This window comes from Desulfosporosinus sp. FKA (genome assembly GCF_002196785.1).
In the GTDB taxonomy this organism is placed as follows: Bacteria; Bacillota; Desulfitobacteriia; order Desulfitobacteriales; family Desulfitobacteriaceae; genus Desulfosporosinus; species Desulfosporosinus acididurans.
This window is the reverse complement of the sequence record NZ_NAHZ01000015.1, coordinates 1-57671: the sequence shown is the minus strand read 5'-3', so window position 1 is coordinate 57671 and position 57671 is coordinate 1. Positions and strand designations below refer to the sequence as shown.

General features: G+C 44.1%; 62 protein-coding genes (1 of these 62 running past the window's edge). 8 read left to right on the top strand and 54 right to left on the bottom strand.

Translation table 11 applies throughout. From position 1 onward, the window contains the following. Both B5771_RS03785 and B5771_RS03780 read left to right on the top strand, forming a co-directional pair. Positions 1–783 carry the 3' portion of a MoxR family ATPase gene (locus tag B5771_RS03785; RefSeq protein ID WP_088186342.1) on the top strand. 81 nt of this gene lie to the left of the window's left edge, so only the last 783 of its 864 coding nucleotides appear in the window; the start codon falls outside the window, past its left edge; the stop codon is at positions 781–783. Between the two features lie 3 nt (positions 784–786). Then, positions 787–1995: a VWA domain-containing protein gene (locus B5771_RS03780; RefSeq protein ID WP_088186341.1), complete on the top strand. Its 1209-nt coding sequence runs from the start codon at positions 787–789 to the stop codon at positions 1993–1995. Between the two features lie 6 nt (positions 1996–2001). Here the strand turns inward: B5771_RS03780 and mltG are convergent, their stop codons facing one another. The 17 genes from mltG to B5771_RS03705 all read right to left on the bottom strand — a co-directional run bounded on the left by mltG (position 2002) and on the right by B5771_RS03705 (position 15573). Then, complete coding sequence (gene mltG, locus B5771_RS03775; protein ID WP_088186340.1) at positions 2002–3021, bottom strand: endolytic transglycosylase MltG; 1020 nt, start codon at positions 3019–3021, stop codon at positions 2002–2004. A 38-nt stretch (positions 3022–3059) separates the two neighbouring features. Continuing rightward, positions 3060–4454, bottom strand: a complete 1395-nt coding sequence (locus B5771_RS03770) for a VanW family protein (protein ID WP_348982928.1) — start codon at positions 4452–4454, stop codon at positions 3060–3062. 181 nt (positions 4455–4635) lie between these two features. Next, entirely contained in the window at positions 4636–4968 is a 333-nt protein-coding gene (locus B5771_RS03765) for a DUF1292 domain-containing protein (protein WP_088186338.1), read from the bottom strand. A gap of 63 nt (positions 4969–5031) precedes the next feature. Further along, positions 5032–5454, bottom strand: coding sequence for a Holliday junction resolvase RuvX (gene ruvX / locus B5771_RS03760; RefSeq protein ID WP_088186337.1), 423 nt, complete (start codon positions 5452–5454; stop codon positions 5032–5034). A 15-nt stretch (positions 5455–5469) separates the two neighbouring features. After that, a complete protein-coding gene (locus B5771_RS24125; RefSeq protein WP_172408145.1) occupies positions 5470–5616 on the bottom strand; it encodes a hypothetical protein in 147 nt (48 codons plus the stop codon). A 74-nt stretch (positions 5617–5690) separates the two neighbouring features. Then, on the bottom strand, positions 5691–5825 hold the full coding sequence (locus B5771_RS25020; protein ID WP_282433312.1) for a hypothetical protein: 135 nt from the start codon (positions 5823–5825) through the stop codon (positions 5691–5693). Between the two features lie 186 nt (positions 5826–6011). Next, positions 6012–6953 (bottom strand): aldo/keto reductase, encoded by a 942-nt coding sequence (locus tag B5771_RS03755; protein ID WP_088186336.1) that lies wholly within the window; start codon positions 6951–6953, stop codon positions 6012–6014. Then, complete coding sequence (locus tag B5771_RS24120; protein WP_172408144.1) at positions 6940–7107, bottom strand: hypothetical protein; 168 nt, start codon at positions 7105–7107, stop codon at positions 6940–6942. The genes B5771_RS03755 and B5771_RS24120 overlap by 14 nt, the downstream gene beginning before the upstream one ends. Positions 7108–7150: 43 nt before the next feature. Then, the gene (locus tag B5771_RS03745) at positions 7151–7402 is read right to left on the bottom strand and encodes an IreB family regulatory phosphoprotein (RefSeq protein ID WP_088186334.1); all 252 of its coding nucleotides are present in this window, start codon (positions 7400–7402) and stop codon (positions 7151–7153) included. 72 nt (positions 7403–7474) lie between these two features. Then, a complete protein-coding gene (alaS, locus tag B5771_RS03740; protein ID WP_088186333.1) occupies positions 7475–10105 on the bottom strand; it encodes an alanine--tRNA ligase in 2631 nt (876 codons plus the stop codon). Between the two features lie 185 nt (positions 10106–10290). Beyond that, positions 10291–11349: an AI-2E family transporter gene (locus B5771_RS03735; RefSeq protein WP_088186332.1), complete on the bottom strand. Its 1059-nt coding sequence runs from the start codon at positions 11347–11349 to the stop codon at positions 10291–10293. Between the two features lie 211 nt (positions 11350–11560). After that, positions 11561–11755, bottom strand: a complete 195-nt coding sequence (locus B5771_RS03730) for a hypothetical protein (RefSeq protein WP_088186331.1) — start codon at positions 11753–11755, stop codon at positions 11561–11563. Next, complete coding sequence (locus B5771_RS03725; RefSeq protein ID WP_047809699.1) at positions 11752–12246, bottom strand: PRC-barrel domain-containing protein; 495 nt, start codon at positions 12244–12246, stop codon at positions 11752–11754. Before B5771_RS03725 ends, B5771_RS03730 begins: the two co-directional genes overlap by 4 nt. A gap of 73 nt (positions 12247–12319) precedes the next feature. Next, positions 12320–13414 (bottom strand): tRNA 2-thiouridine(34) synthase MnmA, encoded by a 1095-nt coding sequence (gene mnmA / locus B5771_RS03720; protein ID WP_088186485.1) that lies wholly within the window; start codon positions 13412–13414, stop codon positions 12320–12322. 6 nt (positions 13415–13420) lie between these two features. Beyond that, entirely contained in the window at positions 13421–13798 is a 378-nt protein-coding gene (gene nifU, locus B5771_RS03715; protein WP_047809700.1) for a Fe-S cluster assembly scaffold protein NifU, read from the bottom strand. Between the two features lie 98 nt (positions 13799–13896). Beyond that, positions 13897–15084 carry a cysteine desulfurase NifS gene (gene nifS, locus B5771_RS03710; RefSeq protein ID WP_088186330.1) on the bottom strand — a complete coding sequence of 396 codons (1188 nt, stop codon included), beginning with the start codon at positions 15082–15084 and terminating at the stop codon, positions 13897–13899. A 36-nt stretch (positions 15085–15120) separates the two neighbouring features. Next, positions 15121–15573, bottom strand: a complete 453-nt coding sequence (locus tag B5771_RS03705; RefSeq protein WP_047809702.1) for an Rrf2 family transcriptional regulator — start codon at positions 15571–15573, stop codon at positions 15121–15123. A 233-nt stretch (positions 15574–15806) separates the two neighbouring features. Here B5771_RS03705 and B5771_RS03700 point away from each other — a divergent pair, with 233 nt between their 5' ends. After that, on the top strand, positions 15807–17090 hold the full coding sequence (locus B5771_RS03700; RefSeq protein WP_088186329.1) for a replication-associated recombination protein A: 1284 nt from the start codon (positions 15807–15809) through the stop codon (positions 17088–17090). A 155-nt stretch (positions 17091–17245) separates the two neighbouring features. Here the strand turns inward: B5771_RS03700 and trxA are convergent, their stop codons facing one another. From trxA to hypF, 32 genes are all read right to left on the bottom strand, one after another. Next, entirely contained in the window at positions 17246–17575 is a 330-nt protein-coding gene (gene trxA / locus B5771_RS03695; RefSeq protein ID WP_047809704.1) for a thioredoxin, read from the bottom strand. 36 nt (positions 17576–17611) lie between these two features. Further along, positions 17612–17893, bottom strand: a complete 282-nt coding sequence (locus B5771_RS03690) for a metal-sensitive transcriptional regulator (RefSeq protein ID WP_088186328.1) — start codon at positions 17891–17893, stop codon at positions 17612–17614. A 145-nt stretch (positions 17894–18038) separates the two neighbouring features. Beyond that, positions 18039–19808, bottom strand: a complete 1770-nt coding sequence (gene aspS / locus B5771_RS03685; RefSeq protein ID WP_088186327.1) for an aspartate--tRNA ligase — start codon at positions 19806–19808, stop codon at positions 18039–18041. A 3-nt stretch (positions 19809–19811) separates the two neighbouring features. Then, on the bottom strand, positions 19812–21083 hold the full coding sequence (gene hisS / locus B5771_RS03680) for a histidine--tRNA ligase (RefSeq protein ID WP_088186326.1): 1272 nt from the start codon (positions 21081–21083) through the stop codon (positions 19812–19814). 378 nt (positions 21084–21461) lie between these two features. Further along, complete coding sequence (locus tag B5771_RS03675; RefSeq protein ID WP_088186325.1) at positions 21462–22082, bottom strand: MBL fold metallo-hydrolase; 621 nt, start codon at positions 22080–22082, stop codon at positions 21462–21464. Between the two features lie 13 nt (positions 22083–22095). Beyond that, the gene (gene dtd, locus B5771_RS03670; RefSeq protein ID WP_088186324.1) at positions 22096–22545 is read right to left on the bottom strand and encodes a D-aminoacyl-tRNA deacylase; all 450 of its coding nucleotides are present in this window, start codon (positions 22543–22545) and stop codon (positions 22096–22098) included. A 1-nt stretch (position 22546) separates the two neighbouring features. Continuing rightward, positions 22547–24766, bottom strand: coding sequence for a bifunctional (p)ppGpp synthetase/guanosine-3',5'-bis(diphosphate) 3'-pyrophosphohydrolase (locus B5771_RS03665; RefSeq protein ID WP_088186323.1), 2220 nt, complete (start codon positions 24764–24766; stop codon positions 22547–22549). 26 nt (positions 24767–24792) lie between these two features. Continuing rightward, positions 24793–25311, bottom strand: coding sequence for an adenine phosphoribosyltransferase (locus B5771_RS03660; RefSeq protein ID WP_088186322.1), 519 nt, complete (start codon positions 25309–25311; stop codon positions 24793–24795). Positions 25312–25328: 17 nt separating this feature from the next. Then, complete coding sequence (gene recJ, locus B5771_RS03655; protein WP_088186321.1) at positions 25329–27779, bottom strand: single-stranded-DNA-specific exonuclease RecJ; 2451 nt, start codon at positions 27777–27779, stop codon at positions 25329–25331. A gap of 21 nt (positions 27780–27800) precedes the next feature. Beyond that, positions 27801–28751 carry a cation diffusion facilitator family transporter gene (locus tag B5771_RS03650; RefSeq protein WP_088186320.1) on the bottom strand — a complete coding sequence of 317 codons (951 nt, stop codon included), beginning with the start codon at positions 28749–28751 and terminating at the stop codon, positions 27801–27803. Positions 28752–28966: 215 nt separating this feature from the next. Further along, on the bottom strand, positions 28967–29413 hold the full coding sequence (locus B5771_RS03645; protein ID WP_088186319.1) for a hypothetical protein: 447 nt from the start codon (positions 29411–29413) through the stop codon (positions 28967–28969). Positions 29414–29864: 451 nt separating this feature from the next. Beyond that, a complete protein-coding gene (locus B5771_RS24115; protein WP_172408143.1) occupies positions 29865–30002 on the bottom strand; it encodes a hypothetical protein in 138 nt (45 codons plus the stop codon). Between the two features lie 35 nt (positions 30003–30037). Beyond that, positions 30038–30163, bottom strand: a complete 126-nt coding sequence (locus B5771_RS25015; protein WP_047809715.1) for a hypothetical protein — start codon at positions 30161–30163, stop codon at positions 30038–30040. A gap of 235 nt (positions 30164–30398) precedes the next feature. Next, positions 30399–31253 (bottom strand): polysaccharide deacetylase family protein, encoded by an 855-nt coding sequence (locus B5771_RS03640; protein WP_088186318.1) that lies wholly within the window; start codon positions 31251–31253, stop codon positions 30399–30401. Between the two features lie 448 nt (positions 31254–31701). Next, on the bottom strand, positions 31702–32646 hold the full coding sequence (gene secF, locus B5771_RS03635) for a protein translocase subunit SecF (protein WP_088186317.1): 945 nt from the start codon (positions 32644–32646) through the stop codon (positions 31702–31704). Beyond that, positions 32646–33884, bottom strand: coding sequence for a protein translocase subunit SecD (gene secD, locus B5771_RS03630; protein WP_088186316.1), 1239 nt, complete (start codon positions 33882–33884; stop codon positions 32646–32648). The genes secF and secD overlap by 1 nt, the downstream gene beginning before the upstream one ends. A 111-nt stretch (positions 33885–33995) precedes the next feature. Beyond that, positions 33996–34658 carry an HD domain-containing protein gene (locus tag B5771_RS03625; protein WP_088186315.1) on the bottom strand — a complete coding sequence of 221 codons (663 nt, stop codon included), beginning with the start codon at positions 34656–34658 and terminating at the stop codon, positions 33996–33998. 176 nt (positions 34659–34834) lie between these two features. Beyond that, positions 34835–35248 (bottom strand): preprotein translocase subunit YajC, encoded by a 414-nt coding sequence (yajC, locus tag B5771_RS03620; protein ID WP_088186314.1) that lies wholly within the window; start codon positions 35246–35248, stop codon positions 34835–34837. Between the two features lie 99 nt (positions 35249–35347). Beyond that, positions 35348–36472, bottom strand: a complete 1125-nt coding sequence (gene tgt, locus B5771_RS03615) for a tRNA guanosine(34) transglycosylase Tgt (RefSeq protein WP_088186313.1) — start codon at positions 36470–36472, stop codon at positions 35348–35350. A gap of 48 nt (positions 36473–36520) precedes the next feature. Continuing rightward, positions 36521–37543 (bottom strand): tRNA preQ1(34) S-adenosylmethionine ribosyltransferase-isomerase QueA, encoded by a 1023-nt coding sequence (queA, locus tag B5771_RS03610; RefSeq protein WP_088186312.1) that lies wholly within the window; start codon positions 37541–37543, stop codon positions 36521–36523. Positions 37544–37569: 26 nt separating this feature from the next. After that, complete coding sequence (locus B5771_RS03605; RefSeq protein WP_088186311.1) at positions 37570–38904, bottom strand: SpoIID/LytB domain-containing protein; 1335 nt, start codon at positions 38902–38904, stop codon at positions 37570–37572. A 44-nt stretch (positions 38905–38948) separates the two neighbouring features. Beyond that, positions 38949–39977, bottom strand: coding sequence for a Holliday junction branch migration DNA helicase RuvB (gene ruvB / locus B5771_RS03600; RefSeq protein WP_088186310.1), 1029 nt, complete (start codon positions 39975–39977; stop codon positions 38949–38951). A gap of 30 nt (positions 39978–40007) precedes the next feature. Next, entirely contained in the window at positions 40008–40607 is a 600-nt protein-coding gene (gene ruvA, locus B5771_RS03595) for a Holliday junction branch migration protein RuvA (RefSeq protein WP_088186309.1), read from the bottom strand. Then, on the bottom strand, positions 40604–41101 hold the full coding sequence (ruvC, locus tag B5771_RS03590; protein WP_088186308.1) for a crossover junction endodeoxyribonuclease RuvC: 498 nt from the start codon (positions 41099–41101) through the stop codon (positions 40604–40606). The genes ruvA and ruvC overlap by 4 nt, the downstream gene beginning before the upstream one ends. 80 nt (positions 41102–41181) lie before the next feature. Further along, entirely contained in the window at positions 41182–41550 is a 369-nt protein-coding gene (locus B5771_RS03585) for a hypothetical protein (RefSeq protein ID WP_088186307.1), read from the bottom strand. Between the two features lie 141 nt (positions 41551–41691). Further along, positions 41692–42444, bottom strand: coding sequence for a YebC/PmpR family DNA-binding transcriptional regulator (locus tag B5771_RS03580; protein ID WP_088186306.1), 753 nt, complete (start codon positions 42442–42444; stop codon positions 41692–41694). Positions 42445–42553: 109 nt separating this feature from the next. Next, positions 42554–43477: a cysteine synthase A gene (cysK, locus tag B5771_RS03575; protein ID WP_088186305.1), complete on the bottom strand. Its 924-nt coding sequence runs from the start codon at positions 43475–43477 to the stop codon at positions 42554–42556. 182 nt (positions 43478–43659) lie between these two features. Next, positions 43660–44085 carry a DUF3842 family protein gene (locus B5771_RS03570; protein ID WP_088186304.1) on the bottom strand — a complete coding sequence of 142 codons (426 nt, stop codon included), beginning with the start codon at positions 44083–44085 and terminating at the stop codon, positions 43660–43662. A gap of 19 nt (positions 44086–44104) precedes the next feature. Next, on the bottom strand, positions 44105–45097 hold the full coding sequence (gene hypE / locus B5771_RS03565; protein ID WP_088186303.1) for a hydrogenase expression/formation protein HypE: 993 nt from the start codon (positions 45095–45097) through the stop codon (positions 44105–44107). After that, entirely contained in the window at positions 45097–46194 is a 1098-nt protein-coding gene (gene hypD / locus B5771_RS03560; RefSeq protein WP_088186302.1) for a hydrogenase formation protein HypD, read from the bottom strand. Before hypD ends, hypE begins: the two co-directional genes overlap by 1 nt. Then, positions 46172–46402, bottom strand: a complete 231-nt coding sequence (locus tag B5771_RS03555) for a HypC/HybG/HupF family hydrogenase formation chaperone (protein ID WP_088186301.1) — start codon at positions 46400–46402, stop codon at positions 46172–46174. The genes hypD and B5771_RS03555 overlap by 23 nt, the downstream gene beginning before the upstream one ends. Beyond that, positions 46403–48697, bottom strand: coding sequence for a carbamoyltransferase HypF (hypF, locus tag B5771_RS03550; RefSeq protein WP_088186484.1), 2295 nt, complete (start codon positions 48695–48697; stop codon positions 46403–46405). It lies immediately after the preceding gene. 397 nt (positions 48698–49094) lie between these two features. Here hypF and B5771_RS03545 point away from each other — a divergent pair, with 397 nt between their 5' ends. The 4 genes from B5771_RS03545 to B5771_RS03530 are packed head-to-tail and all read left to right on the top strand — an operon-like array spanning position 49095 to position 52833. Then, positions 49095–50177: a hydrogenase small subunit gene (locus B5771_RS03545; RefSeq protein WP_088186300.1), complete on the top strand. Its 1083-nt coding sequence runs from the start codon at positions 49095–49097 to the stop codon at positions 50175–50177. 1 nt (position 50178) lies between these two features. After that, positions 50179–51741, top strand: coding sequence for a nickel-dependent hydrogenase large subunit (locus tag B5771_RS03540; RefSeq protein ID WP_088186299.1), 1563 nt, complete (start codon positions 50179–50181; stop codon positions 51739–51741). Positions 51742–51757: 16 nt separating this feature from the next. Next, the gene (gene cybH / locus B5771_RS03535; protein ID WP_088186298.1) at positions 51758–52342 is read left to right on the top strand and encodes a Ni/Fe-hydrogenase, b-type cytochrome subunit; all 585 of its coding nucleotides are present in this window, start codon (positions 51758–51760) and stop codon (positions 52340–52342) included. A gap of 2 nt (positions 52343–52344) precedes the next feature. Next, entirely contained in the window at positions 52345–52833 is a 489-nt protein-coding gene (locus B5771_RS03530; protein WP_088186297.1) for a HyaD/HybD family hydrogenase maturation endopeptidase, read from the top strand. A 365-nt stretch (positions 52834–53198) separates the two neighbouring features. On the opposite strand, the gene hypB is transcribed toward B5771_RS03530, so the two are convergent. Both hypB and hypA read right to left on the bottom strand, forming a co-directional pair. Continuing rightward, positions 53199–53870, bottom strand: a complete 672-nt coding sequence (hypB, locus tag B5771_RS03525; RefSeq protein ID WP_088186296.1) for a hydrogenase nickel incorporation protein HypB — start codon at positions 53868–53870, stop codon at positions 53199–53201. Then, positions 53870–54211, bottom strand: coding sequence for a hydrogenase maturation nickel metallochaperone HypA (gene hypA, locus B5771_RS03520; RefSeq protein ID WP_047809739.1), 342 nt, complete (start codon positions 54209–54211; stop codon positions 53870–53872). The genes hypB and hypA overlap by 1 nt, the downstream gene beginning before the upstream one ends. Positions 54212–54469: 258 nt before the next feature. Between hypA and B5771_RS03515 the strand changes: the two genes are divergently transcribed. Then, positions 54470–54694, top strand: a complete 225-nt coding sequence (locus tag B5771_RS03515; RefSeq protein WP_047809740.1) for an alpha/beta-type small acid-soluble spore protein — start codon at positions 54470–54472, stop codon at positions 54692–54694. Positions 54695–54848: 154 nt separating this feature from the next. Here the strand turns inward: B5771_RS03515 and larA are convergent, their stop codons facing one another. The 3 genes from larA to B5771_RS24520 form a co-directional block, all read right to left on the bottom strand. Further along, positions 54849–56111: a nickel-dependent lactate racemase gene (gene larA / locus B5771_RS03510; protein ID WP_088186295.1), complete on the bottom strand. Its 1263-nt coding sequence runs from the start codon at positions 56109–56111 to the stop codon at positions 54849–54851. 63 nt (positions 56112–56174) lie between these two features. Beyond that, positions 56175–57038, bottom strand: coding sequence for a sugar diacid recognition domain-containing protein (locus tag B5771_RS03505; RefSeq protein ID WP_088186294.1), 864 nt, complete (start codon positions 57036–57038; stop codon positions 56175–56177). A gap of 212 nt (positions 57039–57250) precedes the next feature. Then, positions 57251–57671: hypothetical protein (locus B5771_RS24520; RefSeq protein ID WP_207652672.1), on the bottom strand; the 421-nt coding region annotated here is incomplete at its 5' end.

The window sequence follows — 57671 nt, the reverse complement described above, 5'->3', positions numbered from 1 at the left end:
GCTTTAAAAAGACCCCTCTTAATCAAAGGAGAACCGGGTACAGGAAAAACTATGCTTGCTGAAAGCATTGCCCGTTCCCTTGGTCTCTCCCTAATTATTTGGAATATTAAATCCACCACCAAAGCACAAGATGGTCTTTATGTCTATGACACAGTTCAACGTTTATATGACAGTCAATTTGGAGGACAGAATGTTTCAGAGATTAAACGGTACATTAAATTAGGCAAGCTGGGTGAGGCTTTTAAAGCCAAGGAACGGGTTGTACTGTTAATTGATGAGATTGACAAGGCTGACTTAGAATTTCCTAACGACTTGCTTTGGGAATTGGATGTTATGAATTTCTATATACCGGAAACCGGAGAAACCATAACTGCCGTACAGAGGCCGATTGTTATTATTACGAGCAATGCCGAGAAAGAGCTTCCGGACGCTTTTTTACGGCGCTGCATTTTTCATTATATTGATTTTCCTGATCCGGAAATGATGACTGAAATTGTCAAGGTTCATTGTCCAGAGCTGGAAGGCCAGTTGCTGGCAGAGGCTTTAAAGACCTTCTACTGGGTGCGCAGTATTTCAGGATTACAGAAAAAGCCCAGCACCAGCGAGCTTTTAGATTGGGTTCAGGCTTTGACCATCGGTGGGATTGCCCCGGAAGCAATCTCCCAAGAGCTTCCTTTTTTAGGAGCCTTGCTTAAAAAGAATCAGGACTTTGACCTGACCCTGCGCCAATTACATACGCGCGGTATGGAAAATCCGACTCGCACCTCAAAGCGTGGTTGGTAAGCTATGTTTACGAACTTTTTTTATCAATTACGGCAAGAAGGCATTCCCGTTTCCCTAACCGAGTGGATGACCTTAATGGAAGCCCTCAGTATCGGCTTAGCTAATTCCAGTCTCTCTGGATTCTACTACTTGGCCAGGGCAATATTAGTTAAAAGCGAAAGTCACTTTGACCAATATGATCTGGCGTTTCAGAGATATTTTCAGGGGATCGAAACCCCTGAACAATTATCTGAGCAAGTTTCCCAATGGCTCGCCAATCCTCTTCCGGAAAAACTCTTTTCTGAAGAGGAACGGAATGAGCTCCTAAAAAAACTAGGCTTACCGGATTGGGAAAGCCTGCGAGCCGCTCTCGAAGAACGTCTGCGCATACAAGACGGGCCTCATCATGGAGGAAATACCTGGATTGGGACAGGCGGGACATCACCTTTCGGCCACTCAGGCTTCCATCCGGGAGGTGTAAGAATTGGCGGAAAATCTCACGGCCAATCCGCTGTAAAAGTGGCTGCTGAGCGAAATTACAAGGAATACCGCCGGGACGAAACCTTGGGCGTTCGTCAATTTGAGCTGGCCCTGCGTGGTCTGCGTCAGTTTAGCACCCGTCTGGAGGGAAGCAAGGACCAGCTTGATCTAGACGCCACCATTGACGAAACCTGTAAAAATGCCGGGCAATTGAAACTGATCTGGACAAGGCCTCGTAAAAATTCCGTCAAAGTCATTGTCCTTATGGATGCAGGCGGTTCGATGGTTCCCTATGCCAGAATCTGCAGTCAACTTTTCTCGGCAGTCCATAAATCCTCGCATTTTAAAGATTTAAAGTTCTATTACTTCCATAATTGCATCTATGACCTTCTCTATCTTGATGCGTCCTGCAATCCCCGGAAGGCAATTAAAACAGAAGATATCCTGCAATCCCTCCACTCTGACTATAAAGTTCTCCTTATTGGAGATGCGGCCATGGCGCCGAGTGAACTGCTAATGAGCGACGGCAACATTTTTTGGGATATCGGAAATACAGAGCCGGGAATAACCTGGCTGAAACGATTATCGCAAAAGTTTCCCTATCATGTGTGGCTTAACCCAATACCTATGGCCTATTGGGAACGGGGTCACGGATATCAAAGCATAAAGATGGTCCAAGAAATCTTCCCCATGTATGAATTAACTCTCGATGGTCTCGATCAGGCTATTAAGAAATTAATGGTTCGTAAATAACCTCGCTTACTGATACAATTTAATATTTTTAAGATGTTCTGCATAGGTCTTGGCAAAGGCATGATATCCGTCTTTTTTTGCCACATAATATAAATAATCCGTTTGAGCGGGATACAAAGCCGCTTGCAAAGAAGCATCTCCGGGGTTGGCAATCGGCCCCGGAGGTAAGCCGCGGTGAAGATAGGTATTATACGGTGAAGGTATCTGAAGATCCTTGTTATGGAGTTTTGCTTTGGGCGTATCCAATAAAAATTGAATCGTAGCATCAACCTGAAGTGGCATGTTGCGCTTCAAGCGATTCATTATTACCGAAGCGATCAGCGGGCGATCTGTTTCCTTTGCTGCCTCTTTTTCTATCAAAGAAGCTAGGGTTACCCACTGAAGTACCGTAAGCTTTGAACTGCTCAGCCGAGTTTGAACCTCAGGTGTCATTTCCTTGGCAAATTGCTGCAGAAATATATCAATCACAACGTGAGGACTCGCTTTGGGATCGATGAAATAGGTGTTCGGGGAAAGAAAACCTTCTAAACGGTGAATTCCTGCCGGAGTCCCTTTAAGAAAAGAATAGGGAAAAGAATCTTCTGCGACAACCTTTGTATAGTCTTCTTTACTGCCGAGGCCTTTCTGGACGAGGACATCAATAATCTGCTCCGTGGAATAACCTTCGGGAATAGTAATCCTAATGGAATTGGAAACCTCTTCCCTTTTGATTAACCGCTCGATAATTTCAGCTGGCGTCATAGTAGGTGATAGCACATAATCCCCGGCAAACATTTTAAAATTTGTCTTCTGCATTCGCACTAACCAACGAAACAAATTGGCACTGCGAATAAGATGACGCTGTTCTAATTCAGTAGCTAATTGATCCGTTGTTGTTCCTGAAGTGATAGTAATTGTAACGCTGTTCCCTGTTGAAGAGTAAGGTTTAGTAGCCCAAGACCACCACGACAACAATATGATGCTCCCTGCGAGTAAAAATAAAGCTATTCTCGCACGTAAATCCTTACTCTTTTTCTTTCCGGACACATTTCCACACTCTCTTTCCCCGAAAGCCCCAGGTAAGCTTATGTACCGATCAGCAAGATGCGATTGGCCGGTTCATAAGAATCTCGACCTAAAAACTGTTTTGTCACATGGCCTTTTTCATCCCGGATTACTTTCCACACATTGACAACTATTCCTTTGGTACCAATTTGGTCTACCTTTACTCTGCCTCTCGGTAATTTCGAATCATAACGACGTATCGTTTTATAGTTCCTAACTTTCACGATTTGTCGTTCAAGACGAACGGTCTTTCCTGTCTTTTTTCCATAAAGCTTAATCGTCAGTACCCCTGGCTTAACCTCAGTTCGTATATAAGCCAAGCTGCCTGTATTATTCCTAAATTTAAAATCGATGTTGGGATAATTGACGGTAGCGTCCTGGCCCGCCGGAATATATGACACTGCTACATCATGGTGTTTTCGTTCAACGACCTCAAAATTACTGAGGAGAACTGCATTGTAGAGGGTTGAGGAAACTTGGCATACGCCCCCTCCCGTCCCCTTAACATACTCGCCATTAATAATAACATAGGCTTCTTTATATCCCGTTTCAGGCTCCCTTGGTCCTACTGCATTATTAAAAGAAAACGCAGCCCCAGGATTGATTACTTTGCCGTCTAAAGCCTTAGCGGCCGCAGTTAAGTTAGCCGAACGATTGGCTTCTCCGACGGCAAACTTTGTACTAAATTCACCAAGGACAGAACCCGACAAAGACTCGATGGATTCAGTCGTAACTTTCGCTGGAACTTCAACCAACGGAGCCTTAATTTTTGGGGGTACTTCAGAAAGAGAACTATTCTGAAGGTTATTTATTAGTTGATCTACCTCAACTTTTCTGCCCTTCTGCGCAGGAGTGATGACAACTTTATCGTTTTGAATTTTAAAGGTTGCATCTTTTGCTGGTTGATTAAATTTCTTTAATTTTTCTTTCAGAACCTTAGCAGCCAATTCAGGATTAGCTTTTAGAACACTTGGTATAACGTTATTTTGATTTTGATTTTGAGATTGATTTTGACGTTGTTGGGCGTTTTCCAGAGTTTTTTCAACATCAACTTCAAATCCCAACTCCTTTAAAGTGATGGGAATCTCCGTTTCATTGTACAACAGGACACGAGATTCTTCCAGCTTGTCCTTCGCCCAATCGTTAATTTTACGGGAGGCTTCACTTACAGGGATATTACTTAAATCTAGATCATTATCTACTTTTGTCCCCTGAGGAATTACCTGACTTCCTTCGTTAACCTCATTAACCCCATCAGCCTCATTAACCTCTTTATCCGGCTTCACAGAGCTTTGAGTGGACGGTCTCGGGGTATTGATGTTAAGCTTAGATTGATTAGAAAAGGGACTGCATCCTCCAATAAGCCAACATAAAACAATACTTAGGAAAATAATAATAATTTTCAATGCCCACACCTCCACTTTCGTGGATTTAGTATTTCCGTTGTTTTGCAGCTTTATAGTGAAGATTTGGCCCTTTTAAAAATATACCAATATTAAAAAAACAAATGACAGAAGAAACTCACTAGAAACAACTCTGTGAGGTCTTCTGTCATTATGTAAACCGCTAATCTAAGATCTTTAATTAGTCCTTGTCTTAGTCCTCTTCAGATTCGACTAAGTTTTCCCAGGCGTCAGCTACTTTTTCCCACTCTTCATCATCTTCAATGTCGAGCAGCATTTCGCCGCCCTCATCATCTTTACCGAGCTTAAGAATAATGGCTTCATCAGCATCTTCATCTTCGGAGTCCTCCTCCGAAATAGGCATCAGCACAAAATAGGTTGATCCATCGACTTCCAAAGTGTCAAGATGAAGAAACTCATGGTCTTTTCCTTCATCATCAGTAAGTACAACTGTGTCAAATTCCTCAGCGTCATGCTCATGCTCATGCTCATGGTCGTGGTCGTGGTCGTGTTTATGTTCAGACATGTATTTCACCTCTTATCTAAGAATATGGACATTGTACTATTGTAGGTAATGATTGTCAAATATTCAATTAGGAATATTTCTCGCATGCCTGCGATCCAAATATCCTTGCAGAATAAAGACCGCCGCCATCTTGTCAATCACTTGCTTCCTTTTGCCCCGAGAAACATCAGCTTCTAACAAAGTCCTCTGGGCAGCCACCGTGCTGAGACGCTCATCCCAACGCTCTACAGGAAGTCCAAACTCTGTACGCAAACGCTCCACAAATTCATCCGTCAAAGCACAGCGAGGCCCCAGCGTCCCATTCATATTCTTCGGATAACCAATAACGATCTCAGACACCTCATACTCTTTAAGCAATTCTCCTAATTCCTCAATCTCCCTCGGGGAGCGTCGAATAGTCTTAACTCCCTGCGCCGTCAAAAACAACGCATCGCTCATCGCCACCCCAATCGTCTTAGAACCAAAATCCAACCCCATAATCCGCATCCAAATCCACCTTCCCTAACCCACATCATCCCCGTCCTCTCCATACCTGCAGAGACGGGCCAATTTGACCCCAGTCATTTCCCGCTCACAAGACCCCTTGAGCAAGGGGAGCGACATAGACGGAGCTGAGCGATTTACGCCAGTTTGCGAAGCGGAGCCCATGCCACTCCCCCGACCCCAAAGTCTTACTTAAAACACCACCCAAGCCCCATCCCCATACCCGGGAGACGGGCGATTCAACCCCAGCCAACTCCGCTCATAGACCCTTGAGCAAGGGGGAGTTGCATAGCCGGAGCTGAGCGATTTACGCCAGTTTGCGAAGCGGAGCCTATGCAACTCCCCCCGACCCCAAGGTCTTGCTTAAAAAACACGCTCCTCCTCGTCCTCTCCATCCCGGGAGACGGGGCGATTCAACCCCAGCCACGTTCGCTCCTTAGACCCTTGAGCAGGGGGAGTGGCATGGCCGGAGCTGAGCGATTTACGCCAGTTTGCGAAGCGGAGCCCATGCCACTCCCCCGACCCCAAAGTCTCTTAAGGGAATAGCCCGCTCCCTCCGCCTAAACAATTTTCAAGCAAAAATGCGGACACACCCTCCCGCAATACCCGCAGAGCACACAGGCCTCCTGATCCACGACAGCTATCTTCTCAATATGTAAAGCATTCTGTGGGCAAGCCTCCTGACAGCGTCCACATCCTTCACACCAGTCTGCAATATAAAGCTTCCTTGGTTTATGCTTAACCTTTTCTCGAAGAGCTTGAGGTACCTCTTGGCCGGACACCAGAAGAAGATTATAATCCACTTCATCAGGACTCGACATTCCTAAAGCCATAGCCTGAATACCCGGAACCTTTTTGATGAAATCAATAGCCTTTTGAGGATCTTGGCTTAGGTGACCGCCTCCAAACACTTTCATAGCATAAATTCCAACCCCGATCTCTGCGGCAAAGGACAGAGCCTGCAGCATATCAGCCAAAGTGCCGTCAATAATCCCCAGTCCCTGGTAATTTATAATCGGGTGAATAACATCCAGCCCTGGCTGAAGGGCGCCCGCACGAACACCGTCTACAGCATGGGTAGAGATGCCAATCCAGCGCACCAACCCTTTTTCTTTGGCCCGCAGCAGTTCCTCCCAAGCTCTTGAATGTCCCTTTAACGTCAGAGCACTTTCTTGCTCATGAAGCAAAAAGAAATCCAGAACATCCCTATTCAGTTCTGAACGCGCTTTCTCGAGGCTTTTACGCAAGTCTTGTTCTGTAACGGCATAAGATTTACTTATAATTCGAACCTGAGGGTAACTCTTGACAGCTTGTGCTATTTGCCCGTAGTTATCGTATATTTCTGCAGTGTCAATCCAGTTGATCCCCCGTTCAAGAGCATACTTTAAAACGTCGACTCCCTGAGCTTCAGTAACTCGTCCCTGCAAAGGGGAAATCGCCAGACTTCCAAAACAAATCTCAGACACTAACGGCCCCCATGAACCTAGTTTAACCTGATTCATCTCTGTCTCCTTCCCTAATCAATGTCTTTAAGCGCTTTACGTACTTTTTCATTCCCAGGCAGCTCAGAGCAGCCGCAATCTCTGCTCCTTCACCGGCCAAAACCCTGGTGAAAGTAACAAACTCCGCACCACGATCAGTGATGCGGAGTTTCAAAACGTTAATTATCCCTGCCCCTGACACCAAGGCCAGATTTGCTTTATTTCTCCTGCAAGTAGGACTTAACGAGTTCTTCGATCAGCTCAAAGCGTTCAAGTTTACGAATCATTGCCCGTGCCTGATTGTGGCTGGTTATATAGACCGGGTCACCCGACATGAGATAACCCACCATTTGGTTAATAGGGTCATATCCTTTTTCTTGTAAGGCCGCATAAACTTTCTGCAGAACCTCACGCGCGGATATATCTTCCCCGACAGCCTTAAACATCATGGTTTCTTCCATACGATCCATTTTCCTGTCCCCCTTTCGCTGTCCTTTGTTAACCTACTACCTATATATTCTCGCTGTCCTAGTTCTTCTCCTCTATTTCTTCAATAATCCTCGGAGAATCGTTGGCACTCGATCTATGGCCTCACCCAGCTTACTGGGGTCTTTCCCTCCGGCTTGCGCCATATCGGGACGGCCGCCGCCGCTCCCGCCGGCGATTTTCGCGACTTCCTTAATAATCTGTCCGGCATGAAGCCCGCTTAAACCTGTTGGACTGACTGTTGTAACAAAGTTTACCTTTCCTTCATGGACAGCCCCCAAAACTATGACTCCGGCCTTCAATTTACCGCGCAAAAGATCTGCCATCTGCCGAAGCCCTTCCATATCAGAGGCCTGAACTTGAGCAGCAAGTACAGAAATTCCTTCAATCTCAGCAACGCGGTTTAGTAAACCTTCCGCTTCATTTTTGCTGAGCTTTGCCTGAAGCTGCGAAATATCCCGCTCCAGATCCTTGACTTGAGCAACAAGACCTTGAACTCGTTTACCTACATCTGTCGGTTGAGCCTTGAGCACTTGAGCAACCTCCATTACTTGCTCATCAAGGGAACGGAGATAATTCAAGGCTTCTAAACCTGCCACGGCTTCGATTCTGCGTAAACCGGCACCAATTCCGCCTTCACTGAGAATTTTAACCAGTCCGATTTCTCCCGTGCTGTGAACGTGAGTTCCGCCGCACAATTCCTTACTGAAGGTTCCCATGGTTACAACACGAACTCTTTCACCATATTTTTCGCCAAAAAGAGCAGTAGCTCCGCTTTGTTTAGCCTCATCCAAAGACATTTCCGTAGCATCAACGGTCATATTTTTCAAGACTGCCTCATTAATAAGGCCCTCAACCGCTTTTAAATCATCTGGAGTAAGGGGTGAAAAATGAGTAAAGTCAAAACGCAAGCGCTCTGTTGTCACCAAAGACCCTGCTTGCTGCACATGTTCCCCAAGAACGGAACGCAGTGCCGCTTGTAAGAGATGTGTGGCGCTATGATGCCGTGCTGTTGCCATACGATCCGAATTATCAACAGCTGCTTCTACGGTTTCTCCGACATGCAAAACCCCGGTCAGAATCTCAACCCGATGGTATAGGGTTCCCGTAACACCTTTTTTTACCTCCAAGACTCGAGCCTCCGCCCGTGAGGTTTTCAAGACGCCCTTATCTGAGACTTGACCGCCGCTTTCGGCATAAAAGGGTGTTTCAGCCAAGAAAACAGTAACTTCTTCACCTTCGCCAGCATCTTGCCTTTCTTCCCCATCCACAAATAAACCGACGATCTTTGTCGTATTGGAGATTTGCTGATAACCTACAAAAGGCGTTACTCCCAATGCTTTAACTTTTTGAACCAAATCCGCACTTTCAGCGACAGCCCGCATCTGCTGAGACTGTTCCTTGGCTCGCTGACGGTGTTCTTCAGCAGAAGTTTGGAAGGATGGCATATCTACAGAAAGTCCTTGTTCCGCCAAAATTTCTTCTGTCAATTCCACGGGAAAACCGTAAGTCTCATAAAGGTAAAAAGCATCAGGACCGGCTAAAACCGTTTCTCCCTTCTCAATTAGCTCTTTGACCTTATCTTGCAGCATTTGCGTTCCTTGTTCCAACGTTGCTTGAAAGTTTTTCTCTTCTAAATTCAAATGATTAATAATAAAATTCTCATTTTCAATCAGCTCAGGATAGGCTTGAGCATAATCCCTTTGAATAATTCGAAATACCGACTCCAAAAATGGTTTATCAATCCCAAGAAGTTTGGCATAGCGAACTGCACGTCGCAAAATACGGCGTAAAACATACCCTCGTCCTTCATTATTTGGCCGAATTCCGTCTGCGAGCATAAAGGAAATCGCCCTTACATGATCAGAAACTACTTTCAAAGCAAGATCATTTTTAGGATTCTCCTTATACTTTATACCCACAAGACTGGCGACAAAATCAATAATCGGGCGGAATAAGTCCGTATCGAAGTTAGTCTCCACTCCTTGCATAACAGAAGCAATCCGTTCTAAACCCATCCCCGTATCAATATTTTGTTTAGGCAAAGGTGTTAGAACTCCGGCCTCATCTCGATTATACTGCATGAATACCAAATTCCAAATCTCCAAAAAACGGTCGCAATCACATCCTACGGCACAATCCGGTTGACCGCACCCTCTGGACTCACCGAGATCAACATAGATTTCTGAACAAGGCCCGCAAGGTCCTGTCGGGCCGGCTGCCCAAAAGTTTTCCGGATCTCCAACGATTCTTTCCGGCTTAACACCGGCTTTTTCAAGCCATAATTTTTTCGCTTCCTCATCTTCCGGATAAACGGTAATCCAAAGCTTCTCTGCAGGTATTTTCAAGACTTCAGTTACATATTCCCAGGCCCAGGGAATTACTTCATTTTTAAAATAATCGCCAAACGAAAAATTTCCCAACATCTCAAAATATGTATGATGGCGTGCGGTTTTCCCCACCTCTTCCAGATCCGGCGTACGCACACATTTCTGAGCCGTGGTGGCTCTGGGAAATGGAGGCTCAACGCGGCGCTGAAAGTACGGCTTAAAGGGAACCATGCCCGCAACCGTTAGCAACAAGGTTGGATCATCTTTAGGAATGAGCGAAGCACTAGGTAATATCTTATGCCCTCTCTCCTCAAAAAACTTGCGAAACATATCCCTTAATTGATTACCTGTATACATTCGAAAACACTCCTTTAGATTCATCGCACTAAAAAATAATCCCTTCCCCACAACTGTCAGGGACGAGATGTTTCGAGCTGCTACCCTGCTTAATTTCGGGCTAAAAAACACGTATTCTCATTCGTTTACACAAATTCTCATTATTTCTAAAGTATATACAGGTAAGGACTTCTTTGTCAACCATCTCAAACTTGGGGCGAGACGAGCTTGTTGTAAAAATGCCTGAGCAATACCCGAATCACGGCGGCACATGGAACTGCAAGCAGCATTCCCCAAAATCCCGCGATCTCGCCGCCGGCTAAGAGGGCAAACATAACCCAAAGAGGATGAAGCCCCACGCTGTCGCCCATTAATTTCGGAGATATGATATTTCCTTCAATTTGTTGGACAACCAGGATAACCAGAGCAACTTTTAAAGCCATTCCCGGAGACTTGGTTAAGGCCAACAAGACTGAAGGCACAGCGCCGATCACAGGCCCAAAATAAGGGATTAAATCAAATACCCCGCATAGTAAACCGATAAGCAAAGCATACTCCATCCCCACCAGCTTTACCCCAATACCTATGAGTATTCCGACAATGACGGCAACAGCCAAATCCCCCCGGACAAATCGACGCACCGTATGACTAATGTCCTGCCACAGACGTCTCCATTCCATACGCTGACGTTGAGGAACCAAACGAAAAAATCGAATACTGATTTTCTTCCAATCTGCCAATAAATAAATCGTGATTACCGGCGATAGTATGTAAAGGGTGACTGTTGACAAGAGACCCGGCAAGCCGGCGATAACCTTATTGAGTCGATCGGCAAGTATGATTTCTCCTTGTCCGAGATGTTGATCGATAACGATCGCCACGCGATCAGGCAATCCACTGGCTTTAAAATGATTCCTAAACTTCTCGATTTCTTCGTTAATTGTCTGGATCGTCGCCGGTAAAATTGATACTAATTTTCCAAGTTCCGTATAGACAATTGGCAGAATCAAGAAAACAGCCAATGCTATGATTATTAGAATTACGATAAATACCACGGCAATTGCTTTATTGCGGCTGATTCCCTGCTTTTCGAGGCCATCAACAAATGGGTTCATTAAATAGGCCAACAAAAAGCCCATAACAAAGGGGCCTAAAATTGTTTTAACTTTCAGGAGCAAAAGTATGCCTAAAACAAGACAAGCAACGCCAAACAACCATTTCCAAGGAATATTCTTCCAATAGGGACGGCTTATATTTGCATCCATTAATAACCACGCCCCCCGCCATGTTCATTCGTTTTACAGTTCCTACAATACCAATATAGAAAAAGCGCGCAAAGCGCGCGCTTTAGCAAAACCTACAATAGAGTTTAACTACCTAATTCGAGTTCAAAACGACAAAAATTGCAAACTGCGCAGCAAGCAACCGTTTTTTCTCGTGCCGAAATCACACGAAGGCCTGATGCTGCTATCCGAGTTATTCAACTGCGGCACTTGGTGCCTCTTGAGTCAGAGCCGGATCGTTCCAAGCTACTAAAGAACCGTCTTCTGCTAAATCATAAACGACAACTTTGTCTGTTTGAGTTGTAAATTCCACACAACAATCCCAACAATAATACTGTTCGACTCCGACCTTACCTATGGCGCGCCCCGAGCAAACCGGACAATTCATGATTGAAAGCCCCCTTCATTTGCTTGATCCAAGGGAGATACTTGATTATCAACGATTAAGATATCCTTCCCATCGATCATGACGTGCGGCCGCAGGATCGTGCCCCGGCCATGAAGAAGGTCTGCGAAGAGTCCGTCTGAGATCTCAAAGCCAACCAACTTTTTTACGGAATCATCAACAAAAATATCCTCAATCGTTCCTCTTGAGTCTCCAGCTTGGGTATAGACTTCATTCCCGATTTTTTCTGACCATCGTGTTCCCCTGAGTTCCTCCAAGGTTTTTTCTTGGATCGTAACTGCATCCTTACCCACACTTACAATGGCCTTACGGGGAATTCCTTTCGTCGTGTGAAAGAGATGTCCGCCTTCCAGGAGAATACCGGCAACTTCATCTTTGTTGCAGTCCAAAACCAAGTCCTGTACCCAACCTATTGATCCTCCCTTTTTTAAATCCAAAACGGGCAGGCCGACAATCTCACGTGAGCGGCGCATCCTTTTCACCTCCTAAGAAATCCTATGTATACTCTTCCCTGGTACTCAAGAATTCATTCATAATTCGGTAAAATTAATGGTCAGTTTGGGCGCTTATTTTACCGCCGCCTACGACTAGATTTCCTTGATAAAAAACAACAGCTTGCCCTGGAGTTATTGCACGCTGGGGTTTATCGAAATGTACCAAGACCTTACCCCCGCTTAAAGGTGAAAGGGTTGCCGGCGCACCGGAAGAATTATAACGAATTTTGGCCTCTGCTTTGATTGACTCCTTTAAATCAGGCATAGAAATCCAATTCAAATTTGTCGCCCAAAGGGTATCTGAATAGACCTCATGGTCATCGCCAAGAACAACTTCATTGCGGGAGGTATTTAAACCAACAACATATTTGGGTTTGCCAAAAGCAACTCCCAGCCCTTTCCGCTGGCCAATTGTATAATGAATAATACCTTGATGCCTTCCTAAAACATTTCCTTGCTGATCGACAAAGTTCCCCGGTTTGATTTTATTTTTCGCTCGTTCACGTACAAAGGAAGCATAATCATCATCGGGAACGAAACAGATCTCTTGGCTGTCCGGTTTGTTGGCAACCCCTAAGCCTAGGTCACCCGCCATTTTGCGAACCTGATCTTTTGTAAACTCTCCTAAAGGAAAAATCGTATGGGCAAGTTGTTCTTGATTTAGCATGTAGAGAGCATAGGTTTGATCCTTCCGTTCATCCGAACTTTTACTTAGGAGAAAGCGATTACTAACCGGGTCGCGGAGAACTTGCGCATAATGCCCTGTAGCTATGTAATCAGCCCCCAAGCCGCGAGCTTTACGCAGCATTTCTCCGAATTTAACATATTTGTTACAAGCCAAACAAGGATTCGGAGTTTCTCCCTCTAAATATGACTGAGTAAAATAATCAACAACAGTTTCCTGAAAATAAGTGCGAAAATTCATAACGTAATGGGGTATCCCAAGCTGATAGGCAACTCGCCTGGCATCGTCAATAGCCGAAATCGAACAACATCCTCCTTCGACTTCCGGTCCGGCTGATTCCCAAATCTGTAAGGTTACCCCAATCACTTCATAGCCTTGTTCTTTAAGTAAAGCGGCGGCCATGGAACTATCCACACCGCCGCTCATACCTACTACGACTTTAGGCTTTGTAGTCAGAGCCATCATCATCTATTCCTTTTTTTCTTGTTTTTCATGGTAGTCTTTAATAGCTGCGTGGAGCGCATCCGCTGCAAGGTTGGAACAATGCATCTTAGCCGGAGGCAGCCCTCCTAAAGCTTCAGCTACTGCAGCGTTGGAAATCTCCAGAGCTTCATCAAGAGTTTTCCCTTTAACCATCTCCGTAACCATGCTGCTGGTAGCAACGGCTGCTCCACAGCCAAACGTTTTAAACTTGACGTCCTTAATAACGTCCCCTTCAACGTCTAAATAAATACGCATGATATCTCCACATTTTGCATTCCCGACTTCGCCGACGCCATTGGCGTTTTCGATTTCCCCAACATTTCGGGGATTTGTAAAATGATCCATGACTTTTTCTGTATACATTCTTGCCCACTCCCTTTTTAGCAATTTCCAATAGCTCTATCGCAGTTATGATTTTATCCAGTTTTTAAAACCGCAAATAAGTTTTTATTCTCCAGCTTTTACTGTGCTTTTTTAGCATGAACTGCTTGATCGTAAAGAGGCGACATCATACGCAGACGATCAACAATCTTGGGCAATTGTTCAAGAACATAATCAATGTCTTCTTCCGTATTCTGATGTCCTAAGGTAAAGCGCAGAGATCCATGAGCAATTTCGTGCACCAGCCCCATGGCTAATAAAACATGGGAAGGATCTAAGGAACCCGAAGTACAAGCCGAGCCGCTCGAAGCTGCAATTCCCAGCATATCTAAAGAGAGCAGCAGCGATTCTCCTTCAACAAATTGGATACTGACATTGACATTGTTCGGCAAACGTTTGTCACCAAGAGGTCCATTTATTTTCACATAATCAATTTTCTCTATAATCCCATTCATGAGTTTATCTCGAAGCTTGCTAAGACGCTGAGCGTCTTCAGCCATTCTCTGACCGGCAAGCTCACAAGCCTTGCCGAAGCCGATAATTCCCGGAGTGTTTTCCGTACCCGAACGGCGTTTCTTTTCTTGCCCGCCGCCATAGATTCGGGGAGCAACCCGGACACCCTTGCGGATATAAAGCGCCCCGACACCCTTAGGACCGTAAATTTTATGGCTGGAGATGGTCAAAAGGTCTATAGCCATTGCTTTGACGTCAATAGGAATTTTACCGAGAGATTGAACAGCATCAACATGAAAGACAATGCCGTGCTCTTTAGCCAGTTTACCGATTTCAGCAACAGGCTGGATCGCTCCCACTTCGTTATTAGCGTGCATCATGGTGATGAGAATTGTATCCGGTCGGATGGCCTTTTTAACGGACTCCACGGAGACAATCCCTTCTTCATCTACAGGAACAATGGTTAGATCAAAACCGTTCTTCTCCAGATATTCGCAAGTTTCCAGCACAGCATGATGTTCTACTGCAGTGGTAATAATATGCTTGCCTTTCTTGCTCAAGGCTTCTGCTGTCCCAAGAATGGCCAAATTATCAGCTTCTGTTCCTCCGCTGGTAAAAGTAACTTCTGAAGGTTCTGCACCGATTAATTCAGCAACTTGGCGTCGGGCCTCCTCCAGGGCTTGCTTGGCTTCTCTGCCAAAACTATGAACACTCGAAGGATTGCCGTATTTCTCAGTATAGTAAGTCATCATTAACGCTGCTACTTCTGGATCAACCGGGGTCGTAGCACTGTGATCTAAGTAAACTCGCCGCATAGGCTCACTCCCTTTATTGTTGTTGTGAAACAGTGGTCAGATATAGTACATATATAAGCTGCGTTCGGATTCAAATTTTTGGGCGTCCTCAAGCATTGTTTCCAGGGTAATGGAATCTAAAACTTCGGCGATTGAGTCTCGAACCTTCTCCCAAATCGTCCGAGTAACGCAATATTCCGACTTGGTGCAACATTCCGGATCTTCCTCTGAGACACATTCGGTAGGAGCTATTGGCCCTTCCAAAACCCGAATAATATCGCCAACTTTGATTTTGTCGGGTTCTCTTCCGAGTAAATAACCGCCTTGAGCCCCTCGGACGCTTTTTACCAGTCCTGCTTTGCGTAATCCGGCAATAAGCTGTTCCAAGTAATGTTCAGAAATCCCTTGCCTTTCAGAAATGCTTTTCAAGGATACAGGACCTTCACCCATATGCTGGGCTAAGTCAAACATAGCCCTAACTCCATATCGACCTTTGGTAGAGAGTTTCACACCCTCACCTCTTTCCAAGAATTATAAATCCTCGTTTGATCTTTCTATGGATATCTTATTAAAATAGTCGGGATTTGTCAAGGCTATATCCAACTCTTTTACTATTCTTTTTAATATTGGCTTTAGAGACTATTTAATAAACCGAAATTCCTTAAGGGTTGTACCTCCATATGCTATAATTTAAGTACGATTTAACAGTACTTTAAATCCTCCTAGAAAGGAACATCAGCTCAATGAATTTGTTTTCAGCTACTTTCGATCAGCGACAAGTTGCCCCCCTTGCCGAGAGAATGCGCCCCCGGACTCTTGATGAGTATATTGGGCAGCAACATATACTTGGTCCCGGAAAGCTGCTCCGCCGGGCAATTGAAGCGGACCGTGTTTCGTCCTTGATTCTCTACGGTCCGCCCGGTACAGGCAAGACAAGTTTAGCTCAGGTCATTGCCTCGCAAACTACGTCTCGCTTTGTCCGAATTAACGCCGTTACTTCAGGCGTCAAAGAACTGCGCGAGATAACTGTCCAGGCAACCGAAGAGCTTCACCTTTATGGTAAGAAGACGTTAGTCTTCTGTGATGAAGTTCATCGTTTTAACAAAAGTCAGCAAGACGCTTTATTACCTTCTGTTGAAAACGGAACAATTACTTTTATAGGCGCAACTACCGAAAATCCCTTTTTCGAATTAAATTCTGCCCTTCTAAGCCGTTCAACCTTATTCCATTTAGAACTTCTTACTCCTTCTGATATCCGTCTCGGCCTCGAAAGAGCTTTGCAAGATTCAGAACGCGGCTTAGGCCGCTGCAATGTTCAAATATCCCCCCCGGCCTGGGAGCATTGGCTAAATTATGCCAATGGAGATTTGCGCAGAGCCCTTAATGCCCTGGAACTCGCTGTAATGACGACTCCTGCCGCAGATGGTATCCGCTGTATCTCCCTTGAGATTGCCGAAGAATCCATTCAACAGCGTGCTCTGCGCTTTGATAAATCCGGAGATAATCATTATGACATCATTTCCGCATTTATTAAAAGTATGCGTGGCTCGGACCCTGATGCCGCCCTCTATTGGTTAGCAGTTTTACTGGAAGCCGGTGAAGACCCTCGTTTTATTATGCGCCGAATTATCGTCCATGCCTCAGAGGATGTCGGTCTCGCCGACCCCATGGTCATGCTTCAAGCTCAAGCCGCTGCCAATGCCCTCGAATGGATCGGCATGCCTGAGGCAAGAATCCCTATGGCCCAAGCCGTTTTAGCCATCGCTGCCGCTCCCAAAAGCAACAGCGCTGAAGCCAGCATTGACAAAGCTTTAGCTTATGTGAAAAGCAATCCCACCGGTGAAGTTCCTCTCCACCTTCGGAGCAGCAGCTACTCAGGGGCTGACAAATTAGGTAATGGACAAGGTTATCTCTACCCCCATAACTACCCAAATCATTGGGTGAAACAAGATTATCTTCCTCCCCAAGTTCAAGGACAGGTATTTTACACCCCTTCAGGAATGGGAAAAGAACGTTCTCAAGAGTAAATATCTAAAGAGCCTTCCGCATAGCAAAACAACTATGCGGAAGGCTCTGTTCTTGGACTATAGTCTCATTCAATAGACGTTAAATATATACTTTAAGGGTTCTCACTCAGAAATTATAAGTTTGATCCAGTTTTTAAGACCTGAACGAGTTCACTTTAAAGCTGAGCTTCGATCATTTTCACGAGATCCGGTTTTCCCCGGAAACCTACGATTTTGTCAACCAACTTACCGCCTTTAAAAATCGCAAGTGTTGGAATACTCATAACTCCGTATTGCCCGGCAATAGGTCCATTCTCATCAACATCGACCTTACCAATGACCATTTTGCCGACATAAGAGTCTGCCAACTCTTCAACGACCGGAGCTACCATCCGGCACGGGCTGCACCATGGAGCCCAGAAATCTACCAAAACCGGTTTTTCAGATTTTAAAACTTCTGCGTCGAAATTTGCTGTCGTAAAGGTTTTAACATTTGCACCTGCCATGATAATCCCCCCAATTAAATTAATTGTAACTTTTGCTTACTTAATAAATTTGGTTAGCACCCCAATTAGTTCTTCGATGGCGGCTTCCTGATCATTGCTTTCAACTGCATTACGCATACATCCACGAGAATGATGTTCAAAAACAATGGTACCAACTTTGTTAAGGGCAGCACGCGCAGCCGCAACCTGGATCAGTACATCAACACAGTACTTGTCACTCTCAATCATGCGCTGTATCCCTTTAACTTGACCTTCAATTTTTTTTAGTCTGCGCAGGATATCTTCTTTCGATTCTGAATAAGTCGTTGAATTTAACATACCGTTTTCCTCCGATACCCTAAGGGGGTAGCTACAATGCTATTATATCTAAGTACCGGGATTATGTCAAATAGTTCCCTTAAAAATACAAGAACATTTTACCGGAAAATTCATCAAGCAAAAGGTACACTTATACCTCCAGGCCCTATTTCAAAACAGTTTTTATGCTTAACTCTTTTAATTGTTTGTCCGAAACCGGTGATGGGGCATGAGCCATAAGATCCGAAGCGCTTTGCGTTTTAGGGAAGGCTATAACATCACGAATATTATCTTTACCTGTCAGAAGCATAATCATACGGTCAAGTCCAAAGGCAATCCCGCCATGAGGAGGTGTTCCGAATTCAAAGGCCTCTAAAAGATGCCCAAATTGAGCCACTGCTTCCTCCTCAGATAATCCCAGCAAGCTAAATAGCTGCTCTTGAACACCCCGGCGATGAATGCGAATGCTCCCGCCGCCGAGTTCAGTACCATTGAGAACCATGTCATAGGCTTTGGCCCGTACTTGCAAAGGATCTGTCTCTAATATCGGCAGATCTTCATCCATTGGCGCTGTAAAGGGATGGTGAATAGCGACATAGCGTTTTTCTTCCTCATCATATTCCAAAAGCGGAAACTCTGTAACCCAGAGGAAATTGAACATATCCTCAGGGATAAGGTTCATTCGTTTCGCTAACTCCAAGCGCAAGTGGCCTAAGGCATCACAGACAATAGGATATTTATCGGCAACGAAGAATAAGATATCTCCGGTTTCAGCCTTTGAAACTTCGATCAGGGCTTGCATTTCTTCTTCAGTGAAGAATTTGGTAATGGGAGATTTGATTCCTTCCTCGGCAAAGACGATCCAGGCTAAACCCTTGGCTCTGTAAGCAGCGACAAATTTTCCCAGATCATCAATTTCGCGGCGGGGCATTCCTGCACACCCTTTGGCACAGAGACATTTTACACTTCCGCCGTTTGCCACTACATTAGCAAAGACCTTAAAGCCTGACTTTCCAACAATCTCTCCCACATCGATGAGTTCCATGCCGAAGCGTGTATCCGGTTTATCCGAACCAAATCGGTCCATTGCTTCTTTATAGGTTAAGCGCGGAAAAGGAACCGCAATCGACTTGCCGATAGTTTCCGAGAAAATTCGAACCATTAACTGTTCCATCATGGACAGAATATCTTCAACTTCGACGAAAGACATCTCCACATCAAGCTGCGTAAATTCCGGCTGGCGATCTGCTCTCAGGTCTTCATCTCGAAAACAACGGACGATTTGGAAGTATTTCTCCAACCCGCCAACCATTAACAGTTGCTTAAATTGTTGCGGAGACTGAGGCAGCGCATAAAATTCTCCCGGGTGAACGCGGCTGGGAACGAGGTAATCTCTGGCACCTTCAGGTGATGAGTTAACAAGCATTGGTGTTTCAATTTCATAAAAACCCTGGCTGTCAAAAAAGTTGCGCATGATTTGGGTTACTTTGTGCCTTGTTTTAAATACAGCCTGCATTTCCGGGCGGCGTAAATCAAGATAACGGTATTTCAAACGCACAGTTTCATCGACATCGACCTGATCGATAAGATAAAAGGGCGGCGTTTTAGCTCCATTTAAAACTTCCAGTTTTTTAGCGACAACTTCAATTTTACCTGTGGCTAAATTAGGATTTATCATTCCTTCGGGACGGGCAATCACTTGACCTAAAATGGAGACAACATACTCCGAGCGAAGGCTTTCTGCCAAACTAAAACTGTCTTCCATCTTTTCCGGATCAAAAACAACCTGAACTAGACCTGAGCGATCTCGAAGATCAACAAATATTAAACCGCCATGGTCACGACGACGCTGGACCCAGCCTAACAATCGTACCTCATCACCCATTCGGTTCAAATCCAGCTCTCCATTGGGAACACGTTCCGAAAATACTGTCATGACTTAAACTCCTCTCTGATGCTTCATATAAATGACTTCAATGGCTTTAGACAAAGGAACTTCAGTTTGCTCTCCTGAGTTTAAATCTCTAAGAAGAAGAACCTGTCGTTCCAACTCCTCTTCTCCCAAAATAAGAGCAAACTCTGCTCCTTCACGATTGGCAGCTTTTAACTGCGCTTTTAAGCTGCGGCCCAGGAGATCCATGCCTACCGGAACTCCTTTTCCGCGTAAAGCATTCATAATCGCGAACCCTTCGTTTTGAGCCTTATCTCCCAAGGCAATAAGCATAGCAAAAAGTTTTGACTTCGGATCAGGGAATTTACCCTGTACTTGAAGAGCTGCTAAAACCCGCTCTAATCCCATTGCAAAACCGATTCCCGGAGTGGCCGGTCCGCCGATTTCTTCCACAAGGCCGTCATAACGCCCGCCTCCGCAGATAGCGCTCTGGGCCCCGATTTCCTCCACCATGACTTCAAAAGCCGTTTTAGTGTAATAATCAAGCCCTCTGACCAAACGGGGGTCAACTCTATAGGCTACTCCAGCCCCAGATAATAGACTTAATACTTTTTCAAAATGACTTCGACAGTCATCACAAAGGGTATCTAAAGTCGTTGGTGCTCCTTCGGTTACCGCTTGACAATTAGGATTTTTGCAATCCAAAATCCGCAAAGGATTTCGTTCATAACGTTCCTGGCAATCCTGACACAATTCAGACTTGCGGGTCGTCAAAAACCTTTGCAATTGTTCCCGATGAGCAGCTCGGCAGGTTGGACATCCTACTGAATTAAGATGAACTTCCAAACCTTTTAATCCAAGCCGTTGATACAAATCCCAAACTAAACAAATGACTTCAGCATCAACGATAGGTTGATCGGCGCCTAAGACTTCCACTCCAAACTGATGAAACTGGCGAAATCGTCCGCTTTGAGGCCGCTCATAGCGAAACATTGGCCCACTGTAATAAAGCTTAACCGGCTGCGATTGACCATAAAGCTTGTCCTCAACATAGGCCCGGCAGACAGAAGCCGTTCCCTCCGGTCGTAAGGTCATCGACCGGTCTCCCTTGTCTAAAAAAGTATACATTTCTTTTTTTACAATATCTGTTGTTTGACCTACTCCTCGCTGAAAAAGTTCCGTTGCCTCGAAAATTGGCGTTCGAATTTCTTCATACCCATAGTCCCGACAGACCTTCCGAATTGTTTCTTCAAGGTATTGCCACTGTTCGACGGTCCCCGGCAGCAAGTCCTGAGTTCCTTTTGGTCGTTGAATCGCCATGGTCGTTCCTCCTTAGGAAATAATATAGGCTATAGGATTATAAAAAGTTCTCGTTCCTTGCTTTGAGCAAGGGACGAGAACTTCTCGTGGTGCCACCCTTATTGACGGAATTTATCCGCCCACTTTTTAGTCGTTAACGAGACCATCCGCAGTATCAGCTACTCCCGCTTGGCTGTCCTATCACGTATCTCCCAGGCTAGTTCCAGTCACGCTAGCCCTCCCTGTAGAAAGTTATACGCCATAGCTTCCAAGTGGTCTTGATGAATAGAAATACTTCAACATAATGTATACATAATAGTTTATCCACTATTTTAACAAATAATTGCTATTTGTCAATGTGCAGACTGTTCTGCTGTTATGCAACACTCTTGGAGAGGGTTATGTTAAATAAGGATTATCGCGTTTTTCTTCCCCGATACTTGTCTCTTCGCCATGTCCGGGCAATACTCGAGTATTGTCAGGAAGAGTGAAGAGTTTTTCTTTGATCCCACGAATGAGCAATTCCATGGAACCTCCCGGGAAATCAGTTCGTCCAATGGATCCGGCAAAAAGAGTATCTCCGCTGAACAATCCTTCTGAACTCCAAAGACATACCCCTCCGGGAGAATGACCGGGAGTATGTAACACTTTCAACCGTTCTTTGCCCACTAAAATTTCCTGTCCATCCTCCAAAAGGAAATCAGCACTCTTGAGAACTATCCCAGGGCCAAAATAACTGGAGAGGTTTTTTCGGCCATCAGTGAGCATTTCAGCATCTCCTGAATGTATTCCTACCTGGACATCTCCCAGCAGGTCCCTTAATTCATCGACAGCTCCAATGTGATCCACATGCCCATGGGTTAATAAGATATAGTCGATATGAAGACCTTTATCCGTAACCCAACGATGAATCATTTTTCCATCAGCTCCTGGATCGATCAATACGGCTTTCTTGCTTTCCATACAAGCAAAGAGATAACAATTTGCCCCCATGAGCCCCACCGCACGTCCATCAATCATTGTTAAGCCTCCTTTAGAACGTTTTCTCACTGTCCAAAAGAATCGTCACCGGTCCGTCATTTACTAATTCAACATCCATTTCTGCCTGGAATACACCGGTTTCTACGTGTAATCCTTTGTTACGAAGCCCTTCCTTAGTTTGCTCAAAAATAATCTTCGCCCTTTCAGGCGGGGAAGCGGCTGTAAAGCTTGGCCGTTTTCCGCTTCGACAATCCCCGTAGAGCGTAAACTGGGAAACTAACAAAATTTCTCCCCCTGTATCCAAAAGGGAACGATTCATCTTGCCAGCCGAATCTTCAAATATTCTCAGCCCACTGAGCTTATCCACCATCCAGGCAATGTCTGCTTCTTGGTCCTTTAACCCTACACCTAATAAAACCAAAAGCCCTGCGGAAATTTCTCCGACTGTTTCTCCCAACACTGTTACCGAGGCGCGTTTAACACGCTGGACAACACTACGCATGTTACTTTCCTCCTGAGTGAATCCGCTCGACATCTGTAATGTCTTTGATCTTGCGAATTTTGTGCATCACCATTTTCAACTGTTCTAGATTGCGTATCTCTACCCGCAGCTGAATATGAGCCATATTATCCCGGCCTACTCGAGCATTAATTCCCAGGATATGAGTCCTGGTATCTAAGACAGTATTCATAATTTCTGTTACCAACCGCGGCTTATCCAGCCCATGAATCTTGATATCCACAGGATAGGTAGAATCTACTTGCTCAGCCCAGACAACCTCAACGACCCGATCCCGCTCTTCTTGAGAGTGATTCAATATGTTGCTGCAGTCTTGCCGATGAATAGAAACTCCGCGTCCGCGGGTTATATAACCAATAATTGCATCACCCGGCAATGGATTACAACAGCGGGAAAAACGCACTAAGACATTGTCAACACCTTTGACTATAACACCATGTGAAGCTTTGCCATAATGACTCTGAGAAGGAGTTTTGCCTTCACTTTGCTGCAACGCAGCTAATTGCAGCTTTTCTCGTTCATCTTTGGTTAAATCTTCACGCAGGCGCATCAAAACCTTATTGGGAGTCAACACCCCGTCACCGATGGAGGCATACAAGTCATCAATACCCACCAGATTTTGACTCCTGCCTATAGCTAAAAGGCTCTCCGGCTTCAAGACTTCTGAAGGATCCAGACCGAGTTTTCGGACTTCTCTTTCCAAATTTTCACGGCCGCGAATAATGTTGTCCTCACGCTGTTCCTTCTTAAACCACTGACGAATTCTGTTCTTCGCCTGCGATGTTTTGACAAAGGACAGCCAATCCCTGCTTGGGCATCCTCCTTGCTTTGAAGTAAGGATTTCTATGATATCTCCGTTAGTCAGCTTTGTATCCAGGGGAACTATCCGGCCGTTGATCTTTGCTCCAACACAGCGATGTCCTACATCGGTATGCACTCGATAAGCAAAATCCACAGGGCAGGAATCGGCTGGCAGTTCTACGACATCTCCTTTGGGCGTAAAGACAAAAACGGTATCAGCGAATAGATCGATCTTTAAGGACTCCATAAATTCCCCGGCATCCCTGGATTCATGCTGCCATTCCAGAAGCTGCCTCAGCCAGGACAGCTTTTGCTCGAAATTGACACTGGCCGCTGACCTGCTTCCAGCGCTGCTGGCACAATCTTTGTTACTTGCTTCTTTATATTTCCAATGGGCAGCAATACCATACTCGGAGGTACGATGCATTTCGCAGGTCCGTATCTGAATTTCAAAAGGCTCGCCATGCTCACCTATCAAGGTGGTATGGAGAGATTGATACATATTGGGCTTGGGCATAGCAATATAATCTTTAAAACGGCCGGGAATGGGTTTCCAAAGGGTGTGGATAATACCTAAAGCTCCGTAACAATCATTGACAGTCTCCACAATGACTCGAATAGCCATTAAATCGTAGATTTCGCTTAATTCCTTATGCTGGGTAATCATTTTGCGGTAAATACTGTAAAAGTGTTTAGGACGTCCCGCTATATCGGCATAAATCTCAACTTCGGTTAAACGTTTTCGCATCTGAACAATGACTTCATTAATATAAGCTTCCCGTTCACGTCGCTTTAAGGCGATCTTTTCCACTAAATCATAATATTCTTGGGGCTTAAGATAACGAAAGGACAGATCTTCCAGTTCCCATTTAATTCTAAAAATCCCCAGCCGATTAGCCAAGGGGGCAAATATCTCCAAGGTTTCCTGCGCAATTTCCTTTTGCTTTTCCACCGAATGATATTTCAAGGTGCGCATATTATGCAGGCGATCGGCAAGTTTGATGAGAATAACGCGGATATCTTTGGCCATAGCCAGAAACATTTTGCGCAGATTCTCAACTTGTTGTTCTACTTTGCTTTTATAGGCAATTCTTCCAAGTTTTGTAACTCCATCGACTAATAATGCAATTTCCGAGCCAAATTCTTTCTCGATATCTGCGATGGTGTACTCCGTATCTTCCACCACATCATGAAGCAAGGCGGCGGCAATCGTTGCCTCGTCCATTTCCAGATCTGCCAAAATCTGTGCGACTTCCAGAGGATGCAGGATATAATCTTCTCCAGAGTTGCGAAGTTGATTGCGATGAGCCTTCTCAGCAAATCGATAGGCCTTGTCCACAATAGCCAGGCGAGCTTGTGGAGTCGTCTTTTGTAGTTTTATCCATAATTCCGCGAAGGACATAGGGGAACTCCTCTCTTAGAAGCAAGTTACTCTTGATATTCAACCAAAGAGAAAATTGGATAATCCACTAATTTTTGACGTCCCTTTAAAAACGTAAGTTCAATCAGGAAACCCATACCCGCAACTTCGGCGCCGATTTTGGTAATTAAATTTGCCGTAGCAGACATAGTTCCGCCGGTAGCAAGCAAATCGTCAACAATAACGATTCGTTCACCTGAATGAATCGCATCCGCATGGACCTCCAAGGTATCGGATCCATACTCCAGAGCATAGGTTTCGCTAATGGTTTGGGACGGCAGTTTTCCTGGTTTTCTTACGGGGACGAAACCTATCCCTAAGGCATAAGCGACAGGTGCGCCCAGCAAAAATCCCCGCGCCTCGGGACCGACAATCACATCGGGCTTCCAAGGCTTAATTCTCTCAACCATTTCGTTAACAGCTGCCCGATAAACATCGCCCTTTTTAAGGAGTGTCGTAATATCTTTATACGAAATCCCTTGCTTAGGAAAATCAGCTATGACACGGATATGTTCACTAAAATTCATAATTTTGCCGCCCTTCCTTATTGGTTTTCTCCACGAATTTTTAATTTCTCTATAAGTGTTCTTTGAAAGGTTAAAGCTTGTTCATACCGCTGTTTACTATATCGATAACGAAGCGAAGTATCAAGGTCCAATTTGACGTTAACCGGTATCAACTCTAAGGTGATTTTTTCGCTTCCGCCAAGACAGCGAATAAGCCCCAATTCCTCAAAGATTTTAAGAGCTATTCTCAGACCCTGCTTCATTTCTGAGTCAAGGTAAACCTCAAATGGATTTCGTTCCTGCGCCAAATTGCGAAGTTCCCGATAAAACTGAATCAGTTCTTCACGTGTTAAATGTCGGCATCGTTTTCGAACCCTTTCTTCTTGAATTTCCCGGCTGCCAACGACGACCATTTGATAGATCCCCAGCCCATGTAGTTTTCTTATTCCTTCCTCAAAATCATCTTCCGAGAGTGGAAGGCCAAGGATTAAACCCAAGCCATCATTTACTCTCAAATTATTCAGATCAGCGTGAGAAGGCGATTGTTTATGCTTTGGAGCTAAAGGGAAATATTTCAGGATTAGGGAATCCTCCCAAGGTTGACATTGAGATTCACTCTGAATAGCATCCCAGATCCAAATTTGTCTTTTCTCCTCCACTGACCATACATCAGGAAAGAAATCTTCCCAGTTCAGCCAGAGAATATCATCACTTTCCTGTGCAGCAGCAATTTGTTCCCGAACGAGGTTTTCATCGTTCTCCAGAAAACGATCAGTATCGTCCCTAAGCCAATCCGCCTTCGGCACGATGTCCTTGATCATTAACTGTACTTTGTCGAGACCTTGAAATGTGTTCCAATCCAAGCTAAAGGCCGCATCCAGCCTGGGTGAGTTTGATAATTCGGAGATCCTGTCACCTAAGCGGAAGGCGATTCCCTCGTGTTCACCATGATTACCAAAACGAAATTTTAAATGATTTCGTTCTTTGCCTACTGCATTCAAAGAATAAATTTCTAATCCTTGCGCTGCCAGAATCGGACCGGAATTGCCAAAACCAAAAGGTCCTAATTGGTCGAGCTCATGAAGCAGTTCAGAGGAAACTTCATCAAGAGAGACCTTGCGATCGATCTGTAAAACCTCTTGAAAAAGTGATTCTTCAAAGGCTTTAGCTTGTTGATTAAGTCCTTCCCTCAAGCTTGGGATGTTACCTGTTAAAAGAGAAAACCCCGCAGCCGCGCTATGTCCTCCAAACTTAAGTAATAAATCAGCCTGAGTCTTTAATTGTTCCAAGACAGGATAGCCGGAAATTCCTCGGGCCGAACCCTTAGCTTCCTCTCCTTCTTCTGAGATCATAAATACCGGCCGATAATAACGTTCCACTAAACGAGATGCAACAATCCCAATCACTCCATGATGCCAATGATCGGACGAAAGTACAATAACTCTAGGCAGCGGTTCCGTCTCAAGCATAGCAATCGCTTCAGTCAAAATCTCTTTCTCGGTATCTTGCCTTGCTTGATTTTCCTTCGTCAACAAACGTGCCAGCTCTGCTGCTCTTGCTGAATCATCTGTCAAGAGGAGTTCAAGCCCTTCGCGGGCACTATCCATACGGCCCACGGCATTAATCCTTGGCGCTACCATGAACCCTATTTGCCCGGCCTTAAGAGGTTTGTTCCTAAGACCGCATTCTTCGAGGAGAGCGTCTAACCCCGGGTGACGAGTCTTTTCCATTTGGCGTAGGCCATGATAGACAAAAACCCGGTTTTCACCGATCAAAGGCACTAAATCAGCAATTGTTCCTAGAGCTGCCAGATCAAGAAGATTTCTTTCGGTTTGGTATTCTGTGCCGCCATTCCCTAAAGACTGAATAAGAGCCTGCGCTAATTTGAAAGCAACGCCCACACCGGCAAGATCACGAAAGGGATAACCCGAATCAGCAATCTTAGGATTTAATATCGCGTAGGCTTCCGGCAAAAGCTCAGGCGGTTCATGGTGATCTGTAATAATAACATCAATATTCAATTCCCGAGCAATCGTTACTTCGGAAACTGCAGTCACGCCGCAATCAACGGTGATAATGACCTTAACATTTGCTTTGGCTGCTCGTCTAATTGCCTCTTCATGCAAACCGTACCCCTCATCCTGTCGGTGAGGAATATAGGCTACAGCCTGAAAGCCAAGATCCGTCAGTACTTTGTATAATAAAGCGGTACTGGTAACACCATCAACATCATAGTCTCCGTAGACCAGTACCTTTTCTTGCTTTTTTAAAGCCAAGGTCATACGTTCTATAACTCGCTTCATTTGCTGAAAACAGAAAGGCGAAGCTAAACTTAAAACTGTTGGATGCAAAAATTCAATAACGTTCTCAGGATCTTGAAGTTTCCTTTGAGCGAGAATATCTGAAACGATAGTCGAAAGACAAAGTGATTTGCTGATAATTTTTGCCATGTGCTCTGGTGTCGATTTCAATGCCCATATTCGTTTCACATTATACCCCCTAGATTACCATTATAATTTACCCTTTGGTTTCTGGCAATGTTGGCAGGTATGACTTGTACCATCTTCAAGAGGGCATTGCTCTTCCCGGTTGCTGCATGGCTCTGCGTGAATCAGAACATGAGTACCCTGAAGTTTTTTATTAATTTCTTCTTCTATCCGATCACAAAGATCATGAACGTCAACCACGGTAGTATATTTCGGGACAACTAAATGTAAATCGACATGTCTTTCGGCGCCCGCCTTGCGCGTTCTTAATTTATGAAATTCCACGAATTCCTCGTCATGAAGTCTCATAACTTCGGATATGATCTCTCGCTCTGTCTCAGGTAAACTGACGTCAACAAGTGGGGAAAATGCTTCTTTCGTTAAGTCGAAGGAAGCCTTAATTATCAGCAGCGCGACTCCGAAGGCCACTATAGGATCTAAGATTAACCAACCGGTAATCTTCATGAGTAAAAGCCCACAGAAAACACCCGCCGATGTATACACATCCGTTCGTAAATGCAGGGAATCTGCTTCTAAGGCGACGGAATCAGTTCGCTTAGCAACTCTCATTAACTGAGCCGATACGAAGAAATTAATAAGTGCCGATAACCCCATTATAACGAGACCTATCCCTAAATTATCAAGGGCTAAGCTGCCGCCAGCCCAAATTAAATAAGCTTTTTGGATTGCTTCAACAATAATCATAATGGCTGCCACGAAAATCAGAAGCGCTTCAATAGTACCTGAAACATTTTCGATTTTTCCATGCCCATAGGCGTGACGTGAATCGGCTGGCTTCTCAGATTGTCTTACTGCAAAAAGAGCAATAACTGCAGCAATCAGATCAATTCCTGAATGAATACCATCGGATAAAATACTTATTGACCCACCCATTAAGCCAATGATTACTTTTGCTATAGTAAGAAAGGTATTTGATACTACTGACAAAGTTGCAACCTGAGTCTTTGCATTCACTATGTTTGTCCTCGCTTTCCGGCAAATCCCCTCAACTTGCCCTAAGAACTTATAAAGAAATGGGACTTCTTAATTAAAAGAAGTCCCACGGATTTCTCCGCTGCCCCAACCTTAGCGAGCCCAGCTATAATGCCTGACGATTTCAGTATATGTTAAGAATACCAAATAGTGCAACTTATAGCAAGCATTTTATTAATATTCTATGACCAATTTTTCTACAAAGTCATAAAATTTCCAAATATAATTCCGCCAATACCAAGAATTATGCGCATGATTGTCGGGGCAAAGCCCCAGAGAAATTGTCGGCTGTCATTTTTTGGGACCAATCCCATCCCTGCTACCAGAATCCAGATAAAAATTGCCGCCACCGGCGTCAAAAATGCTCCAAAGACGACCAGGCCAATTAATCCCCCAACTAAACCGCTGACAACTTTGGTTCTGCTGGTTATTTTCCCAAGGATAAGCAGTGACAAAACGCCAAAAACTCCGCCCAAAAGCAATGGGATTTCCCAATGCCAGAATTGGCCTAGTGAATGTACCGCTAAGTTTAATATTGAAAGGACAGCTATAGCGGCTACAGTTCCTCGTATTCCTCCAAAAAAAATTAATCCTGCAGAAAAAAGAAAAAGGACCTCAAATATAACTAATTGAATGAATCTCATTCACCCGTTCGCCCCCGACTTTCTTTGCTGCTAGTATAGCCTATTTTATCCAATCTAATCCGTTTCTGAATTTGCTCGATGCTTAGCTGGGAGGTATCTTAGTCCTATAGTTAGTGAACTCGTTCAGCTTTAGCTGAACGAGTTCACTAGTTTATAATTTGATCACCTAATCTATCTTAACTTAGAAGATAACTCCTAAAGCAATTAAAATTAAGACTGCGATAGCAATGATTCCAGCTCCTACACAACTACCAAAACCATAACCGTACATTAAATCACCTCCGAACTTGTTTAACTTAGAATACAATACCTAAGGCGATAAGCAAAAGAATGATGACAACGACGATTCCAATACCTGCGCCAACACCAACACCAGTTCCACATCCAACTCCAGCTGCTCCAAAAGCCATTTTTATAACCTCCTTCAATCTCTTTATATTAAAATTCTAGTTTAGAATATAACTCCCAGCGCGATCAGAATAAGAATTGCAATAGCTATAATGCCAACACCAACCCCGTAGCCAACTCTTACAGGAGCTACGGGCGCACAACATCCAGCTCCATATCCAGCAGCACCATATCCGTACATAAATACCCCTCCTTATTCCATTCAGAAGAAACGTATTAAAACACAATACCCATTGCGATTAAGAGAAGAATAATCACAACTACAACAGCAATTCCTGGTAAGAAATTAGGTGTGCATACAACGCCATCAACACCGTCAACAGGACCTGCTCCGAATGCCATACTAACTACCTCCTATTTGAAACGTTTATTTCCGGGCTCACTTTAACATATGTCACAGAGATGATATTGTTAATATTTTACTTAAATACTTTTTATTTCCTAGAAGAAAAGGCTTTCGCAAAATGCACCGGCGCCCCTCATAAAGTGAAAAAACCATGCATAAATCGTGGTTTAACTCATCCACTTACATGCACGGTTTTATAGTTATAAGGTTACAGCCCCTTTGAGGAATGTATTAATAATTGGGATTTTGCAGCCGATGAATAAACTCCTTCATTCCCATATTGGCATAACAATATACTCTACGAACATGATAAGCATCTGTATTAGAATCAGCCCACCCGCGAAGAGTAGTAAATGCCATGAGATACCCCGCTTTTTTCACAGCTTGAACTACCGCATTATCTAAATCCCCATAAGGATAGGCGAAATAATCGACGGAATGGCCTAATCCCTTTTCTAAATCTTTCTTGGAACTTTCCAGCTCGCCTAAAACTTTCAATGGGGACAATTTTGTCAGACAGGAGTGATTCCTAGTGTGATCTGCTATATCCCAGCCATTAACTGCAAGCTCTTTAAGCTGAGGCCAGGTCAAAAAACCCTTCTCATTTATATAACTGGAAATCATAAAGACCGTAGCCGTATACCCATATTCCTTTAAAAGAGGATACGCCGTTTGATAATTATCCTCATATCCGTCGTCAAAGGTAATCACAAATGGCTTCTCAGGAAGAGCTCCTCTTTGATAAAGTGATTCATATAATTGATTCAAGGTAATGCTATGATAGCCTTGATGATGTAAATAGACAATTTGGGCTTTAAATTGTTCAGGGGGCATTCTCACTTCGTTATTTGCTTCTCTCATAATAGAATGATAATAAAGAACAGGTATATAACGGGGTGGCGTATTATTTCTTTTATCCTGCGGATCTTGAGATAATTTCGAGGATGGCAGTATATCGACAAGCAAAGCGGAAGAATTTGCGGCCTGAACCTTAGTGCTGTTTAAGGCTGGCTTTCTGCAAGTACAGCCGCCTGAAGTTAGTATCAGAACTATTAAAATTAACGGTCCGATTGTTTTCTTGAACATCGTTTCTCTCCAAAAAGTAATTATTGCAGTTATTAATTGTTTATTTTACCATAATAATACTTATTTCTAAACTCCATCCAGTGAACTCGTTCAGCCAAAGCTGAGCATCGGGGCTTCAGATACAATAATGTCCAGTGGACATTATTGTCGAGCCGCCTTACCTGATAGGAATACTTAGCGGCGAAGGAGAACTCTACCCCACCTGAAGTTAACGGAGGACCCACCCCCACTTAAGAAGTGGGGGTCTTAGAAACTGGATAAAAAATTAGCGAAGATTAAAGACACTGATTTGGCATTTGTGTTTACCTCTGATGAAAGCGATAGCTGTTCCTATGCGAGAGGAAAGATACAAACGAAGGTTATGCGTCCTGATGGTATAAAAAAACGACCCTAAGACTAATTCTTAAGGTCGTTTTCTTATTCTTGATTGATTACAATTAGGTTACAATTAGGCGCGAACAGCTTTACCGCCTTTAGTCGGCTTTTTCATGTGAGTTTTGATTTCAACGAGTATCTGACTCGCATTAAAAATTGAGGAATAAGCTCCGCTGAATACCCCGATCAACATGGCCAGAGAGAAAACTCTTGTTGATTCTCCACCTAAGATAAACACTGAGAACAAGGCAATTAAAACGGTTACAACTGTATTCACGGAACGGCGCATGGTTTGCCATACGGACTTATCAACCATATCCTCATAGCTGTCTCCGCGTCGCATCCGTGTTTCATTCTCACGAATCCGATCGAAGATAACTACCGTATCATTAATGGAGTATCCGAAAATCGTCAGAATTGCTGCCACAAACGTGGAATCGATTTGCCATCGGAACAGCGAAAACAGGCCGACAACGACTAAAACATCATGCAGTAAGGCAATAATCCCCGATATGGCAAAGACAAACTGAAATCTAAAGGATATATAGGCTATCATTAACCCCATGGCAATGAGTAAAGACCAAAAAGCATTGCGGGTAAGTTCTTGTCCCATGGACGGTCCAACTTCATCGACTTGCAGTGTCTTTTTATCGTAATTCGCAACCTTCTTCTGCAAAGCCGTCATTAATTGAGTCTGCTTCTCTTGTTGAAGAGCTTCGGTTCTAATCAGAACTGATTTATTTCCATTGGATAATTGAACTTCACCGCTAAGTCCAACAGATTTCATGGTATCGGTTATAGCACTTTGAGTCACAGCTTTAGTAAAGTTTGCTTCGATCATTGTTCCGCCCTTGAAATCAATGCCCAAGTTTAAGCCGTGCATTAAGAGAGAAATGATTCCCGGGACAATAACTAACAGCGAAAGTGCAAACCACCAATACCGTTTTTTAACGATATTAAAGTAGAGCGGATGTATTTTTTGAACTTCTTCATAAGTTGCCTGATGTCCTTTTTCCATTATACATCCCTCCTAACGCCAAACCATGCCGGATTTAATTTTGCGCTTATCCCAACAATTAAACGCAAAACTAAACGTGTAAAGGTAAGTGCAGTAAACAAACTGGCAACAATACCAACTCCCAGAGTCAGGGCAAATCCTTTAATAGTCCCTGTGCCAAAGTAATACAAGGTCAAAGCAGCAATCAATGTCGTAACGTGAGCATCAATAACTGTGATAAAGGCACGGCTGAAACCTGACTCCACGCCAGCTCGCAGAGATTTTCCGGCACGAACCTCTTCTTTAACTCTTTCGTAGATAATAATATTGAAATCAACGGCCATCCCTATCGAAAGAATGAACCCGGCTATTCCTGGCAGGGTAAGTACAACTCGAAACATCCAGAAAACCCAGAGGACAATGAGTCCGTAGACAACCAAGGAAAAGTCAGCCACAACTCCAGGAAGATGATAAAATACAAGCATAAACAGGAAAATAAAGACTAAACCATAAATCCCTGCTTGAATACTTTTGTGTAAAGAGTCAATTCCTAAAGATGCTCCTACCTGATGTTTCTCTGTAATCGTCATACTAACCGGCAGCGAGCCTGAACGCATCAGCACAGCATCATTAGCGGCAGCTTGAAGCGTTGAATATCCGGTAATCTCTGCCTGGCCATTTGTAATCGGTACATTAACTGTCGGATTAGTTAGCAATTTATCATCGAGATAAATTCCGATCTTTTGACCTACATACTTTGTTGTTAAATCCGCAAACTTTTTAGCTCCGTCGGAAGAAAAGGTCAAGTTAACAACGTATCCTCCTGCTCCGCTTTGATCCTGACCTGCTTTAGCATCGGTAAGTTCAGCACCTTGCAAAACTATGTTGCCTTTAGGATCCTTAAAGGTTAACTGTGCCGTAGTTTTCAGGACATTAACTGCCTGATCCGGATCGGAAACCCCAGCTAAATCTAATACTAAACGTTTGTTGTTATAGTCTGTCTGGATAACAGGCTCTGATACCCCAAGATCGTTAACCCGCTTGGAGATAATCGCTTTCGCCTTATCCATGTCATCATTTGTAATTGGTGCCCCGCTTTTATTGGGCTCGGCTTGCAAAACCAAATGAACTCCACCGCGCAGGTCAAGTCCCAATGGGATGCCCTTAATGGGATCCACAAGGGGTTTTATGGATAGAGCTACTGCCGCAGCTACTATAAGCACCAGCATTACGAGTTTGATGATGTTTCCCCGTTTCATCTGCTTTCCTCCCTTTTAATATGAATGGGACTTGCCCATGCCAATCCCCATTATAAAACGTTCAGGATTCCAATGTCAATCTGAGATGAAGCAGCACGTACTTCTGTGAAATTACAGTAATTTTACTTCGTTAATTTTTAATTCAAACTTCGTTCCGAGAAATCCGGCGGCTTTACGACATAATAACATACGAGCCAAAAAGATTTCAAAATACTCCATGACAGGGCAGATCTCAGTATCAATCGTCAGTTCCAGAGCAACCCGTTCTTTCGGATAAACACGCAAAAATGATTTTTCCACTGCATAGTTGACTCTGTCATGGATGTCAAAGGTAGCCAGATCCAGATTGCGGACGCGAGAGCGATGTACGTCTGATTTATCCGCTAAAATCAAGGCAGCGGAAATACTATTAACCGGATTCCCGTCAGTCTCATCGTGGTTGCCAATCGCCCCAATAATCAGAGCAATTTCTTCAGGATGCATACCGTGCCGTTCCAAAATGCCCGCAGCCAGAATCGCCCCTGTCTGCGCATGAGATACTCGGTTGACCGCGTTTCCGATGTCATGAAGATAACCGGCAATAGCTGCTAATTCGCACTCTCGTTCAGTATGTTCCATTTTTTCTAAGATATTCGAAGCAATATGGGAGACCAGACCTACATGCCTGAGCCCATGTTCCGTGTAGCCAATTGCCGCAAGATGTCTGTTTCCTGCCTCAATTAAACTGTGTACATAGGAATCTCCTTTAATATCTTGCAAGGTTACTTTTTCCAAAACAAACTCCTCCTGCCGCCTAGAAACGAGTATACTAAACCGACGCTAAGGCTTAGGTCATGACTGCCTCAGCAGCATAGTAGTAAAAAACAAGTGGAGAAAGTACCACTTGCTTTTATACAATTGTTCTAATTACCTATTCGCAATTATTAATTACCCCACAACGCTGAAAATTCTCAGGTGTTTTCCTGCTTAGAATTCGATTGAGAATCTTCCTTTTCCAGATTAATCCCATTGTCATTCTGATTATTCTTGTCGCTCTTGCTGTTCTTGTCATTTTTGTCGTTCTTTTTGCCATTCTTTTTAGCATCCTCGGCGGTGATATCCCGGTTCTCAACACTAGTTATCCCTGATTTAGCCACTTCAATCTCTACTTTATCCGCAATTTGCAGCATTACGGAATTGTCTTTAACCTTTGTGATTTTGCCGTATACCCCCCCGGCAGTTAAAACACGATCCTTTACACGCATCCCATTGAGAAGCGCCTGTCGTTGTTTGGCTTGCTTTTGCTGCGGCCTAATCATAAGAAAATACATTATCCCGAAAAAGACCACAAAGTATAGAACTAAAGACATGTTCTGCTGAGACATATTTAAATCCCCCTTAATTTATTCTTTGCACATATTCCCCATGCTATGGCAAAAATCCTGCTCATTAATACCATATAGAAACTTTCTCCCAGGAAATACTTAATCAAACTCGTAGCCATAATCCGCGAAACACTTTTGCCGATATTCTGGTAAACGGTCTTCTCGAATAGCCTCTCTGATTTCGCGCATTAAGTTTTGGAGATACCTCAAATTGTGGATGGTCATCAAGCGAAGTCCTAAAATTTCTTCAGCTTTAAGCAAATGCCTGACATAAGCCCGGGAATAATTTCGACATGTATAGCAATCACAGGTTGGGTCAATAGGGCCAAAATCATGGGCAGAACCGGCATTGCGCACAATAACTTTTCCATAGCGGGTCATGGCTGTCCCATTCCTGGCAATACGTGTCGGGAGTACACAATCAAACATATCCACGCCTCGCATAACTCCCTCAATAATTGCATCCGGCGACCCAACTCCCATAAGGTAACGGGGTTTTTCCCGCGGCAGCAAAGGGACCGTGTAATCCAAAACCTCATACATGATTTCCTTTGGTTCTCCCACACTTAGCCCTCCAATGGCATACCCCGGGAGATCCAGTTCCGTAACTTCTGCTGCACTTTGGCGGCGCAGGTCCTCATACATACCCCCTTGAACAATGCCAAATAACGATTGTCTGTCTGTTGTCGTTAACGTTTCTTTACAGCGCTTAAGCCAACGCGTTGTCCTTTCTAAGGAATTTTTGACATAGTCGTGGGAACTCGGATAGGGAGCGCATTCATCAAAGGCCATAACGATATCAGATCCTATTGCCATCTGTACCTGGGTCGCAATCTCAGGACTCAAAAACTGTCGTGAGCCATCAATATGAGATCGGAACTCAACACCGCTCTCCTGGATTGTGCGCAAATCGCCCAGACTAAAAACTTGGAACCCCCCGCTATCGGTTAAAATTGCCCCATCCCAGTTCATAAAGCGATGAAGTCCGCCGGCTTCCCGGATCAACTCTTGCCCCGGCCGTAAAAAAAGATGATAGGTATTACTTAAAATAATTCCGGCTCCGATCTCCCTAAGCTCTTCCGGAGTCATTGCTTTGACTGTCCCTTGCGTTCCGACGGGCATAAAAACGGGCGTCTCAATTACTCCGTGTGGGGTATGTAACGTTCCCAAACGTGCTTTTGTTCGTGAATCTTCTTTAAGGATTTCCAAATGAACCGCTGCCAAAACCTTCACTTCCTTTTATCTCTAAAGCTCATTATCTTTAAAACTCTCTTAGCGGATAAACATCGCATCGCCAAAACTATAGAATCGATATTGCTGGTCTACAGCTATCTTATAGGCATGTAAGATAAGGTCTCGTCCTGCCAAGGCACTTACCAACATCACTAACGTTGACTTCGGGAAGTGGAAATTCGTCAAAAGGGCATCCACGATCTTAAATTCATATCCAGGATAGATAAATATATCTGTCCACCCCTCACCCGGAACTACTTTTCCCTCGTGACCTACAGATTCCAACGTCCGGGCAACGGTTGTGCCGACCGCAATGACACGCCGGCCGTCCTGTTTGGCTCGGTTAATTCGTTCAGCCGCCTCTGTCTCCACGCGATAATACTCAGAATGCATAACATGTTCCTGAACATCTTCAACTTTAACGGGACGAAAGGTTCCCAGCCCCACATGGAGTAAAATCTCTACGATCTCTACCCCTTTGGCTTGCAGATCAGCAAGAAGTTTAGGAGTAAAGTGCAGTCCCGCTGTGGGAGCAGCGACAGAGCCGCGCTCTTTGGCATAAACCGTTTGATACCGTTCTTGATCTTCCAATTGGGCCGTAATGTATGGGGGCAGAGGCATCTCCCCAAGCTGGTCTAAAATAGTTTCGAAAACTCCCGCATATGTAAATCGAATCTTCCGATTGCCATTTTCCAAAATTTCTTGAAGCTCACCTACTAGCAAACCATGACCAAAACTTACTTTTTGTCCTACCTTTAAGCGCTTTCCCGGCTTGACCAAAGCTTCCCAAACATCAAGTTCCAGCCTTTTTAACAGAAGAACTTCTATTTTAGCTTGTGAATCAACTTTTTCGCCAATTAACCGTGCAGGTATCACACGGGTATTATTCAGTACCAGTACATCACCGGAGTCTAGAAGGGAAACGAGATCACGGAAGGTATGATGCTCTAGGGAACCAGTCTTCCGATCCACAACCATTAAACGCGATGCATCCCGCGGTTCTACCGGATGCTGAGCAATTAACTCCTCCGGCAAGTCAAAATCGAACTCCGAAACATTCACACTATCTTCTCCTTAAAACTGTGGACTCAAAGATTTTTTTCCTCACTAGTTTTTATCAACACATTATTATAATAGAAATGGATAATTTCCTCATAAGTATATCCCATTTGAGCCATATGATAGGCTCCCCATTGAGACATCCCTACGCCATGCCCCCAGCCTCTCCCTTCAAAAATGAAAACGCCATAGGGCTGCGGATCTGCACGAACCCCAAGAGAAGAGCTGATGATTTTCGCGAGCAGCGGACCAGAATTATCTCTATAATTCAACATTTCAAGAACAGATGATATTCCCTTCAAGTTAAAGACCTTTTCCGCCGCAGCAACTTTATGCACGTCAAATAACGTACCTAAAAAAGCGTTCGCTTGAATTTCTTGGCCAAAAGGGTAAAAGGCCTGCACAAACTTTCGTCCCGAAATCGTCAAAGAGCTGCCAAACTCATCCGTTAACAGCACTTTTTGAACTCGGCCTGAAGGGAATTTTTCAACGTTAATGGTTTGAACAGGTCCTAAGCCAAACGCAGAGCCGAGCTGAGGTGCAGAAATTATAAAACGCCAATGGTCTGCCGCTCCGCCTATACCTTCTGAAAACCGATCAGGATGAGCTAGATTATGATTGTCAGCATTTCCCCAGACATTTTTGGCATCTTCAGAATATCCTCCGTTATGAGCCGAATAAAGGGCTTCAATAGGCTGACCTGTGTCAACATCTACGATGATCTTCCCTCGAGTTGCCTCAACTGCCTGAGAAGCCTCACCTTCCACGTTCATACCGGCATAGGCTTGATCAATATCCGGAGAATCTGTAATAGTTTTTCGATTTTGAGTATGCTTTACAAGATAAGTCCGGGCAGCCACAGCCTGAGCTTTTAATCCTTCCAAGCCATACTTAGCCCAAGCATTACTCATCTCAACAGGAACGACACCTTTTAAGTAGTCTTCGCTGTCCAGCTGATTGACGAGCCTCCAGTGATCCTTATGCCAGTCCAGAGTCAGGCTTCCACGATAAACTGCAGCCTTACCTTCCGGAGTTCTTACAACGAGGCTGCCGGAATCTTTCTCCTTAATCTCCAGTTTAGTATCTCTGAAGATTTGGAAATCGCTTTCGTTAACTCTCAAAATGGGATTCCAGCCTCCCCAGCCTACTTCAAGCCTAGAACCCTCGGGAAAATTAAACGTCATAGTTCCGCTGACAACTTGATACAATCCTTGTTCAGCTTGAATTTCAACCCATCCAGCCTGTCCAAATTTCCAAACGAGCTCCACCGAAATTTCCCGAGCTTGACAGATCTTAACCTGAATCATTAGCAGCAGAAAGGTTGCCATCAGCAAAAAGGACCAACGCCGAACACTCCAGAGCATGTCATCACACACCTTCTATGTTCAGATTACCCCATTTCTCTTGCTTATATGCCTTGGGGGCCCTCCTCGTTGCTGAACTTTTGCGGCAATGAATAACCAAAATGATGATAAGCCCTCACTGTTGCCATTCTCCCTCGGGGAGTACGCTGCAAAAAACCCATCTGAAGAAGAAAGGGCTCGACAACATCTTCTAAGGTCTCAGCCTCTTCGCCTATTGTTGAGGCTAAAGTGTCTATACCTACCGGCCCTCCGGCAAAAGCTTCAATGATCGTTCTCAAAGTCTTTTGGTCTATGTTATCCAAACCCACCGGATCGACCTCTAAACGATTGAGAGCTTCTTTGGCGATAGCTTGAGTTACAATTCCATCTTCCCATACTAAAGCAAAATCCCTGACTCGCTTGAGCAAGCGGTTTCCTACTCGGGGAGTGCCTCGTGAACGACGGGCTATTTCATCAGCACCCTCGTCCGTAATTTCTAACTTCAAGATACCTGCGGCCCGCAGGATTATTTTCTTCAAGTCTTCTACTTCATAGAATTCCAGCCGGCTTATTACTCCAAAACGGTCTCGCAAAGGAGACGTCAACTGACCGGCGCGAGTCGTTGCTCCCACCAAAGTAAAAGGAGGTAAAGACAGGCGAATGGAACGAGCACTTGGTCCTTTGCCAATCACTATATCTAAACAACCATCCTCCATGGCAGAATATAAGATTTCTTCAGTGGAACTATTTAAACGGTGAATTTCATCAATAAATAAGACATCACGCGGCTCTAGGGCTGTGAGAATTGCCGCCAAGTCACCGGGCCGTTCAATTGCCGGGCCGGAGGTCGTTCGAATACTTACACCCATTTCCGAAGCAATGATATTAGCTAAGGTAGTCTTACCAAGGCCCGGAGGTCCATATAATAAGACGTGATCCAAAGCTTCTCCCCGGGTCGCTGCAGCCTGGATAAAGATGCTCAGATTATCTTTCACTTTTTTTTGGCCGATATATTCCTTCATCCGATTGGGACGCAGGGCTTCCCCTTCTTGATCCGAAAGTTGCTCTTGCGGAGCTACCAAACGCTCTTCTATTTTGTGCCCCTCCTCTCATGCCGTTACAGTTTAACCTCCCGCTAACAGCCGCAAGGCTTTTTTAACTTGCTCTTCGGTCGTTAATTCTCCTCCGTCCTTGCCGGCATGGGTCAAAGCCCGTCTTGCTTCCTCCAGACCGAAGCCAAGAGCAAGTAATGTTTGCAGGGCATCAGAATGTTGTGAGGGGTTCAAATCAGCAGCAATGGCAGTCTCTTCTGAAGCCAAAGCAAGTCCTTTAAACTTCTCTTTGAGTTCTAAAATTAGCCGTTGGGCAATTTTCTTGCCTACCCCCGGTACCTTTGTTAAGAGGTTAAGATTTTCACTAACAATGGCATTTTCAATCTGTGCAGCTCCAAAAGTAGATAATAAGGATATGGCTGCCTTGGGACCGATTCCTGAAACGCTAATCATCTCTAAAAAAAGCTGTTTTTCTCCCATTGACGTAAATCCATAAAGGGCTATATCATCCTCGCGAATGACAACATGGGTATAGAGGACAAGTTTCTGTCCCGGAACCGCTTTGCCTAACAGTCCGCTTGGTACTGTAAGCAGATACCCTACACCCTGGACCTCCAGTATTAAACGTTCTGCTTGAATTTCCCAGACTGTTCCGCGCAGCATTCCTATCATCGGAAATCCTCCATTCTTCGCTCTAAAGCAAAGCTATGCGCATGGCAAATTGCTAAGGCCAAGGCATCCGCGGTATCATCAGGTTTCGGGACATCATCCAGGCCTAATAACCCCTTGACCATCTGCTGGACCTGTTTCTTGTCTGCTCTTCCGTAGCCAACAACTGCTTGTTTGACTTGCAAGGGAGTATATTCATAAACTGGGATACTCTGTTGAGCCCCCGCTAATAAGACGATTCCCCGGGCCTGTCCGACAGAGATGGCTGTCGTCGTATTACGGTTGAAAAAGAGTTCCTCCACCACAATTTGATCGGGTTGATGGTCCTTAAGATAAGGAAAAATTTGATTATAAAGAATTAATAAACGTTCGGCTAGAGGAGTATGAGCAACGGTGCGCCAACAAGCATAATCCAACGCCCTCAAGCGATTTCCTTTTTGTTCGATAAGACCATATCCCATAATTGCAGTTCCTGGATCAATCCCTAAAATAATCATGTGCGTCTTCCTTTCAGCTATAAATTTTCGACAGAAGACGTACGAATCCTTTTCTTCTTAATAAATAAAGGCCTTTGCTTTTACTCGTTCCATAAATCTTCATTAGCAGTATCGATAAAGGACTGAACTTCATCCAAAGAATTAAACTCGACCTTGGGTGCCATTTCCAGCATAGCTTTTGGCCAAGTCTTCACGTCCAGACCATTTATGATAACCTTACCCTCAGTTCCCGGCTTTCCTTCCCGAACAGAGAGCACATTATTATTAAGACTAAAATGGTAAGCCCTTGTCTCAGGAGCATTAGCAGATACTAAAGCGACGCTGTCTTCCAGATAACCTTTTTGGACAGCTGAAATTTTAGCTGGCAGCCATGAGGCTGCCATGGGAACAAGACTTCCGATTCCCAGTCCCAAGACAAGTACCAAACCTATAGTTTTCCAACGAGACATAAGTAAAAACCCTCCCGACATTGTCCTTTTTCTCTAGTCTTGCCAGGAGGGCACATAATTTAATCGTTTTACTGTTTATCCAATCGTAAGACTCCCACTTCTTTAAGTGGGAGTGGGTCTCCCGTACGAGTTCACTAACTTCTAGAAATCTTCACTTGCCAATTCCTCAGATAAATCAAAATTAGAATATACTCCTTGAGTATCGTCATGATCTTCGAGAGTTTCCATTAAATGAACTATCTTTCGTGCTTGGTCTGCATCTGTAATTTCAATGGTATTTTGGGCCATTGGACTCAGGACTGATTCACTGACGACGATATGCTGCTCTTCAAGTGCCTTGCGAACGTCTTCCATGGCTTCCGGTGACGTGTAGATCACAAACTCCTCTGTATCGTCTTCCAAATCCTCCGCACCGGCTTCCAAGGCGATCATCATTAGATCATCCTCAGAAAACTTAAGGCCTTCCCGGGGAATTCTCAGCTGGCCCTTATCTTCAAACATCCAGCCTACACAGCCGGTCTCGCCCATGTTTCCGCCATTTTTAGAGAATATATGGCGGACTTCGGCCGCTGTTCGATTCCGATTATCGGTGAGAATATCAACCATGACTGCAACGCCTCCGGGGCCGTAGCCTTCATAACGAAGTTCTTCATAGGTTGAACCATCGGTGCCGCCTGCTCCCTTTTGAATAGCTCTTTGAATGTTTTCATTGGGTACATTTTGTGCCTTAGCATTTTCTACGGCTATCTTGAGGCGAAAATTGCCAAGATCTCCGCCGCAGGCTCGAGAAGCTACAACAATTTCCCGCCCAAGCTTCGTAAAGATTTTTCCTTTTTGCGCATCTGCTTTGCCTTTTTTATGCTTAATGTTTGCCCATTTTGAATGTCCTGACATGTGTGTTCCTCCTTATGCTAGTCCGCTTAAATAGTTTAGCATAGGGCAATTTCCCTTGTAAAGACTTTAATCTTCTGATAATTGGCCATCTTTCAAGAGCATTTGGAATCTAACCACGATTTGCGAAAAGTTCAGTGCTTAAATACCGTTCTCCAGTGTCCGGCGCAATAGCTACTACGTTTTTACCTTCACCCAACTCACTGGCAGCCTGAAGAGCCGCACTAACTGCTGCTCCTGAAGAAATGCCTACTAACAGCCCTTCTTGACCGGCGAGTTTGCGGGCGGTTTCTAAAGCATCATCATTGCTTACCGGAATAATCTGATCCAGGATCGACGCATTCAAAACCTTAGGTACAAATCCGGCACCAATTCCTTGAATTTTGTGAGGACCGGGTTTCCCGCCTGATATTACTGGCGATGAAGCCGGTTCTACACCAATAATTTTTACGTTAGGAAGATGTTCCTTCAAGATTTCGCCAACCCCTGTGATCGTCCCCCCGGTGCCAATTCCCGCAACAAAAGCATCAATATTATCAAGCTGTTCCATGAGTTCCAAAACAGTACTTTTACGATGAGCTTCGGGATTGGCAAGATTTTCGAATTGTTGGGGCATAAAATAAGTCGGATTTTCTCGAATAAGGCGTTCTGCCTCTTCGATAGCACCGTTCATGCCTGCTGAGCCCGGAGTCAGCACGAATTCAGCACCATAAGCCGCCATCAGCAAGCGCCGTTCTACACTCATCGTTTCGGGCATTACAACAATCAGACGATAACCGCGTGCTGCGGCAATCATTGCTAATCCAATTCCAGTATTCCCGCTGGTAGGCTCTACGATGGTTCCGCCGGGGCGAAGTACTCCTCGCTTTTCGGCATCCATAATCATTCCTAAGGCTATCCTGTCTTTAATGCTCCCTCCAGGATTAAAGGCTTCAACCTTTACATAAATATTGGCCATCCCCGGTTTTACAATACGCTGCAGCTTTACCAAAGGCGTCTGACCAATTAAATCTGTAATCGAATTAACAACTCGCATTTTAAATACCTCAATTCATATCAATTTACTGTGATTTAATGTTAACAATAAAGAGCATCATTGTCAAGTGAACTAGTTCAGCTAAAGCGAACCATCAGGGTTTCGGTAACGAAAGTGTCCTTTGGACAATTTCGTTACCGAAGCCCCTAACACTCCCACTTTATCATTTTCCAAAGGACATCTCAATTGCCGTTTTGATCGCTCGTAAATCTCCGCTCAACGTCAATAACCAAAGTTTCTATTAAATGGGGTAACGGAATGCGCTGAACTCCAACAAATTGAATATTCCCCCGTTGAATTGGAATAAGTAACTTGTCAGCTTTGCTCTTCGCAATAGCGCTTGCCATCCCCGGTGTTATTTCCCCCAACAACCCATAAACCATAATTATTGCCGCTGAGCCAACAATGAGATCCACTCTATCGGCGTTATAGCAAATCGCCGATTCACCAGAGGCCCCCTCGGTTGCCCCGGCACGTAACATGGCACCCGTAGCTAAGGCGTTTGTTCCTAAGGCTAATATCTCCAATTCGGGAATTTTTTTTCGTAATTGTTCAACAATATGCTTGCCTATTCCGCCGCCTTGCCCATCAATTACCGCTATACGCATCGTACCCTCCTCCGCCTGCTCAACATATCCGAGGAAGGTGTTCACCTTCAAGCATACCGACAATTCTCTTTCCTCCCAGAGGAGTTTCTAAAAGCACAAGCCCAGGTTTTCCTTCTTGAACAACCCCGATTTGAGCTGCCCGATGTCCCAAAGGATGAGCATGCATCACCTGCAGGACGGCTTCGACCGTCTCAGGCTTAACAATAACTAAGGCTTTTCCTTCATTGGCAAGATAAAGGGGGTCGAGCCCAAGCATATCGCAAGCCCCTTTTACCCCCGGAAGAATTGGTAACGACTCTTCCTTCAGGAGCATGCTCACACCTGCTTGCTGCGCTAACTCATTTAAGGTCGTTGCAACTCCGCCGCGAGTGGGATCACGCATACATTTTACTCCGACTTGGAAAAAGGAATCAATAAGCCCATTAAGAGGGGCGCAATCACTCGTTACAGGCGTTTCAAACTCTAGGCCTTCCCGATCAGACAGAATGGCGATCTCATGATCCCCAATTGTTCCGGTAATAAGAATAACATCGCCGGGCTGGATTTGTTGGGGGTTAACAAAATATCTATTACTATAGCCAATACCCGTTGTATTTATAAAAAGTTTATCGGCACTTCCGCGTTCCACAACTTTTGTATCCCCGCAGACAATACTAATACCTGCTTCCTTGGCAGTATCTGCTACACTCTGAATAATGTGTTCCAGTTCCTCTAAAGGCAACCCTTCTTCTAAAATCAGCGCTAATGATAAAAACTTCGGCGCTGCACCGCTTACCGCCAGGTCGTTAACTGTCCCGCATACGGCGAGTCTGCCGATATTTCCTCCGCGAAAAAACAAGGGAGAAACCACAAAAGAATCTGTCGTCACCGCCAGTTGCTCTTGCCCCGGCACGATCGTTGCATCGTTCATTTGATCTAAGAATGAATTTCCCAAATACTTTTGAAAAAGACTGTGTATTAATTCATGGCTCAGCCGCCCACCACTTCCATGGGCCATCATAATACGTTCCATTAATCGTCGCTCCTTTGAGAATATCGATAGTAAGCAGCGCAAGATCCTTCCGAAGAGACCATGCAAGGGCCTACAGGTTTAAGAGGAGTACATCGTTTGCCAAACAAAGCACATTGTGTAGGATAAATCCGGCCTTTCAAAACTTCACCGCATTGGCATCCAGGCGTTTCCGGTGAATGGAAAACCGGCAAAGAATATTTCCGTATTGCATCCCAAGGGCCAAACTCCTCTCTGATTCCTAAACCGCTCCCGGGGATTAAGCCCATCCCGCGCCATGAAGCGTCCACTGGTTCAAAAACTCTCTTTACAACCGTTTGGGCGTAGGGATTTCCTTCGGCTTTGGCAACTCGACGATATTGAATCTCAATATCCGATCGTCCTTCTTCCCGTTGCCGAAGCAGCATTACTATAGCCTCCAAAATGTCAAGGGCTTCAAATCCCGTCACGACTCCCGGTTTACCAAATTCTTTAGCCATAAACTCGATTGGCTGAGTTCCGATAATGGCACAAACATGACCGGGATCCAGAAAAGCATCGACATCTAGTTGCTCATCTTCAGCTAATAATCTTAAAACAGGAGGGACAACTTTATGCATTGACAAAACACTAAAGTTATTAATTCCATCACGTTGAGCAATTTCCAAACTGATGGCAACAGTTGGTGCTGTTGTTTCGAAGCCTACTCCCAGAAAAACGACATCCTTATCTGGGTTTTTATGAGCAATTTCCAAAGCATCCTGGGTTGAATAAACAACACGTACATCAGCGCCTTCTGCTTTCAAAGCCTGCAGATTCTTTTTACTGCCGGGGACCCTGATCATGTCGCCAAAGGTCGCGGTAATCATATTCGGCTGAGCAGCCAGATACAGGTAACGATCAATATCACTGCTGTCAGTCACACAAACGGGACACCCGGGACCGGAAATTAAGCGGACGGTCGGCGGCAGTATATCCCTTAGCGCATTTTTAGCAATAGCGACAGTATGAGTCCCGCAAACTTCCATAATTGTAAAAGGCTCTGAAGCTAAGCGCTTTATTTCCTCCAGGTACTCTCCCGCCTTTGCTAAAACATTGTTACTCTCCTTCGGCATAGGCATCGGCAACCTCCAATAATAATTCTTCTGTCTCTTTGGCACTCTGATCATCGACTACCCCAATGGCAAACCCTGCATGGACTAAAACATATTCGCCGATCTTTACCTCCGGTACCAGGTCAATGCTAATTATTCGTTCATTCCCCATCATATCCACTTTAGCAATAACACCGTCGATTGAGACAATTTTTGCTGGTATGGCTAAACACATTTATAACACCTCATTTGCAATTAATACTTGTCCGAAGGCCAGCCCGCCGTCTCCCGGCGGCAGTGTGCGTGAACGAATGACCTTGATGTTTTTATCCTTAAGGTTTTGCAGGACAGCCTCAGTGAGAAGTTTGTTTTGGAACACCCCACCACTAAGAGCAAGCAGCCCATGATGTTGAAATTGCATAGCTAGTGCTGTAATAGCTCCGGCGATAGTCAGATGAAAACGATAGGCAATTTTCCCTCTGGATACTCCCTGAAGACAATCATGAACAATGGCTTGAAAAAGCGGCGCCACACCGAGAATATATTCGTTGCCTTCAAGTCTGATTTCATAAGGATACTCAGAAACGTCCTCTGTCCCTTCATTTTTTCCACCTGAATTAACTTGTCTGAGAAACAATGTTGCCGTACTCTCTAGTTCAATGGCAGCTTGTCCTTCGTATGTTACTTCAGTACATATCCCCAATAATCCGCTCAGCGCATCAAACAGCCGACCCGCACTTGAGGTCTGAAAAATTTGAATATCCTTTTCCAATTGGCGGTCTAAGATCTTACGTTCGTTTGGAAGCAGGGAATGCCAAAGAGGCAGTGTTTTTGTCCATTCTTCACCTGTAAGGAGAGTTTTTAGGTAAGCATAAGCAATACGCACAGGATGTTTGGCACCTGCATCACCTCCTGGCAGCGGTAAATATTCAAGATGTCCCTTGCGTTCATAACTTGCTGCATTCCCATAGAGAACTTCAAAGCCCCAGATACAACGATCCTCCCCAAAGCCTGTTCCGTCACAGATAATTCCTAAGGTTGGATCTGATAGTTCCCACTCTCCCAGTACACTTGCCAAATGCGCATGATGATGCTGAATCGGAATTTTTGGCTGTTGTTCCTGTTCAAGAGCAAATCTTGTCGAATGATAATTTGGATGCTGATCATAAGCAATCACAGTAGGAGTAACGTTGACGACCCGCTGGAAGGATTCCAATTCCTGCTGGAAACGCTCCATGGTCTCGAAACTCTCCATATCTCCAAGATACTGGCTTACAAAAGCCCGCTGATCATCGGCCAGACAAAAGGCATTCTTTAAATCTCCACCTAGTCCTAAAATTGACTTTTTTAACTTAGATGAGGTTAAGGAAATGGGCAAAGGCACATAACCTCTGGCCCGTCGGAAATATACCGCTTCCCCTCCAATAAGTTGGATAACAGAATCATCACAAGGATGATAAATATCTCTGTCATGGACTAAAATATAATCCGCAATACCGTTGAGCAACGTTAGGGCCTCTTCATTGGTATATATCAAAGGACGTCCGCTGAGATTAGCACTCGTCATAATCAAAAAATCTAAAGGGCCTTTAAAAAGGAGATGATGAATCGGCGTATAAGGCAACATCATCCCTAAGGTATGAATGCCGGGAGCAATGTTATCCGGCAATAAATTGGCCTGATTTTGATTTCGCTCCAGTATCACTATCGGTGCGGCTGGGCTGAGTAACAATTCCTCTTCTTTTTTATCGATCAGGACTTCCTGGCGCGCCTTTTCTATGGAGCGTACCATGAGGGCGAAAGGTTTGGCCCCTCGTTCTTTGCGCTGGCGCAACCGCTCAATCGCTTCTCTGTTGCCTGCATCACAAACAAGATGAAACCCGCCTAAACCTTTAACAGCTAGAATTCCGCCTTGAACCAACTGATCGACGCCCATCCCCGGAATCAATCGGCCAGAGCTGTCCAACAATTGAACTTTAGGTCCACACTCCTCACAAGCAACAGGCTGGGCATGAAAACGCCGGTCTCGGGGATCTTGATATTCTGCCGCACAGGATTCACACATTGGAAACGTTGACATCGTTGTTTGGGCACGATCATAAGGTACATCGCGAATAATCGTATATCGTGGTCCGCAATTCGTACAATTGGTAAAAGGATACTCAAAACGGCGATTGTTCTTATCTAAGATCTCATGCAAACAATCTTGGCATGTGGCGACATCGGGAGAGATTAAGACATCGGCATCTTGCTGGGCTTCGCTTCGGGTAATATGAAAAGAACAAAAATTTTCAAAGTTTGCCTCTTCAGTGCGGACCATTAATATTTTTGCTAAAGGCGGGGAATCGGAAACTAAACGCTGAAGGAAACAATCCATGTTTTCTCCCTCTGCATGAATTGTCACTCCCTTACTTGAATTATTGACCCATCCTTTGAGGTTCAGTTCTTCGGCTAGTTTAAATACAAAGGGCCGAAAACCAACCCCTTGTACAATTCCATTCAAATAGATTTTCTTGGCTTTAGAGGTCATTTCCTTCTTCCAGCTTTCCAATTTCTTCATCCAATTACTTTTAAATATATATTTTCTATCGTTGAACTCGTTCATAAGCTAAACATTACCACTCCCACTTGTAGAAACGGGAGTCTTACGATTGGCTAAATAATGTTCAGAAACAATTATCTTGCAGACTAATTCTGATAACTCTCTTATTGTACACGCCAAACTCCTTATTCTACAAGTCTTTAGAAAGAAACCTTTTTTGTGAAAATATTTACTTGATCCAAATTTTGCTTAATTCTGAATAATTATTAAAAACATGCAGGAAATAAATAGGTTATCTCGAATATATGTCAATAATAAAGAATTTCTATATTTTTACCCGTACGCAATAGGGGACAAGACATATTCAGGAGGTGTTCATCTAATTATGGGGAATTTTGATTTACTCAAGGTCAAAGGGGTTTCTCGGCGTGACTTCATGAAGTTGATTGGAGCAACTACAGCCGCGCTTGGATTACCCGAACTATTCGTACCCCAAGCAGCTTCAGCAATGGAACAGGCAATTAAGAAGCCCCCGGTAATTTGGTTGGAAGGAATGGACTGCACCGGATGTACAGAATCAACAATTGCCACGTTAAATCCCTCAGCAGCCGAACTGATTCTTGACATGATCTCAATTCGGTACCATGAAACTATTATGGCCGGATCTGGAAATATAGCTGAAGAAGCCTATCAAGAAGCCCTTAAAGATAAGTTTATTCTCGTAGTAGAAGGAGCTACCCCCGCTCAAGAAGATCGCTACTGCATGGTCGGAGGAAAGCCTTTCCGCAAGACTCTTATCGAAGCTGCTAAAAAAGCCCAAGCCATCATTGCAATCGGAAGCTGCGCCTCGGAAGGCGGCGGAATACCTGGTGCCTGTGCCACAGGAGCTGTGGGAGTTTCTGAGATTCTTAAAGCTGAGGGAATCAGCACTCCCCTTATCAATCTGCCCTGCTGCCCTGTGAAACCTACTACACTTATAGGTACGATTCTCTATTATCTGACATATCAGAAGGTTCCGCCTCTTGATTCTCAAAATCGCCCATTGGCCTTCTATGGAACATTGTTACATGACAACTGCCCACGCCGCGGTCACTTTGAAAACGGAGAATTTCTTACAGACTGGAATGATCCGGCCCAAAAAGATTATTGCTTACTTTTAAAAGGATGCAAAGGGCCGAAGACTTTCACCGATTGTGCTCAAGTATGGTGGAATGACAATGCAAACTTCTGTATCAATGCCGGATCTCCCTGTTCCGGATGTTCAGAGAAGAGCTTCTACAAGCAATTTACCCCCTTATATACTAAACAAGAGACTTTCAAACTTCCCGGCATAGGTCAGGTTAATGCCGATACGGTTGGTACCGTCATCGGAGGGGCTGCCGCCATCGGTCTCGGAGTTCATTTAATTGCTACAGCTGCAAGCGGAAGACTGACTAACCAAGGCCACGGCCACAAGGAGGATTTATAAGATGACAAAAATTGTTGTCGATCCCTTAACAAGAATAGAAGGACACCTGAAGGTGGAAGTTGAAGTTGAGAATGGAAAAATTTCAGACGCGCATGTCGTAGGAACTATGTATCGTGGAATTGAAGCGATGCTGCGCGGTAAAGATCCTCGCGATGCCACCTATGTAACTGAGCGTGTATGCGGAGTTTGTGCAGGCTCCCACGGCTGGGCTTCCTCTCTGGCCTTAGACAAAGCTTTCGGAGCTAACGTTCCGGCCGGAGGACGAATTATCCGTAACTTAATTCTGGGCGCCATGTGGCTGCACGATCATCCCTTACATTTTTATCATCTTAGTGCTCTCGATTATCTTGATGTAATGGCTGTTGCCCAATATCAGGGGAAGGATCCTGGTCTCCTTGCTGTCAAAGATAAAATTGTCAAGCTTGTCACTGCAGGAGATACCGCCCCCTTAACTCCACGTTATAAACCCGATGAATTCAGCGTTAAGGATCCTGAGTTAGTGACCATGGCTGTCGCCCATTATCTTAAAGCCTTGGAAATGCAGGCCAAAGCTAAGAAAATGTCGGCCTTGTTCGCCGGTAAACAGCCCCATCAATCTTCGATTGTTGTCGGCGGAGTCACGATGCTTCCCAATATTGAAGTTGTTGAGCAATTCCGTTCTATGCTGCTGGAACAACTGGATTTCGTTGAAAACGTGTATCTCCAGGATGTCTTGACCTTTGGTACCGGACCATTGCTGCCCTTAGCCCAAGCAGGGGTTGGCGGAGCAGGAGCGGTCAATTTCCTCTCTTATGGCGCTTTTGCTCGGGATGACGCCGGTAAAGACTTATTCCTGAAATCCGGCATTGTCATGGACGGCGACTTGAGCAAGGTTTTACCTGTTGACGAAACTAAAATCACTGAAGATGTCCAATACTCCTGGTATAAAGCAAGTCCCAACGGCAAAACCCCCTTCACCGAGGATACAATTCCTGATCTTGGTAAAAAAGATGCATATTCTTTCGTAAAAGCCCCTCGCTATAATGGTAAGCCCATGGAAGTAGGCCCTCTTGCCCGCATGCTTGTAATGCAGCCAAAGGGTTTAATGGATATAATTTCAAAATACAATATCAAACCAGGTGCCGTCGCACGTCATGCAGCTCGTGCCTATGAAACTCTCCTACTCGCTAAAGACATGCTGACCTGGCTTGACGCTCTGGAAAAAGAAATGGGATCTAATTTCCGCATCCATGATACCGAACACTGGGAAGCACCGGCCACAGGGCAGGGATCAGGATTAACCGAAGCCCCGAGAGGAGCCTTGGGCCATTTTGTTAAAGTTGCTGACCACAAAATCGAGAACTATCAGATGGTTGTACCCACCACCTGGAATTTCTCTCCTCGAGATGATAAAGGAGTTCTTGGGCCTTTCGAACAAGCTTTAATTGGGGTACCTATTCCCGACCCTGATAATCCAGTGAACATCGTTAGAGTCGCTCGATCTTATGACCCATGCCTTGCATGCGCGATTCACCTCATCGATCCAGTGACAAATGATGTGAAAAAATTCCGGATCGGTTGGTAGAAAAGGAGGAAAGGACATGGTTAACCCGCTTGACCATCCATTAGCCCAGCGTATAAGCCACTGGATTAATCTGATTAATTTTATAGTTCTAATCTTTACAGGCTGGTTTATTCATTCTCCCCATCCTGGTATGCCAATGAATTTAATTCGAAATTTACATTTCTTGTTTATGTATTTTCTTCTCATTAACGGAGTTGTACGTTTTTATATTTCCTTTTTTGGGAAAAATAAGGACTATGATTCTATTTTGCTCAACATGCAAGATGTAAAAAACATCTGGCCGCAAACCAAGTACTACTTGTTTTTAGGCAAACACCCAGAAACAGGCAAATATAACCCTCTCCAAAAAATTGCCTACATTGCACTTCCTATTCTCGCTGTCATTCAGGCCTTTACAGGCTTTATTCTCTATAAGCCAGTACAGTTGGCAGGAGTTGCTGACCTGGTGGGAGGTCTGACCGCCGTACGCGGACTTCACTATCTTGTCATGTGGCTGTTTATTGCAATTATTGCAATTCACGTTTATTTGGTCTTTACAGCTGCCTATGAACAGTTTCTGTTTATGTTCTTTGGTAAAATGAGAAATGAGAAGGGAATTTAATCATGCACTCGCCAAAAATTATGGTCATGGGAGTCGGAAACATTCTTCTATCCGACGAAGGCCTGGGTGTTCGATTTCTAGACGAACTGGCTCACAAATCCCTCCCGCAAAATGTTGAACTCCTTGAAGGCGGCACTGCTGGACTCGAACTCGTGCATCTAATTCAAGAAATAGACTTCCTGATTATTATTGATGCAATCAATGCTCAGTCAGAACCCGGCGCTCTATTCCGATTTCATCCCGGTGATATAAAGGTCTTTCCTGAACAATACGAGGTATCCTTTCATCAAATCGGAATAATTGAAGTCTTAACCATGGCAAACATTTTAGGGCATGCTCCTCAAACCTTAATTTTCGGTGTGCAACCCAAAAAACTAGATTGGGGAATGGAATTAAGTCCAGAGATTCAATCACTATTTCCCCATCTTACTGAATTGGTTCTCCTTGAAATTGATTCGATTCTCAGTGCAGGTAAATTCGCAAATAATTAACAACTATCATTTCATACTTAAGTAATGCATCTGTCATGCAGCCAACTCCAAACTTCCGTTAAGGCCGTAGCTATACGAACTAAAGAGTTCGTGAGCGTCGGCCTTTTTAGTGTGAAAATAATTAGAGACCGTTGCATAATGAATATCTATTCTTTTAGTGAACTCGTTCAGCTAAAGCTGAACATCAGACTTCGGTGGGGAACTCTACCCCCACCGAAGCAGAGTACGGGGGACCCACTCCCACTTATAAACGTGGGAGTGGGTGGATAAATAAAACCCTGCATATAAGTGGATGGATGTAAACCACAATTTATGCAAGGTTTTGTTTAAAGAGAGGCGCTTATGCAATTTAATAGTTCATAGACCTATGATTGAAAGTCCAAAACTTTATCCTGAAGCCAGTTAGTCCAGTCTTGCAGACCTTTCCCCGTTCGGCAAGAGATCTCAAAAATTGTTATGTCCGGATTTATAACCAGGATATCCTGTTTCATTCTTTCCATGTTTACATCCGTTAAACCTTCCAAATCCATTTTATTTAGGAGAACGGCTTTAGCTTTACGAAAGATAACAGGATACTTGGCCGGCTTATCGTCACCCTCAACTATGCTTAAGACAATAACTTTAAAAGCTTCACCTAAATCAAAGTCGGCAGGGCAAACAAGATTACCAACGTTTTCAATAATCATTAAATCTAAACTCTGACAATCAAACTCAGGTAATACCTTTGCAACCATTTTACTGTCTAAATGGCAGCTACCACCAGTATTAATTTGTATTACAGGAACATCATGCACAGATATTCGATCTGCATCTTTAGTTGTAAAAATATCTCCTTCAATAACAGCAACACTCATGTTTTCATTGAGCAAAGGCAACGTTTTTTCTAAAAGTGAAGTTTTTCCTGCGCCTGGTGAGCCCATAATATTAATTGCTAGACAATTATTTTTATGAAAATGTGCACGATTTACTTCAGCCTGCATATCATTAGAATCTCGCAGATTTGCCATTACTTCAATTTCGCGACGTGCATTATCCATTATTCAACCTCCAAACTTTCAAGTAAAAGTTCTTCTCCCTGAACTACTTCTATATTCGTAGATTTACAGTTAGGACAGAGAAAATACATCAACTTAACGTTAAACTCATAATGACAATCCCTGCAGCAACCAAGCAAAGGAACTCGTTCGACAATCAATTCAGCTCCCTCACAAAGAGTATCCTTGCTATATGCCTCAAAAGCCATGGCTAAAGCATCTGGCTCAGCATTGGTCAATTCTCCAACCTTTATCTTAACTTTCAGAACCCTCTTGACATCGTGTTGGGACAAGGTATGATCTATCACTTCAAATACCCCTCCCATCAAGGACATTTCATGCACCGAATCACCCCTATCGGGTATTTTTATTTTTGTGAATATGGGGACCACTTCCACTTACTGTTCCAAGTATAGCTTATCCGAAGTTATTCAACAAGTTATTTGAAACTAATAAAATTAAATCTTCCCTCATTATATAGTATTCTGTTAATTCTTGCGGCCGATATAAATTTCACAGGTTTGCAATGTATAATGTACTTTAAAAGGGAGATGCTAAAGAATGTATTAAAACTTCAAACAACTGATAAGGAGGATGGTAAAATGAGTCGTAATACGCCTGAAGTTCCAGAATCCGAAAGCCAGTTGGATAAGTTAAAATGGGAAGTTGCCGAAGAATTACAATTAGATGATGATATCGAAGATAAGGGGTTCGCCAATATGACGACTCGTGAAGTAGGTCAGATCGGCGGAAACATGGTCAAAAAAATGATCAACTTTGCGGAAAAAGAAATGGCTGATCAAGGTTCAGAAATTATGAACGACTAAAAAATATAAGCATTGTTGAAATCGTGTTTCGGCCAGCACGATATCAACAGCCATTGGATATCTTACCAAAGACTAGCGAGGAAGAAAGGGACGATCGTTACAAAACGTTCATCCCTTTCTTCTGTTCTCTTTGATGATTTATGTCCCGCTTTACTTACTCTTCAACATAAGGAATTGTCAGCGGTCCTAGAGGTAATACAGCTATACTCATTTCTTTGCCGTATTTAGCTTGGAGTTCATTAATAGTTGATTCAATATTCTTTGTTGGCGTGAGCATAGCAATTTTAACCCATTCATCTGGAAGCGTCGAATATACTATAATATCAGACCATTCCTGAATCATTGCTAATCTTTGTGCCTCCCACTGATCAAACATGCTAAAGGATGGATCATTGATCATTTCCAAAAGATCCTTTGGGGTTTCACGCATTTTCAGTATCTTTGAAAAATTGCCATGTTCAGGCATTCCTTCACAGCATTCTGCAGCACAAATTATTGTTCCGCCTTTTTTTACAATCTTTTGAGCAGCATTCATTCCTTTAACAGCCTGATAGAGATTCTGATCCAGCGGATACCCGGCGTTTGTCGTAACAACAACATCAAAGCGTTCATCACATTTAATCATCGCATGCTCTTTAACAAATGCGCACCCTGTCTCATGAGCGGCAATAAGCTCACCGGCAAATACATTTGTTATTTCATTATTGCCGCTTAACGCAACATTCAAGAGAAAATCCGGTTTACAAAAAGAATTTACTTCTCTAGTCATTTCTTGAAGAGGGTTTTTATCAATAACTCCCCAAGTTGCCAGAGGATGACCTATCATTTGAGCATTATGAAATGTTAAGATAGTCTCCATGCCCGCAATTCCGGGCATTATCCCCTTTGGTCCACCTGAAAACCCTGCAAAAAAATGTGGTTCAATAAATCCTGTTACAATTCTAAAGTCAGCTTCAACATATTCCTTATTCAAATAAACATCACAGCCAAAACTGCTGGTTCCGACTTTTTTTAGCTCAGACATCTCCTGACAGTGATGATTAATGATGCGAACAGAATTAACGATTTTCTCCCCTAACATCTCAACAAGTTCTTCTCTGGTTTCATCCCGATGAGTACCCGTACCATTAATGATCGTAAAATTATCGATTGGAATGTGCGAAAGCTCCTCCAATAACCAAGGCACTAATTTGTGATTTGGAGTAGGCCTTGTTATATCGCTTATGACAATAACGATCTTGTCCTTTGGATTCACCATTTCTCTTAGTGGTTTTGTTCCTATTGGATTGCGCAAAGCATTGATAATCAGTTGATGATCGTTTTCAGGCAGATCAATATGCTGAGGGACAACTACTTTCGAATGATCTGGTACATTAATTCTTAATCCATTTTTCCCATATGCCAAAGCGACTTCCATAAAGCATATCTCCTTTTTGAAATTTGTTGATCTCCAAATAGAGTAGTGCAGCGTTTATATTATTTAAATGTTTTCGGATAGAGATTTTAAATTTTCACTCACCTGAAATACTCCATCAATCATTTGTGCAATTTCTTGATTAGCTTTTGCTTGTTCTTGAGTTATGGCACTGTTACGCAAAGAGTTATCGACAATCTTCTGAATAATTGTTTGAAATAGCTGTAGAATATTTCTTATCTCAGTAGCCGAACGATTGCTTTCTTCAGCTAACTTACGCACCTCACCGGCAACAACAGAAAAACCCCTTCCCTGCTCTCCCGCACGTGAAGCTTCAATTGCAGCATTTAAACCCAAAAGATTCGTTTGTTTTGCAACTTTATGTATTAGATCTAAAATTAAAGTTGTAGACTTTAGCTGGTTTTCACCATCTTGGGCTTCCTGGGCAATTACTTGGCTGATTGAAGCCACTTCTTCTGCAGAGGCAGCAGTCTCTTGTACCGCACTAGCAGCCTGTTCAACTGAATTACTTAAAAGTTGAACTTGATTGCGGATAGCTTCCTTAAGTTCATCATCTCGAATCATCATTTCGACCATTCCTACCGCAACCTTAGCTACTGGCCTTACAATATCCAGTTTTCCAGCAATACCGAAAGTACCAATAATTTGACCTTGAATTTCAATGCCAGCATTATATCCTTCTTTTATTTTGCCAGACGTAGCAATCTCTTCGTCTGCTGTTATCTCCACATATGTGCAATTCGTCGTTAATATTTCTTGGCTTCCTCTGTGCTTAATCCCTATTCGTGCATGAGCTGAGTCAGCAATAATTGTGCCAGTTGTATCGCAGACTATTGCATGATAACCACTTGTTTGATATATAAGGTCCACAATTTTTTGTCCAATGTTAGTGCTCAGCTTCCAATCCAATGTTTTCCTCTCCTTTTCGAAACCAAATCATTCGGATATTCGTAGCTAACAATCGCGCTCTATGAGAACCAAAACTGTTACCTTAAATATCTTTGTATTAAGTTTTGACAAAAAATATCGCCTTAACTAGTTTATCATGCATTTAACTATTATTCTCGCATTTTCACAAAAAATACCTCAAATTTATGATAATGGTCTTTTAAGGGGCAAGTTTATAACATATTTTTCGGCTTTAAATCAATTCTCCCGCAATGTGGATCCGAACACGATAAGCACGAAAGCCTCCAGTGGAGGGTTTCGCCGAGCCACCAACCCCAGAGATTCACTTCGTGGCGAAGTACGAGCTTTTCGCCACGCTGCATCCCGCAACGCCTTCTCCTGCAGTGTGGGACCCAACATCTTTCATTTCTTTCATGAACCACAAACAGACTGCCATTATGGCAGTCTGTTGCTTGTTCACCTGGCAATGACCTACTTTCCCAGGGGCCTGCGCCCCAAGTATTATTGGCCCTGGAACGAAAGGCGGATGAGCCTTTCGCCACACTGCGTCCCCATACGCATACTCCTGCAGTGTGGATCCTTAACTTCCGTGTTCGTGTATACGAAAAGCGGACGAGCTTTTCGCCACGCTGC

What these genes read in the sequence shown, in the direction of transcription:
- B5771_RS03755 (WP_088186336.1), bottom strand. Translation starts at nt 6,953, where the DNA reads ATGAATCAGGTTAAACTAGGTTCATGGGGGCCGTTAGTGTCTGAGATT.
- B5771_RS03530 (WP_088186297.1), top strand. Translation starts at nt 52,345, where the DNA reads ATGCACTCGCCAAAAATTATGGTCATGGGAGTCGGAAACATTCTTCTA.
- B5771_RS24125 (WP_172408145.1), bottom strand. Translation starts at nt 5,616, where the DNA reads ATGGGCTCCGCTTCGCAAACTGGCGTAAATCGCTCAGCTCCGTCTATG.
- nifS (WP_088186330.1), bottom strand. Translation starts at nt 15,084, where the DNA reads ATGCGGCGAGTTTACTTAGATCACAGTGCTACGACCCCGGTTGATCCA.
- cysK (WP_088186305.1), bottom strand. Translation starts at nt 43,477, where the DNA reads ATGCGAGTTGTTAATTCGATTACAGATTTAATTGGTCAGACGCCTTTG.
- B5771_RS03645 (WP_088186319.1), bottom strand. Translation starts at nt 29,413, where the DNA reads ATGAGATTCATTCAATTAGTTATATTTGAGGTCCTTTTTCTTTTTTCT.
- aspS (WP_088186327.1), bottom strand. Translation starts at nt 19,808, where the DNA reads ATGACAGTATTTTCGGAACGTGTTCCCAATGGAGAGCTGGATTTGAAC.
- B5771_RS03660 (WP_088186322.1), bottom strand. Translation starts at nt 25,311, where the DNA reads ATGAATTTTAGTGAACATATCCGTGTCATAGCTGATTTTCCTAAGCAA.
- cybH (WP_088186298.1), top strand. Translation starts at nt 51,758, where the DNA reads ATGGTTAACCCGCTTGACCATCCATTAGCCCAGCGTATAAGCCACTGG.
- mnmA (WP_088186485.1), bottom strand. Translation starts at nt 13,414, where the DNA reads ATGGCTCTGACTACAAAGCCTAAAGTCGTAGTAGGTATGAGCGGCGGT.
- alaS (WP_088186333.1), bottom strand. Translation starts at nt 10,105, where the DNA reads ATGTATACAGGTAATCAATTAAGGGATATGTTTCGCAAGTTTTTTGAG.
- secD (WP_088186316.1), bottom strand. Translation starts at nt 33,884, where the DNA reads ATGAAACGGGGAAACATCATCAAACTCGTAATGCTGGTGCTTATAGTA.
- B5771_RS03555 (WP_088186301.1), bottom strand. Translation starts at nt 46,402, where the DNA reads ATGTGTTTAGCCATACCAGCAAAAATTGTCTCAATCGACGGTGTTATT.
- B5771_RS03540 (WP_088186299.1), top strand. Translation starts at nt 50,179, where the DNA reads ATGACAAAAATTGTTGTCGATCCCTTAACAAGAATAGAAGGACACCTG.
- B5771_RS03745 (WP_088186334.1), bottom strand. Translation starts at nt 7,402, where the DNA reads ATGGATCGTATGGAAGAAACCATGATGTTTAAGGCTGTCGGGGAAGAT.
- B5771_RS03725 (WP_047809699.1), bottom strand. Translation starts at nt 12,246, where the DNA reads ATGCGCCGCTCACGTGAGATTGTCGGCCTGCCCGTTTTGGATTTAAAA.
- B5771_RS03735 (WP_088186332.1), bottom strand. Translation starts at nt 11,349, where the DNA reads ATGGATGCAAATATAAGCCGTCCCTATTGGAAGAATATTCCTTGGAAA.
- ruvC (WP_088186308.1), bottom strand. Translation starts at nt 41,101, where the DNA reads ATGATTATTTTAGGGATTGATCCAGGAACTGCAATTATGGGATATGGT.
- B5771_RS03585 (WP_088186307.1), bottom strand. Translation starts at nt 41,550, where the DNA reads ATGTCTCGTTGGAAAACTATAGGTTTGGTACTTGTCTTGGGACTGGGA.
- B5771_RS03690 (WP_088186328.1), bottom strand. Translation starts at nt 17,893, where the DNA reads ATGTTAAATTCAACGACTTATTCAGAATCGAAAGAAGATATCCTGCGC.
- dtd (WP_088186324.1), bottom strand. Translation starts at nt 22,545, where the DNA reads ATGCGTAGTGTTGTCCAGCGTGTTAAACGCGCCTCGGTAACAGTGTTG.
- yajC (WP_088186314.1), bottom strand. Translation starts at nt 35,248, where the DNA reads ATGTCTCAGCAGAACATGTCTTTAGTTCTATACTTTGTGGTCTTTTTC.
- B5771_RS03700 (WP_088186329.1), top strand. Translation starts at nt 15,807, where the DNA reads ATGAATTTGTTTTCAGCTACTTTCGATCAGCGACAAGTTGCCCCCCTT.
- B5771_RS03730 (WP_088186331.1), bottom strand. Translation starts at nt 11,755, where the DNA reads ATGAATTGTCCGGTTTGCTCGGGGCGCGCCATAGGTAAGGTCGGAGTC.
- B5771_RS03580 (WP_088186306.1), bottom strand. Translation starts at nt 42,444, where the DNA reads ATGTCAGGACATTCAAAATGGGCAAACATTAAGCATAAAAAAGGCAAA.
- B5771_RS03570 (WP_088186304.1), bottom strand. Translation starts at nt 44,085, where the DNA reads ATGCGTATAGCGGTAATTGATGGGCAAGGCGGCGGAATAGGCAAGCAT.
- hypB (WP_088186296.1), bottom strand. Translation starts at nt 53,870, where the DNA reads ATGGATAATGCACGTCGCGAAATTGAAGTAATGGCAAATCTGCGAGAT.
- B5771_RS03675 (WP_088186325.1), bottom strand. Translation starts at nt 22,082, where the DNA reads ATGATTGATGGACGTGCGGTGGGGCTCATGGGGGCAAATTGTTATCTC.
- secF (WP_088186317.1), bottom strand. Translation starts at nt 32,646, where the DNA reads ATGGAAAAAGGACATCAGGCAACTTATGAAGAAGTTCAAAAAATACAT.
- hypE (WP_088186303.1), bottom strand. Translation starts at nt 45,097, where the DNA reads ATGGAACGTATTATGATGGCCCATGGAAGTGGTGGGCGGCTGAGCCAT.
- trxA (WP_047809704.1), bottom strand. Translation starts at nt 17,575, where the DNA reads ATGGCAGGTGCAAATGTTAAAACCTTTACGACAGCAAATTTCGACGCA.
- B5771_RS03765 (WP_088186338.1), bottom strand. Translation starts at nt 4,968, where the DNA reads ATGTCTGAACATAAACACGACCACGACCACGACCATGAGCATGAGCAT.
- B5771_RS03780 (WP_088186341.1), top strand. Translation starts at nt 787, where the DNA reads ATGTTTACGAACTTTTTTTATCAATTACGGCAAGAAGGCATTCCCGTT.
- B5771_RS03665 (WP_088186323.1), bottom strand. Translation starts at nt 24,766, where the DNA reads ATGTCCTTCGCGGAATTATGGATAAAACTACAAAAGACGACTCCACAA.
- hypF (WP_088186484.1), bottom strand. Translation starts at nt 48,697, where the DNA reads ATGACCTCTAAAGCCAAGAAAATCTATTTGAATGGAATTGTACAAGGG.
- B5771_RS03605 (WP_088186311.1), bottom strand. Translation starts at nt 38,904, where the DNA reads ATGCTCTGGAGTGTTCGGCGTTGGTCCTTTTTGCTGATGGCAACCTTT.
- nifU (WP_047809700.1), bottom strand. Translation starts at nt 13,798, where the DNA reads ATGTATACAGAAAAAGTCATGGATCATTTTACAAATCCCCGAAATGTT.
- hypD (WP_088186302.1), bottom strand. Translation starts at nt 46,194, where the DNA reads ATGCCTATGCCGAAGGAGAGTAACAATGTTTTAGCAAAGGCGGGAGAG.
- B5771_RS03515 (WP_047809740.1), top strand. Translation starts at nt 54,470, where the DNA reads ATGAGTCGTAATACGCCTGAAGTTCCAGAATCCGAAAGCCAGTTGGAT.
- larA (WP_088186295.1), bottom strand. Translation starts at nt 56,111, where the DNA reads ATGGAAGTCGCTTTGGCATATGGGAAAAATGGATTAAGAATTAATGTA.
- B5771_RS03545 (WP_088186300.1), top strand. Translation starts at nt 49,095, where the DNA reads ATGGGGAATTTTGATTTACTCAAGGTCAAAGGGGTTTCTCGGCGTGAC.
- ruvX (WP_088186337.1), bottom strand. Translation starts at nt 5,454, where the DNA reads ATGCGGATTATGGGGTTGGATTTTGGTTCTAAGACGATTGGGGTGGCG.
- B5771_RS24115 (WP_172408143.1), bottom strand. Translation starts at nt 30,002, where the DNA reads ATGTACGGATATGGTGCTGCTGGATATGGAGCTGGATGTTGTGCGCCC.
- hisS (WP_088186326.1), bottom strand. Translation starts at nt 21,083, where the DNA reads ATGGCGATTCAACGACCAAAAGGAACTCAGGACTTGCTGCCGGGGACC.
- B5771_RS25015 (WP_047809715.1), bottom strand. Translation starts at nt 30,163, where the DNA reads ATGGCATTCGGAGCAGGTCCTGTTGACGGTGTTGATGGCGTTGTATGC.
- B5771_RS03640 (WP_088186318.1), bottom strand. Translation starts at nt 31,253, where the DNA reads ATGTTCAAGAAAACAATCGGACCGTTAATTTTAATAGTTCTGATACTA.
- ruvA (WP_088186309.1), bottom strand. Translation starts at nt 40,607, where the DNA reads ATGATAGGAATGCTGCGCGGAACAGTCTGGGAAATTCAAGCAGAACGT.